55 protein-coding genes and 1 pseudogene are annotated in these 57671 nt (G+C 33.5%); 38 read left to right on the top strand and 18 right to left on the bottom strand.

The annotated features are described in order from the left end of the window. The 5 genes from DM397_RS06870 to DM397_RS06890 form a co-directional block, all read left to right on the top strand. Window positions 1-1933 (top strand): T9SS type B sorting domain-containing protein (locus DM397_RS06870; RefSeq protein ID WP_162615471.1); only part of this gene is annotated, 1933 nt, incomplete at its 5' end. 47 nt (window positions 1934-1980) lie between these two features. After that, on the top strand, window positions 1981-2913 hold the full coding sequence (locus DM397_RS06875; protein WP_111376830.1) for a PorP/SprF family type IX secretion system membrane protein: 933 nt from the start codon (window positions 1981-1983) through the stop codon (window positions 2911-2913). Window positions 2914-2924: 11 nt separating this feature from the next. After that, complete coding sequence (locus DM397_RS06880) at window positions 2925-4862, top strand: OmpA family protein (RefSeq protein WP_111376831.1); 1938 nt, start codon at window positions 2925-2927, stop codon at window positions 4860-4862. 243 nt (window positions 4863-5105) lie between these two features. Beyond that, complete coding sequence (gene ligA / locus DM397_RS06885; RefSeq protein ID WP_111376832.1) at window positions 5106-7112, top strand: NAD-dependent DNA ligase LigA; 2007 nt, start codon at window positions 5106-5108, stop codon at window positions 7110-7112. Further along, window positions 7099-7791, top strand: coding sequence for a hypothetical protein (locus tag DM397_RS06890; RefSeq protein WP_111376833.1), 693 nt, complete (start codon window positions 7099-7101; stop codon window positions 7789-7791). Before ligA ends, DM397_RS06890 begins: the two co-directional genes overlap by 14 nt. Here the strand turns inward: DM397_RS06890 and DM397_RS06895 are convergent. Together DM397_RS06895 and DM397_RS06900 are read right to left on the bottom strand one after the other, a co-directional pair. Further along, window positions 7778-8689 (bottom strand): bifunctional metallophosphatase/5'-nucleotidase, encoded by a 912-nt coding sequence (locus DM397_RS06895; RefSeq protein WP_111376948.1) that lies wholly within the window; start codon window positions 8687-8689, stop codon window positions 7778-7780. The two genes, DM397_RS06890 and DM397_RS06895, sit on opposite strands and share 14 nt — an antisense overlap. Window positions 8690-8823: 134 nt before the next feature. Then, entirely contained in the window at window positions 8824-9603 is a 780-nt protein-coding gene (locus DM397_RS06900) for a 5'-nucleotidase C-terminal domain-containing protein (protein ID WP_111376834.1), read from the bottom strand. 47 nt (window positions 9604-9650) lie between these two features. On the opposite strand from DM397_RS06900, the gene DM397_RS06905 reads away from it, so the two are divergent. The 16 genes from DM397_RS06905 to DM397_RS06980 all read left to right on the top strand — a co-directional run bounded on the left by DM397_RS06905 (window position 9651) and on the right by DM397_RS06980 (window position 25630). Continuing rightward, window positions 9651-10163, top strand: a complete 513-nt coding sequence (locus DM397_RS06905; RefSeq protein WP_111376835.1) for a DUF6913 domain-containing protein — start codon at window positions 9651-9653, stop codon at window positions 10161-10163. Window positions 10164-10178: 15 nt separating this feature from the next. Continuing rightward, on the top strand, window positions 10179-11060 hold the full coding sequence (gene dapA, locus DM397_RS06910) for a 4-hydroxy-tetrahydrodipicolinate synthase (protein WP_111376836.1): 882 nt from the start codon (window positions 10179-10181) through the stop codon (window positions 11058-11060). A 137-nt stretch (window positions 11061-11197) separates the two neighbouring features. Continuing rightward, on the top strand, window positions 11198-11992 hold the full coding sequence (locus DM397_RS06915; protein WP_111369722.1) for an outer membrane protein assembly factor BamD: 795 nt from the start codon (window positions 11198-11200) through the stop codon (window positions 11990-11992). A gap of 9 nt (window positions 11993-12001) precedes the next feature. Beyond that, complete coding sequence (locus DM397_RS06920) at window positions 12002-12319, top strand: DNA-directed RNA polymerase subunit omega (protein WP_008463064.1); 318 nt, start codon at window positions 12002-12004, stop codon at window positions 12317-12319. A 7-nt stretch (window positions 12320-12326) separates the two neighbouring features. Beyond that, window positions 12327-13541 carry a bifunctional phosphopantothenoylcysteine decarboxylase/phosphopantothenate--cysteine ligase CoaBC gene (gene coaBC, locus DM397_RS06925; RefSeq protein WP_111376837.1) on the top strand — a complete coding sequence of 405 codons (1215 nt, stop codon included), beginning with the start codon at window positions 12327-12329 and terminating at the stop codon, window positions 13539-13541. Between the two features lie 70 nt (window positions 13542-13611). Beyond that, on the top strand, window positions 13612-14496 hold the full coding sequence (gene porD / locus DM397_RS06930; protein ID WP_111376838.1) for a type IX secretion system protein PorD: 885 nt from the start codon (window positions 13612-13614) through the stop codon (window positions 14494-14496). Window positions 14497-14560: 64 nt separating this feature from the next. Next, window positions 14561-16213: a DNA repair protein RecN gene (recN, locus tag DM397_RS06935; protein ID WP_111376839.1), complete on the top strand. Its 1653-nt coding sequence runs from the start codon at window positions 14561-14563 to the stop codon at window positions 16211-16213. A gap of 100 nt (window positions 16214-16313) precedes the next feature. Then, complete coding sequence (gene fabV / locus DM397_RS06940; RefSeq protein ID WP_111376840.1) at window positions 16314-17504, top strand: enoyl-ACP reductase FabV; 1191 nt, start codon at window positions 16314-16316, stop codon at window positions 17502-17504. A 127-nt stretch (window positions 17505-17631) separates the two neighbouring features. Beyond that, the gene (locus DM397_RS06945; RefSeq protein WP_111376841.1) at window positions 17632-18630 is read left to right on the top strand and encodes a glycosyltransferase; all 999 of its coding nucleotides are present in this window, start codon (window positions 17632-17634) and stop codon (window positions 18628-18630) included. A 2-nt stretch (window positions 18631-18632) separates the two neighbouring features. Continuing rightward, window positions 18633-19229: a dephospho-CoA kinase gene (gene coaE / locus DM397_RS06950; RefSeq protein WP_111376842.1), complete on the top strand. Its 597-nt coding sequence runs from the start codon at window positions 18633-18635 to the stop codon at window positions 19227-19229. Between the two features lie 59 nt (window positions 19230-19288). Next, window positions 19289-20878: a sensor histidine kinase gene (locus tag DM397_RS06955; protein ID WP_111376843.1), complete on the top strand. Its 1590-nt coding sequence runs from the start codon at window positions 19289-19291 to the stop codon at window positions 20876-20878. Between the two features lie 3 nt (window positions 20879-20881). Next, on the top strand, window positions 20882-21598 hold the full coding sequence (locus tag DM397_RS06960; RefSeq protein ID WP_008463080.1) for a response regulator transcription factor: 717 nt from the start codon (window positions 20882-20884) through the stop codon (window positions 21596-21598). Between the two features lie 665 nt (window positions 21599-22263). Continuing rightward, window positions 22264-23025 carry a hypothetical protein gene (locus tag DM397_RS06965; RefSeq protein WP_111376844.1) on the top strand — a complete coding sequence of 254 codons (762 nt, stop codon included), beginning with the start codon at window positions 22264-22266 and terminating at the stop codon, window positions 23023-23025. Then, window positions 23015-24406 carry an RtcB family protein gene (locus tag DM397_RS06970; protein ID WP_111376845.1) on the top strand — a complete coding sequence of 464 codons (1392 nt, stop codon included), beginning with the start codon at window positions 23015-23017 and terminating at the stop codon, window positions 24404-24406. The genes DM397_RS06965 and DM397_RS06970 overlap by 11 nt, the downstream gene beginning before the upstream one ends. Before the next feature lie 14 nt (window positions 24407-24420). Beyond that, window positions 24421-25110 carry a peptide chain release factor H gene (gene prfH, locus DM397_RS06975; RefSeq protein WP_111376846.1) on the top strand — a complete coding sequence of 230 codons (690 nt, stop codon included), beginning with the start codon at window positions 24421-24423 and terminating at the stop codon, window positions 25108-25110. Continuing rightward, window positions 25097-25630: a hypothetical protein gene (locus tag DM397_RS06980; protein ID WP_111376847.1), complete on the top strand. Its 534-nt coding sequence runs from the start codon at window positions 25097-25099 to the stop codon at window positions 25628-25630. Before prfH ends, DM397_RS06980 begins: the two co-directional genes overlap by 14 nt. 165 nt (window positions 25631-25795) lie before the next feature. On the opposite strand, the gene DM397_RS06985 is transcribed toward DM397_RS06980, so the two are convergent. The 7 genes from DM397_RS06985 to DM397_RS07015 all read right to left on the bottom strand — a co-directional run bounded on the left by DM397_RS06985 (window position 25796) and on the right by DM397_RS07015 (window position 32634). Then, window positions 25796-26542 (bottom strand): acyl-[acyl-carrier-protein] thioesterase, encoded by a 747-nt coding sequence (locus tag DM397_RS06985; RefSeq protein WP_111376848.1) that lies wholly within the window; start codon window positions 26540-26542, stop codon window positions 25796-25798. A 62-nt stretch (window positions 26543-26604) separates the two neighbouring features. Continuing rightward, window positions 26605-27525 carry a tRNA (adenosine(37)-N6)-dimethylallyltransferase MiaA gene (gene miaA / locus DM397_RS06990; RefSeq protein WP_111376949.1) on the bottom strand — a complete coding sequence of 307 codons (921 nt, stop codon included), beginning with the start codon at window positions 27523-27525 and terminating at the stop codon, window positions 26605-26607. Between the two features lie 152 nt (window positions 27526-27677). Continuing rightward, window positions 27678-28517 carry an ion transporter gene (locus tag DM397_RS06995; RefSeq protein WP_111376849.1) on the bottom strand — a complete coding sequence of 280 codons (840 nt, stop codon included), beginning with the start codon at window positions 28515-28517 and terminating at the stop codon, window positions 27678-27680. Window positions 28518-28547: 30 nt separating this feature from the next. Beyond that, entirely contained in the window at window positions 28548-29909 is a 1362-nt protein-coding gene (locus tag DM397_RS07000; protein ID WP_111376850.1) for an exonuclease domain-containing protein, read from the bottom strand. 97 nt (window positions 29910-30006) lie between these two features. Beyond that, complete coding sequence (locus DM397_RS07005; protein WP_111376851.1) at window positions 30007-30678, bottom strand: YggS family pyridoxal phosphate-dependent enzyme; 672 nt, start codon at window positions 30676-30678, stop codon at window positions 30007-30009. Between the two features lie 11 nt (window positions 30679-30689). Next, window positions 30690-31577 (bottom strand): 3-hydroxyacyl-CoA dehydrogenase family protein, encoded by an 888-nt coding sequence (locus DM397_RS07010; protein WP_111376852.1) that lies wholly within the window; start codon window positions 31575-31577, stop codon window positions 30690-30692. Window positions 31578-31668: 91 nt separating this feature from the next. Further along, window positions 31669-32634, bottom strand: a complete 966-nt coding sequence (locus tag DM397_RS07015; protein ID WP_111376853.1) for a Gfo/Idh/MocA family protein — start codon at window positions 32632-32634, stop codon at window positions 31669-31671. A 204-nt stretch (window positions 32635-32838) separates the two neighbouring features. On the opposite strand from DM397_RS07015, the gene DM397_RS07020 reads away from it, so the two are divergent. Continuing rightward, on the top strand, window positions 32839-33480 hold the full coding sequence (locus DM397_RS07020; RefSeq protein ID WP_111376854.1) for a protein-L-isoaspartate(D-aspartate) O-methyltransferase: 642 nt from the start codon (window positions 32839-32841) through the stop codon (window positions 33478-33480). Between the two features lie 29 nt (window positions 33481-33509). On the opposite strand, the gene DM397_RS07025 is transcribed toward DM397_RS07020, so the two are convergent. The 3 genes from DM397_RS07025 to smpB all read right to left on the bottom strand — a co-directional run bounded on the left by DM397_RS07025 (window position 33510) and on the right by smpB (window position 35821). Beyond that, window positions 33510-34559, bottom strand: a complete 1050-nt coding sequence (locus DM397_RS07025) for a Fic family protein (protein WP_111376855.1) — start codon at window positions 34557-34559, stop codon at window positions 33510-33512. A gap of 86 nt (window positions 34560-34645) precedes the next feature. Further along, a complete protein-coding gene (locus DM397_RS07030; RefSeq protein ID WP_111376856.1) occupies window positions 34646-35284 on the bottom strand; it encodes a hypothetical protein in 639 nt (212 codons plus the stop codon). An 81-nt stretch (window positions 35285-35365) separates the two neighbouring features. Then, complete coding sequence (gene smpB, locus DM397_RS07035) at window positions 35366-35821, bottom strand: SsrA-binding protein SmpB (protein WP_095927676.1); 456 nt, start codon at window positions 35819-35821, stop codon at window positions 35366-35368. 141 nt (window positions 35822-35962) lie between these two features. Between smpB and DM397_RS07040 the strand changes: the two genes are divergently transcribed. After that, entirely contained in the window at window positions 35963-36619 is a 657-nt protein-coding gene (locus DM397_RS07040; RefSeq protein WP_111376857.1) for an outer membrane beta-barrel protein, read from the top strand. A gap of 108 nt (window positions 36620-36727) precedes the next feature. Then, a complete protein-coding gene (locus tag DM397_RS07045; RefSeq protein ID WP_111376858.1) occupies window positions 36728-36952 on the top strand; it encodes a VF530 family protein in 225 nt (74 codons plus the stop codon). 2 nt (window positions 36953-36954) lie between these two features. On the opposite strand, the gene DM397_RS07050 is transcribed toward DM397_RS07045, so the two are convergent. From DM397_RS07050 to DM397_RS07060, 3 genes are all read right to left on the bottom strand, one after another. Next, window positions 36955-37509 (bottom strand): DUF3575 domain-containing protein, encoded by a 555-nt coding sequence (locus tag DM397_RS07050; RefSeq protein WP_111376859.1) that lies wholly within the window; start codon window positions 37507-37509, stop codon window positions 36955-36957. A 110-nt stretch (window positions 37510-37619) separates the two neighbouring features. Next, on the bottom strand, window positions 37620-38168 hold the full coding sequence (locus DM397_RS07055) for a GNAT family N-acetyltransferase (protein WP_111376950.1): 549 nt from the start codon (window positions 38166-38168) through the stop codon (window positions 37620-37622). A 10-nt stretch (window positions 38169-38178) separates the two neighbouring features. Beyond that, on the bottom strand, window positions 38179-39030 hold the full coding sequence (locus DM397_RS07060; protein WP_111376860.1) for an aldose 1-epimerase family protein: 852 nt from the start codon (window positions 39028-39030) through the stop codon (window positions 38179-38181). Window positions 39031-39215: 185 nt separating this feature from the next. Between DM397_RS07060 and DM397_RS07065 the strand changes: the two genes are divergently transcribed. Then, on the top strand, window positions 39216-41486 hold the full coding sequence (locus DM397_RS07065; RefSeq protein WP_111376861.1) for a M1 family metallopeptidase: 2271 nt from the start codon (window positions 39216-39218) through the stop codon (window positions 41484-41486). A gap of 179 nt (window positions 41487-41665) precedes the next feature. On the opposite strand, the gene DM397_RS23790 is transcribed toward DM397_RS07065, so the two are convergent. Further along, window positions 41666-41833, bottom strand: a complete 168-nt coding sequence (locus DM397_RS23790; RefSeq protein WP_162615472.1) for a hypothetical protein — start codon at window positions 41831-41833, stop codon at window positions 41666-41668. Window positions 41834-42034: 201 nt separating this feature from the next. Here DM397_RS23790 and DM397_RS07070 point away from each other — a divergent pair, with 201 nt between their 5' ends. The 11 genes and pseudogenes from DM397_RS07070 (at window position 42035) to argH (ending at window position 53449) form a co-directional block, all read left to right on the top strand. Continuing rightward, the gene (locus DM397_RS07070; protein ID WP_111376862.1) at window positions 42035-42670 is read left to right on the top strand and encodes a GNAT family N-acetyltransferase; all 636 of its coding nucleotides are present in this window, start codon (window positions 42035-42037) and stop codon (window positions 42668-42670) included. 64 nt (window positions 42671-42734) lie between these two features. Next, a complete protein-coding gene (locus tag DM397_RS07075) occupies window positions 42735-43928 on the top strand; it encodes an argininosuccinate synthase (protein WP_073409232.1) in 1194 nt (397 codons plus the stop codon). Beyond that, window positions 43921-44898 (top strand): N-acetyl-gamma-glutamyl-phosphate reductase, encoded by a 978-nt coding sequence (argC, locus tag DM397_RS07080; protein ID WP_111376863.1) that lies wholly within the window; start codon window positions 43921-43923, stop codon window positions 44896-44898. The genes DM397_RS07075 and argC overlap by 8 nt, the downstream gene beginning before the upstream one ends. A gap of 89 nt (window positions 44899-44987) precedes the next feature. Next, window positions 44988-46127, top strand: coding sequence for an aspartate aminotransferase family protein (locus DM397_RS07085; RefSeq protein ID WP_111376951.1), 1140 nt, complete (start codon window positions 44988-44990; stop codon window positions 46125-46127). A 101-nt stretch (window positions 46128-46228) separates the two neighbouring features. After that, a complete protein-coding gene (locus DM397_RS07090) occupies window positions 46229-47422 on the top strand; it encodes a glutamate-5-semialdehyde dehydrogenase (RefSeq protein WP_111376864.1) in 1194 nt (397 codons plus the stop codon). A gap of 158 nt (window positions 47423-47580) precedes the next feature. Continuing rightward, on the top strand, window positions 47581-48339 hold the full coding sequence (gene proB, locus DM397_RS07095; RefSeq protein ID WP_111376865.1) for a glutamate 5-kinase: 759 nt from the start codon (window positions 47581-47583) through the stop codon (window positions 48337-48339). Between the two features lie 188 nt (window positions 48340-48527). Further along, window positions 48528-48836: pseudogene (locus tag DM397_RS07100) on the top strand (GxxExxY protein); the annotation flags it as partial. 87 nt (window positions 48837-48923) lie between these two features. Beyond that, window positions 48924-49877 (top strand): N-acetylornithine carbamoyltransferase, encoded by a 954-nt coding sequence (locus DM397_RS07105; protein ID WP_111376866.1) that lies wholly within the window; start codon window positions 48924-48926, stop codon window positions 49875-49877. A gap of 93 nt (window positions 49878-49970) precedes the next feature. Beyond that, the gene (argB, locus tag DM397_RS07110) at window positions 49971-50747 is read left to right on the top strand and encodes an acetylglutamate kinase (RefSeq protein ID WP_111376867.1); all 777 of its coding nucleotides are present in this window, start codon (window positions 49971-49973) and stop codon (window positions 50745-50747) included. Between the two features lie 290 nt (window positions 50748-51037). After that, window positions 51038-52108: a M20 family metallo-hydrolase gene (locus DM397_RS07115; RefSeq protein WP_111376868.1), complete on the top strand. Its 1071-nt coding sequence runs from the start codon at window positions 51038-51040 to the stop codon at window positions 52106-52108. A gap of 60 nt (window positions 52109-52168) precedes the next feature. After that, a complete protein-coding gene (gene argH / locus DM397_RS07120; protein WP_111376869.1) occupies window positions 52169-53449 on the top strand; it encodes an argininosuccinate lyase in 1281 nt (426 codons plus the stop codon). Window positions 53450-53522: 73 nt separating this feature from the next. Here argH and DM397_RS07125 read toward each other — a convergent pair whose 3' ends face one another. After that, entirely contained in the window at window positions 53523-54575 is a 1053-nt protein-coding gene (locus DM397_RS07125) for a pectate lyase family protein (RefSeq protein WP_239457814.1), read from the bottom strand. Between the two features lie 264 nt (window positions 54576-54839). Here DM397_RS07125 and DM397_RS07130 point away from each other — a divergent pair, with 264 nt between their 5' ends. Further along, window positions 54840-55841: a DUF2157 domain-containing protein gene (locus DM397_RS07130; RefSeq protein ID WP_111376870.1), complete on the top strand. Its 1002-nt coding sequence runs from the start codon at window positions 54840-54842 to the stop codon at window positions 55839-55841. After that, on the top strand, window positions 55838-57001 hold the full coding sequence (locus DM397_RS07135) for a hypothetical protein (RefSeq protein ID WP_111376871.1): 1164 nt from the start codon (window positions 55838-55840) through the stop codon (window positions 56999-57001). The genes DM397_RS07130 and DM397_RS07135 overlap by 4 nt, the downstream gene beginning before the upstream one ends. A 177-nt stretch (window positions 57002-57178) precedes the next feature. On the opposite strand, the gene ytxJ is transcribed toward DM397_RS07135, so the two are convergent. Further along, complete coding sequence (ytxJ, locus tag DM397_RS07140; protein ID WP_111376872.1) at window positions 57179-57568, bottom strand: bacillithiol system redox-active protein YtxJ; 390 nt, start codon at window positions 57566-57568, stop codon at window positions 57179-57181. Window positions 57569-57671 lie beyond the last annotated feature (103 nt).

Below are 57671 nucleotides of genomic sequence, written 5' to 3' on the forward strand. Positions count from 1 at the left end.
AACAAGCGGTACATATTATGCAGCAATCTCAGACCCTGCAACAGGATGCGAGAGCGCTTCAAGATTAACAGTTGATGTGAATGTAACAGATCCAGCAACACCGACAACAAATGCTGCAGCACAGACTTTCTGTACAGGAACAAATCCAACAGTTGCAAATATTCAAGTGAATGAAAGCAATGTAGTTTGGTACACAACTCAAACAGGAGGAACAGCTTTAGCTTCAACAACTGCACTTACTACTGCAACTTATTTCGGAGCAATTAAAGATCCAGCAACAGGATGCGAAAGTAGTGTAAGATTGCAAGTAGCTGTAACAGTTGGTAATACAATAAATCCAACAACAAACAGCACAGCACAGACTTTCTGTTCTGCAAATGCACCGACAATTGCAAATATTCAAGTAAACGAAAGCAATGTAACTTGGTTTACAGCTTCAACAGGAGGAACTGCACTTCCAGCAGGAACAGTGCTTACTTCTGGAGTATATTTTGGAAATATTGTTGATCCAGCAGGATGCGAAAGTTCAACTCGATTACAAGTTACTGTTACAGTAGTTGATCCAAGTGCGACACCAACTACTAACGATACAACTCAAGACTTCTGTACATTAAATTCACCAACAATTGCCGATATTCAAGTAAATGAAGCAAATGTCGTGTGGTACAGTACAGCTACAGGAGGAACAGCACTTCCTGCAACAACAGCTCTTGCAACAGGTGTATATTATGGAGCAGTTTCTAGTGCGATTGGTTGCGAAAACCCTGCTAGATTGGCAGTAACGGTAAGTGTTAATTCACCAGGTGTAATTACAACGCCAAGAACAAATCAGACATTCTGTTTATCAGCTTTACCAACTTTAGCTAATATTTTAGTGAACGAACCAAATGTAGTTTTCTATACTAGCGCTACAGGAGGAACACCATTAGCAGCAAATACTCCGCTTACTGCAACAACTTATTATGCAGCTGCTTTGAGTAATACAACAAATGGTTGTGATAACGGACCAAGATTAGGAATTACAATTGCATTCGAAAATGATGCTGCAGTTCAGCTTACTACTACAGATGATACACCGTGTGTATTCAAAGGAGTGACCTATTCAATTGCAAATGGAAAATCTAATTATGTTTGGACTATTAACGGAGGTACTATTATTTCAGGCGGTGGTACAAACGACGGATCTGTAACCGTTTCTTGGTCAGACATTGGTCCAGGAACTGTAACGGTGGCTTATGTTAACAATTGTGACGAAAGAACTATGAAGACTTTAAATGTTACTGTAGCAAGCTGTTCAGATTTAACGATTACTCATACGGTTGATAATCCAACTCCGAATTTTGGTGATCAGGTAACATTTACGATTACTGTAAACAATGTAGGTGAAGGAGACTTTATCAATACTCTTGTTAGTGATTTACTTCCTAGCGGTCTACAATTAGTGAGCTCATCTGCAACATCAGGAACGTATGACCCAGCAACACAGCTTTGGACAATCCCAACGTTAAATGCTGGTCAGAGCGTCGTATTGACAATTGTTGCAGAAGTATTGCCAAACGGTACTTATACAAGTGTAGCAACCGTAGAAACTTCAACTCCATTAGATGTTGATGCATCAAATAATTCAGCTTCGGTAACATTAGTGCCAATTTGTTTAACGGTTTACAATGAGTTTACGCCAAATAATGACGGTAAAAATGATTTGTTCAGAATAGACTGTATTGAGTCTTATCCAAACAACGAACTGAAAGTATTTAACAGATACGGAGCGTTAGTGTATAGTAAAGCACATTATGAAAATGATTGGAACGGAACAGCAAATGTATCCGGTGTAATTAATAGAGGAGATATGCTGCCAACAGGTACTTATTTTTATGTGATAACCATTGGAGATGGAACGGTTAAAAAAGGCTGGTTGTCTATCATGAGATAACCCACTTCTATTAATCATCTAATTAATTAAACTAAATAAGTATCGTTATGAAACTATATATAAAATCATTAGAAACATATTTCATTTTAATATGTTCTTTTATTACGGTTTGCGCTTCGGCACAGCAAGATCCCGAATATACGCAGTATATGTATAACACTATGGCGGTAAATCCAGCGTATGCTGGATCTACCGGAACCATAGAAGCAGCACTTTTATACCGTTCTCAATGGGTAGGAATGCCTGGTGCTCCAGAAACACAATCTTTCTCAGTTCATTCTCCGCTTAGAAATGAAAAACTAGGAGTAGGTTTAAGCGTTGTAAATGATAAAATTGGACCTTCAAATGAACTGTATCTTGATGGAAATTTCTCGTATTCGCTGCCTCTTGGTTACGAAAAAAGATTAGCTTTTGGTATTAAAGCTGGTACAAGAATGTTAAACATCGATTGGTCTAAAGGAAGATATTATGATGAAGACGATGTTTTGTTAAATCAGAACATTAACAATCAGATGAAACTAGCAGTAGGAGCTGGAGTTTACTATTATACAGAAAAATGGTATGTAGGATTTTCTATTCCGAGTTTTATTCAGAATGATTACTATGACGATGTTCAAGAGTCTATTAATTATGATCGTATGCATTACTATTTAATGGGAGGTTATGTTTTTGATTTGAATCCAAATTTGAAATTTAAACCAGCATTTTTAGTAAAAGCAGTAAGCGGTGCGCCACTTACAGCAGATATATCGGCAAATTTCATGATTCAGGAAAAGTTTGTTATAGGAGGAGCATATCGAACAGATGATTCGGTAAGCATATTGGCAGGTTTTCAAATCTCACCAAGTTTCTTTCTTGGATATTCTTTTGATTACACTGTAAGCCAATTGAATAAATACAATGATGGTTCACACGAATTCATCTTACGTTATCAATTTGTGCAAAAACAAAGTAAAATTAAATCTCCTCGATTCTTCTAAAAACAAAACTTATGAGAAAACTATATATCCTATGTTTAATTTTGAGCGTTACGTTTAGTTTCGCTCAAAAAACTAACTTGAAAAAAGCGGATGCTTTGTTTAGAAGCTTTTCTTATTCGGATGCTTCCAAGGCTTATGAAGAATGTCTGCAAAACATAAAAGATCCATCAGCGCAAACTTTGAAGAACGCAGCAGATTCTTATTATTTTATTTCTGATTCTAGAAATGCACTCAAATGGTACAGAAAGTTGTATGAAGTGCAAGGAAATAATCTGACTGATATTTACTATTTGCGTTATATCCAATCTATGAAAGCTGTTATGGATTATGATGAGGCAGATAAAATGACAAAAGAATATTTAGATAAAAAAGGTGATAAGGCAGAGATTAACAGATATGTTGCCCAAAAGAAATACATGGACAGCGTAGCAAAGGCAAAACCTCTTTATACCATTAAAAATTTAGATATCAATACCAGTAAATCAGATTTTGGAGCTACTTTTTTTAAAGACAATGTTGTGTTTACATCGGCTCGTGATACGACAAAGTTTAGTGAGAAATTGTATACTTGGAATAATCAGCCTTTTCTTAATCTGTATATCGCAGAAAGAAATCCGGCAGACGGAAGTTTATTCAATGAGACCGTTTTTCTTCCGAATATAATGACGAGGTATCATGAAGCAACAGCAAGTTTTGACAGTCAAGGAAAAACGATTTATTATTCAACCAATATTGTAAAGAAAAACAAATTGGTTGTTGACGAAGCTCGAGTAAATAACTTTCAGATTGTAAAAGGATCGATTGTCAACAATAAATTGGAAAATCCAGAGAAAGTATTTTTTGACAGCGATGATTATTCTGTAGGACACCCTTCACTAAGTGAAGACGGAAAATTGCTTTTCTTTGCTTCAGACATGCCAGGAGGACATGGAGAAACAGATCTTTACATGGTAAAAATTGCGGAAGACGGTACAATGAGTTCGCCTCAAAATTTAGGTCCAAATATCAATACAATTGGTAATGAAGTGTTTCCTTTTTTTCAAAATGGAGTTTTGTACTTCTCTTCTGATGGACATTATGGCTGGGGAGATTTGGATGTTTATGAAAGTAAGCTTCAAGCAGACGGAACTTTTTCAACGCCAAAAAACCTTGGAGCGCCAATTAACAGCAATAAAGATGACTTTTCTTTTATAATTGACACAACAGATGCTTATGGCTATTTTTCTTCTAACAGAGAAGGAGGTAAAGGAGATGATGATATTTATTCTTTTACAAAAGGAAAACCAATTTGCAACCAAAGTATTTCTGGAATGGCAATAGATCGCAAAACGAAAAAGCCATTAACAGATGTTACCATAATGGCGTACAACTCTTTTAGTGAAGTTTTGGGCGAAACCAAAACAAATTTTGATGGAAAATATGCTATAGAAGTTCCTTGTAATAAAGTAGTAAAAATGATTGCCGCAAAACCAAATTACAGCAGCGACGATAAAACAGTAGAAACTACTGGCCAAAACGGTGGCGAAATAAAAGACGTAAACTTTGAGTTGAGCAATTATGATGATTTGGTTGTGAAAAAACAAGGAGTAGAAAAAGTAGATGTAAATCCTATCTATTTTGATTATGACAAATATGACATTACGCCAAAAGCAGTAGAAGAATTAACCAAAGTGGTCTTCATTATGCAGAAATTCCCAAATATCAAAATCAAAATTGAATCTCACACAGATTCACGCGGAAAAGACGCATATAACCTGAAACTTTCAGACAATAGAGCAAAATCAACACGAGATTATATCCTTTCGCAAGGCATAGATGCTTCTAGAATTGAAAGTGCAATTGGTTACGGAGAGACCCGTTTAATTAATAAATGTAAAAATGGTGTAAAATGTTCTGAAGAAGAGCATCTGTTAAATAGACGTTCAGACTTTATCATTATTCAAAAATAATTTTATATTTTCGCTGTAAGGTATTGATTTTCAGTTAAAAATATAAAACGTTGAAACCATTTGGAAGTTGGTTTTTTTAATTCTTTTTTAAGAATAATGGACAAGGAGGAAATCAGATTGCATGAATTTGCAATCTGATTTTTGATTTTCTAAAACTTTTATTTTTTCTGCATTGGAACAAAAATAAATTCTAATTTTGATATTCAGTTTTTCATTACAATAATCTGCAATATTTTACTATTTATGAGCATTCAAGAGACCATTCAAGCATTACGAAATGAACTTAATCAGCACAACTATAATTACTATGTGTTAGACAATGCTACAATTTCAGATTATGATTTTGATATTAAGCTGAAAGAGCTTCAGGATTTAGAAAATAAACATCCGGAGTTTTTTGACGAAAACTCACCAACGCAAAGAGTTGGGGGAGCTGTGACCAAAAACTTCAAGACGATTGCACATCAGTATAGAATGTATTCTTTAGACAATTCATATTCTAAAGAAGATCTTTTAGATTGGGAAAACCGTATTCAGAAAGTTTTAGGAAACGTTAGTTTGCAGTACACTTGCGAATTAAAATATGATGGAGCTTCAATAAGTATTACCTACGAAAATGGAAAATTAGTTCAGGCGTTAACACGTGGAGACGGTTTTCAAGGTGATGAGGTAACAACTAACATTAAAACTATAAAATCGGTTCCTTTACATTTAAAAGGAAATTATCCAGATAAATTTGATATCCGAGGAGAAATTATTCTGCCATTTGCTGGTTTTGAAAAAATGAATCAGGAATTAATCGAAATTGGCGAAACACCTTATTCAAATCCAAGAAATACAGCTTCTGGAAGTTTAAAATTGCAAGATAGCGCTGAGGTTGCCAAACGTCCGCTTGAATGCTTGCTGTATTTTGTAACGGGAAACAATCTGCCGTTTAAAACGCAATATGAAGGATTAGAATCGGCTAGAAGCTGGGGATTCAAAGTTCCGAAAGAAGCAAAATTAGCCAATAGCATGGATGAAGTTTTTGACTTTATTGATTATTGGGATGTGCACCGCCATAATTTGCCTTATGAAACTGATGGTGTTGTAGTAAAAGTAAATAGTATTCAGCATCAGGAAGAATTAGGTTATACAGCAAAATCACCACGTTGGGCAATTGCATATAAATTCAAATCAGAACAGGTTTCGACCAAATTAAAATCTATTTCGTATCAAGTCGGAAGAACGGGAGCTATAACACCAGTTGCCAATTTAGAGCCTGTACAACTTGCAGGAACTATTGTAAAGAGAGCTTCTCTTCATAACGCCGATCAGATTGAAAAATTAGACATCAGAATAAATGATACGGTTTTTGTTGAAAAAGGAGGAGAAATCATTCCAAAAATCATTGCGGTAGATTTAGAGAAACGACCAGAAGATTCAGAAAAAACGCATTATATTACACATTGTCCTGAATGTGAAGCAGAATTGGTTAGAAACGAAGGAGAAGCCAATCACTATTGTCCTAATTTCTACGGATGTCCTCCACAAATTATTGGAAGAATCCAGCACTACATTTCAAGAAAAGCAATGGATATTGAAGGACTTGGAGGAGAAACGGTTGCACTATTGTTCAAAAATGGTTTAGTGCACAATTACGCAGATTTGTATGAGTTGAAAGTTGAAGACATTCTGCATTTAGAAAGAATGGCTCAAAAATCAGCAGAAAATTTGGTAAATGGAGTTCAGAAATCAAAAGAAATTCCGTTTGAGAGTGTTTTGTTTGCACTTGGAATTCGTTTTGTAGGAGAAACTGTGGCGAAAAAACTAGCAAAACATTATAAAAATATAGACGCTTTGAGTCAAGCCTCTTTAATGGATTTAGTTTTAGTTGATGAAATTGGAGAAAGAATTGCCAAAAGCGTTATTGAGTTCTTCGAAAATGAAGAAAACAGAAAAATTATTGATCGATTAAAGAGTTATGGAGTTCAATTTGAAATTGAAGAAAAAATAAACCCAAATGCTACCGATAAATTTGCTGGAAAAACTTTTGTGGTTTCTGGCGTTTTTAGTCAGTTTTCTAGAGACGAACTAAAGAAAGCCATAGAAGATAACGGAGGAAAAGTAGGAAGCTCAATTTCTGCAAAGACAGATTTTGTAGTGGCAGGAGATAATATGGGGCCGGCAAAACTGGAAAAAGCAACAAAGCTAAACATCACCATATTGTCTGAAGAAGATTTTATAAACAAATTAAATGAAGCCGAATAAACCGTCATTAATTTTGTTCTTTCTGGCACTGTTTTGTACGATCATTTTTGATTGGACAAAAGAGGAGTTTTTTGCGACCTATGCAAAAGCTATTGTTCTTCCTGCGATTTTTATTTATTATTTAATCAGCAGTGAGTTTCAAATCAGAAAAACAGAAGGTTTAATTTTCTTCTTTTGTTTTGTTGGGCAAGTTTATGATTTAATGGATGTAGAAAGTTCTGAAATTGGAGGAGTACTCAGTTTTCTAATTGTCTATTCTCTAATCGTGACCATATTTATTCGGGAACACGAAAGAATAAAACTAACCAAACGGGATATTTTGCCTATTTCTATCGTAGTAGTTTTTATTGTCTATTTATTGATCTCTGTTTTAAGTCTGCAGCTTGACAGTATGAGAAAATTTATTACACTTTATACTGTATACGGAATCGTTTTGAGTGCACTGAGTTATTTCTGCTTTGTCAGCTACATTACAAAAGGGACACATATGGCTCTTTTGATGTCTCTTATGGCAATAAGCTATATCTTCTCTGATATCTTTTATATTTTTAATGAGTATTTCTCGTATTCGGTTGTTCTAGTCCTAATACGAGATACAACTCAAATTCTAGCTTATTTCTTTATGGTAGAATACTTTTTAGAAAAAGCTAGAATTCAAAAAAAGACTATACCACAATAGTGGCGCTTTGGTTTGTATGTGCTTTGTCTTTATCAAAATAAAAGTCAATACGGCCTAAATTAATTCCGTAACATCCCACTTGATTTACCAGAACATCTTTTCCAATTTTGTTTTTCACAACAGTTGGTTTGTCTAAGAAGGTATGTGTATGTCCTCCAATAATTAAATCAATATCCTGAGTTTGTCCAGCAAATGTCAAATCACTAATTTTTGTTGGCTCATCTTTATACTTATAGCCTAAATGCGAAAGACAAATAACAAGATCACATTTTTGTTCTTGTTTTAAAAGTTTTGTCATATCCTGAGCAACTTCAACAGGATTATTGTAAACCGTTTCTAGATATAATTTTTTGTCTACTAAACCTTGAAGTTCAATTCCCACTCCAAAAACACCAACTTTAATTCCGTTTTTATTAAAGATTTTGTACGGTTTAACATGCCCGTCCATAACCGTGTTTTTAAAATCATAATTAGAGTTGATAAAGTCAAAAGTCGCATGCGGAAGCTGAGCATATAATCCGTCAAGACCATTGTCAAAATCGTGGTTTCCAATTGTTGAAGCATCATATTTCATCATGCTCATCAATTTAAACTCCAATTCTCCTCCATAATAATTAAAATACGGAGTTCCTTGAAAAATATCTCCAGCATCTAATAAAAGCACATTCGGATTTTCTTTACGGATAGCTTCAATTAGTGTTGCACGACGAGATACACCGCCCTTATTAGGATTACGTGGATCATCGGCAGGAAAAGGATCAATGTGGCTATGCACATCGTTTGTATGTAGAATTGTTAGATGTTTAATATCGTTGCTTTCAAAACTGCTTAAAGACAATCCTAAACTTAATAGGGCAGTACTTGCTGCTGTTTTTTCGATAAACTCTCTTCTTTTCATTTTATATATTTTTTTGCCAGAGGCGCTATGTCGTTTTAATTTTTTTTTAGCCACCAATTTCACGAATTAACACGAATTGGTTTTTCAATCATTTAAAAAATTGTGCAAATTGATGTAATTCGCGGCAAACTCTTTTATTCTTCTGTGATTCTGATATTTTTTGGAGCAACAACTGTGTCTACTTCTTTAAAATAATCAATCAGCACATCTCTAAGTTTGTAGTTTAAGTCAAATTTTTGAGTGCTTTTTGCAAAGAAAGCCATGCTGTCTCCGCCATTTGCTAAATAGTCATTTGTGGCAACATAATACGTTTTGTTTAGATCGAGTGGTTTGCCTTGCACCATGATATCCTTTGCTTTATTGTCTTTTGTAATAGTAAAGGTCATTCCAGACAATGGTTGAGGTTTTTTCTCCTTAATAATATATGCTGTAATATCTAAAATCTGATCACCTTTTAGAGCCATCACAACCAAACTGTTTTCAAAAGGCATAATTTCAAAAGCTGTTCTGGTTGTAACATTTCCTTTAGGAAGGATGGCACGAATACCGCCATGATTTAAAAGACAGATATCAATATCTTTCTTTTCTCTAGCATTAAAAACAAGGTTTCCTCTTTGCACACAAACATCTGCCATTAAGCTTCCAATGCTAGTTTGCCATTTCCCTGTGCTTTTGTCAAGAGTTTCTGGACAATACGCCAATACATTATCTAAATCTTTATTAATATGATCGCGATAAGGTTTAATAAAGTTTTCAATTTCAGGAGTTTCTCCAGCCTTTTCGGTAACTGGAACTTGTTTTCCTTCAATTTTAGTTAAATTGTAGTTCTTCGTACTACAAGAAGAGATTGAAAAAAGTGTTAAGAATATAACAAAAAGTTTTAAAAATCCGTTATACTTTTTTAGTTTTACCATTTTAAATGCAACTTAAATAATTAATTTTGTAATCTAGTAAAAGTACTATGTTTTTAAATTATATAAAGGAATTTTTTGTAAAAAAATCATTAAATGTCAATTTAAATAATGAAAAAAGCGAAGTATTTACTAAAAACGTTCAAACAATTGGTTTATTGATAGATGAGAGCACTTTTGAATCTTCAGAAGCGTTAATTAAGGAGATAACACTCCACGGAATTGCTTTAGAGAATATAAAAGTTCTTGCTTACAGAGAAAAATTCAAAGAAAAAGAGAGCTATGTTCGCCCAACTTTTGGTAAAAAGCACATCAATTGGAATGGCGAAATTACAGAAGATTTTGTGAATGAATTTTTAGATTCAAAATTTGATCTTTTGCTGAGTTATTACGATGTTGAAAATGTTTTTTTGATGTTGGTAACCAGCAAATCAAAAGCTAAATTTAAAGTCGGATTTTCTGCTGTAGATCAAAATCTGAATCGTTTGATGATTAATACAGGATTAGGAAACTATAAACTGTTCGTTTCAGAATTGTTTAGGTATTTAAAAAATATAAAATAAATTATAATTAATAATATGCAATCATTAATAGGAACTGGTGTTGCGCTTGTAACGCCATTTAAAAAAGATTTTTCAGTTGACATTGAAGCTTTACAAAGAATTGTAAACTTTTCTATAGATGGCGGAGTGGAGTATCTTGTTGTAATGGGAACAACAGCAGAAAATGCAACTCTTACGGCAGAGGAGAAAGAATTGGTTATAAAGACTGTAATCGATGTGAACAAAGGAAGACTGCCTTTGGTTCTTGGAGTTGGAGGAAATAATACTATGCAGATTGTAGAAGAGTTGAAAACAAGAGATTTTTCGGCTTTTGAGGCAATATTATCTGTTTCACCTTATTATAATAAACCAACACAGGAAGGAATTTATCAGCACTTTAAAGCAATTGCTGAAGCTTCTCCAGTTCCAGTAATCCTATATAATGTTCCAGGAAGAACGGCAAGTAATATGCTTCCTTCAACAGTGGTTCGTTTGGCTAACGACTTTAAAAACGTAGTAGCAATTAAAGAAGCTGCTGGAGATATGGCTCAAGCTATGCAGATTATTAAAAACGCGCCAAAAGATTTCTTGGTGATTTCTGGAGACGATATGCTGGCGTTACCTATCGTTTTGGCGGGAGGAGCAGGCGTTATTTCTGTAATCGGACAAGGTTTTCCTAAAGAATTTTCAGAAATGATTCGTTTAGGATTAAATAAAAAAGCAGCAGACGCCTACAAAACGCATTACTTTTTATCAGACAGTATCGATATGATTTTTGAGCAGGGAAATCCAGCTGGAATCAAACAAATTTTCCAAGCACTTGGAATTGCTGAGAATACTGTTCGTCTACCTTTAGTTTCTGTTGATGAATCTTTAGCGACAAGACTAAATGACTTTGTAAAAAACAGCATTAAATAATTGTTAAAGTGTTAGTATTTTAAGATACTAAAAAATTATTTTGCAGTAGCTAAATTAATAACTAAATTTGCCACCGAAACTTCGGTGCGATTTCACTTTGGCATAATTGTCTGAGAGATTGTAATAACAGTAAGAAAATGAAAAAAACACTATTGCTTTTAATTGTTGTAACTCTTTTTTATTCTTGTGGAGAATATCAAAAAGCGTTGAAAAATGAAGATGTTGCAGCAAAATTTGAAATGGCAACCAAAATGTATGATGCCGGTAAATACACAAAAGCGATTCGTCTTTTTGAGCAATTAGCCACTTCTTACCGAGGAAAGCCTCAAGCTGAAAAGCTGTTTTACATGTTTTCGCAATCGTATTATAAAACGAAACAATACTATTTGGCTGGTTATCAGTTTGAAGCTTTTGTTTCAGGTTATCCACGAAGTGAAAAAGTGCAGGAAGCTGCTTTTTTGGGAGCTTATAGCTACTCTAAGTTGTCGCCAGTTTACAGTTTAGATCAGGCAGATACAGTAAAGGCATTAGAGAAATTACAAGCTTTCATTGATAATTATCCAAACTCAGAATACATTCCTCAAGCAAATGAGGCTGTACAAAAGCTAAATGGTAAATTGGAGAAAAAAGCATATGAGAATGCTAAAGGATACAATACAATTTCAGATTATAAATCGGCACTAATTGCTTTTGATAATTTTATCGCTGATTTTCCTGGAACACCTTTCAAAGAAGACGCATTGTTTTATAAATATGATTCAGCATATAAATTGGCAATTAACAGTATTCCTTCAAAAATGGAAGAACGTTTGCATGTTGCGCAAACAGCTTATGCTAATTTGATGAAATTTAAAAGCGATACAAAATACAAAGAAAAGGCAGACGAGATGAATGCCAGAGTTGAAACAGATTTACAAAAATTTACTAAATAAAATAAAGTCATGGATTTAAAAAAGACGAATGCTCCTGTAAACACAATAACTTACAACAAAACAGTTATTGAAGAGCCAACAGGAAATGTGTATGAGGCAATTACCATTATGGCTAAACGAGCAAATCAAATTAATTCAGAGATTAAAAAAGAATTGACTGAAAAATTAGAAGAGTTTGCTACTTACAATGATAGTCTAGAGGAAGTTTTTGAAAATAAAGAACAAATTGAAGTTTCTAAATTTTACGAAAAATTACCAAAACCACACGCTTTAGCTGTTCAGGAATGGTTAGACGGTAAAACTTACCACAGAAGTTCAAACAAATAATAGTACAATGTCAGTTTTAAACGGGAAAAAGATTTTACTGGGTGTTTCCGGTGGAATTGCAGCCTATAAAACAGCCACTTTAGTACGACTTTTTATAAAAGCAGGTGCACATGTCCAAGTGATCATGACACCTGCTTCTAAGGATTTTGTAACCCCACTTACATTATCTACCTTATCAAAAAATCCAGTACATTCAAGTTTCTTTAATCAGGATGATGAAGACGAAGTTTGGAACAATCATGTAGAATTGGCTCTTTGGGCAGATTTTATGCTGATTGCACCAGCTACTGCAAATACGTTGTCTAAAATGGCAACAGGAAACTGCGATAATCTTTTAATAGCTACCTATTTATCGGCAAAATGTCCAGTTTATTTTGCGCCTGCAATGGACTTGGATATGTACAAACATCCTTCAACTTTATCAAGTTTTGCTGCGTTAAAACAGTACGGAAATATTATGATTCCTGCTGAAAGCGGTGAATTGGCAAGTGGTTTGTCGGGAGAAGGCCGTATGGCTGAGCCTGAGAATATTGTTGCTTTCTTAGAAGCTGATTTAGAAAGCAAACTGCCTTTAAAAGGAAAAAAAATACTAGTTACTGCTGGTCCAACATACGAAGCAATAGACCCTGTACGTTTTATTGGAAATCATTCTTCTGGTAAAATGGGATTTGATATCGCCAATGAAGCGGCAAGTTTAGGTGCAGAAGTATTTTTAATTGCAGGTCCGACTCATTATAAAGCTAAAAATAGCTTGATAAAAACGGTTGATGTTGTTTCGGCTCAGGAAATGTATGATGCCTGCCATCAGTATTTTAACGAAGTTGATGCGGCGATTGCAGCAGCAGCTGTTGCAGATTATAGACCAAAATTTGTTGCAGATCAGAAGATTAAAAAGAGTACAGAAGAGTTTTCGATAGAACTTGAAAAGACAAAAGATATATTGTCTTCTTTGGGGGCTATCAAAAAAAATCAGTTTTTAATCGGCTTTGCATTAGAAACTGAAAATGAAATTGAAAATGCTAAGTTGAAAATTCAGAAAAAAAACTTAGATTTGATTGTTTTAAATTCCTTACAAGATAAAGGTGCCGGTTTTAAAAAAGAGACCAATAAAGTAACGTTTATTGATAAAAATTTTGAAATTGAACCAATGGAATTAAAATCAAAAGAATCTGTAGCGGTTGATATTCTGAATAAAGTTATTCTGCATTTTTCAAAATCATAAATTTAGAATATACGCCGAAAACATAAATTGGAAACGACTTATGTTTCTAATATTAAATATCTAGACGATTATGAATAAGATAGTTACATTGTTAGTGTTTTTAAGCTTTGGTTTTGTACAAGCTCAACAGCTAAATTGTACAGTAACTATTAATACAGAACGGTTAACAAATCCTAATAATCAGGTTTTTAAAACGCTTCAGACTTCTTTGGCTGAATTTGTAAATAAAACAGATTGGACAGGATCAGTTTTAAAACAAAACGAGAGAATTAACTGTTCGATGTATATTACTTTGTCGTCTAATAGTTCAGATCAGTTTACAGGAACCATTCAGGTCCAGTCTTCAAGACTGATTTTTAATTCGACGTATTCTTCCCCGGTTTTAAATTACAACGATAAGGATTTTAATTTTAGATACACAGAATATGAGCCATTGTTGTTTAATCCAAACACTTACGATTCGAATTTAGTTTCTGTAATTTCTTTCTATTGTTATATGATTTTAGGTATGGATGCCGATACTTTTCAAATGGGTGCTGGAAATCCGTATCTTCAAACTGCGCAGAATATTGCCAATGTTGCGCAGCAAGGTGGCTTTAAGGGTTGGAACCAATCTGACGGACTTCAGAATCGTTACTATTTAATCAATGATATGATCGCGCCAACTTATAGCGATTTACGTCAGACCACATATGCTTATCATACAGGATTGGATGCGATGACTATGGATCAGAAAGCTGCAAAAGAGAAAATAAAAAACGCTTTATTGCTAATTGGAAAATTGAATTCGGTGAAACCAAATGCTTTTATCACCCGAGTTTTCTTTGATGCAAAATCAGATGAAATTGTTTCTATTTTTTCTGGAGGACCAAGCATTCCAATTACAGATTTGACGGATGTTTTGAATAAGGTTTCACCGTTAAACTCTACAAAATGGTCACAGATTAAATACTAATCTCGTTTTCTGTTTTTGCCATCTTTATTTATCATTATAACTTTTATTTTTACAAAATTGCCCTATGATTACTTCGCTGTCAATTAAAAATTATGCTCTTATCGAAAAGCTCGCTATAGATTTTTCTAAAGGTTTTTCTATAATTACAGGTGAGACAGGTGCAGGAAAATCGATTATTTTAGGAGCTATTGGTCTTGTTTTGGGTAAAAGAGCAGACCTTACTTCGTTAAAAAATAAGGAAGAAAAATGTGTTATTGAAGCGCAGTTTGAAATTGGAAAATACAATCTTAAAGAATTTTTTGAAGCCAATGATTTAGATTATGAAGATGAGACGATTATAAGAAGAGAAATTCTTCCTTCTGGTAAATCTCGTGCTTTTATAAATGACAGTCCGGTAAATCTTCAAGAATTGCAGGATTTAAGTTTGTATTTAATTGATATTCATTCGCAGCAACAAACTCAAGAGCTGTCAGATGAGAGCGTTCAGTTTAAAATTATTGATGCTATTGCAAATAATTCAGAAGTAATTGCTGATTATCAAAAACTGCTTAAATCATATAAAGCTGATAAATCGAAGCTAAATGCATTGTTGAAAAAACAAAGTGACGCAGGTAAAGAACAAGAGTACCATACGTTTTTATTAAATGAATTGGTTGCGGCACAATTAAAATCTGGAGAGCAGGAAGAATTAGAAGCCGACTACGAAAAGCTGAATAATGTTGAGATTATTAAAGAATCTTTAGATAAATCTTTAGCAATTGCAAATGAAGAACAATTTGGTGTTTTTCATAATTTGAATGAAATAAAGAATGCATTGCAAAAAGTGGCTCCTTTTGCACTAGAATATCAAAATCTATTCGAAAGAATTACAAGTTTGACTATTGACTTTGATGATATTTCTAAAGAATTAGAAAATTGCTCAGAGAAATTATTAAATGATCCTGCTCAGTTAGAATTGATAAATCAGAAACTGCAAGTGATTTATAATTTGCAGAAAAAGCATCAGGCGAGTTCTGTAGAGGAACTGCTTCAGATTCAGTCAGATTTAGGGAATTCTTTGTTGGAATTGGATAATATGGATGAAGAAATTGCTTCTTTGTCTAAACTTATCGAAGAAAAGGCTATTGAGCTAGATGAATACGCATCGAAAATACATGAAAATAGGGTAAATGCAATTCCAAGATTATCAGAGCAGCTTGTTTCTATTCTGGAAACTTTAGGAATGCCAAATGCTCGTTTTAATATGGAATTATTGCCTTCAGAAAACTATTTCCAAAACGGAAAAGATGAACTACAATTTTTGTTTTCTGCAAACAAGGGAACCGATTTTGGGTTATTGAAGAAAGTAGCTTCAGGAGGGGAAATGTCTCGTATTATGTTGGCTGTGAAAGCAATTCTAGCTAAGTATTCAAAACTGCCGACTTTAATTTTTGATGAAATTGATACAGGAGTTTCTGGAGAAATTGCTATCAGAATGGGTGAAATCATGAAAGAAATGAGTAATACGATGCAGATTTTTGCCATTACACATTTGCCTCAAATTGCAGCAAAAGGAGATTCTCATTTTAAAGTTTCTAAAGCAACAATTGACGATGACACTCAGTCAGAATTAAAGTTGCTGTCTCAGGATGAAAGAGTTACAGAAATAGCTCAAATGTTATCTGGTGCAGTCGTTTCTGATTCGGCTTTAAATCACGCGAAAGCCTTGTTGAACTAAAGAAATACTTTATATTTGTCATCGAAAAAATAATTAAACAAACGGGAATAAGCGCTCATTTACTTAATAAATAGCTTGTTAACGAATAAATAAAATAAGTATGATTATAGAACCTAGAATGAGAGGATTTATTTGTTTGACTGCCCACCCAACGGGAGCTGAGCAAAATGTAAAAAATCAAATCGAATACGTAAAATCTAAAGGAGAAATCGCTGGTGCTAAAAAAGTTTTAGTTATTGGTGCTTCTACAGGTTTCGGATTGGCTTCAAGAATTACTAGTGCTTTTGGTTCTGGTGCATCAACAATTGGAGTGTTTTTTGAAAAACCGCCAGTTGAAGGAAAAACAGCTTCTCCAGGATGGTACAATTCTGCAGCGTTTGAAAAAGAAGCTCATAAAGCAGGTTTATATGCAAAAAGTATCAACGGAGATGCATTCTCAAACGAAATTAAGAGAGAAACTCTAGATTTAATCAAAGCAGATTTAGGTCAGGTAGATCTTGTAATTTATAGTTTAGCTTCTCCAGTACGTACAAATCCAAATACTGGTGTTACACACCGTTCAGTTTTAAAACCAATTGGACAAACATTCACAAATAAAACAGTTGATTTCCATACAGGAAAAGTTTCAGATGTTTCAATTGCTCCTGCAAACGAAGAAGATATTGAAAATACAGTTGCTGTTATGGGTGGAGAAGACTGGGCAATGTGGATTGATGCTTTGAAAGCTGAAAATTTATTAGCTGAAGGAGCTACAACAGTTGCTTATTCTTATATTGGACCAGCATTAACTGAGGCAGTTTACCGTAAAGGAACAATCGGTCGTGCAAAAGATCACTTAGAAGCTACAGCGTTTACTATTTCAGATTCTTTACAATCTATCGGAGGAAAAGCATATGTTTCTGTAAATAAAGCATTAGTTACGCAAGCAAGTTCTGCAATTCCAGTAATTCCATTATATATTTCTCTTTTATACAAAATCATGAAGGAAGAAGGAATTCACGAAGGTTGTATTGAGCAAATTCAGCGTTTATTTCAAGATAGATTATACAATGGTTCTGAAGTTCCTGTTGATGAAAAAGGAAGAATCAGAATCGACGACTGGGAAATGCGTGAAGATGTTCAGGAAAAAGTGGCTAAACTTTGGTTGGAAGCTACAACTGAAACATTGCCAGAAATCGGTGATTTAGCAGGATACAGAAATGATTTCTTAAATTTATTCGGATTTGAAGTTCCTGGTGTTGATTACAACGCAGACACAAATGAAGTTGTTGAGATCGAAAGTATCAAATAATAATATTTTACTAGCAGTAAACGAAAAACCATCAGCCAAAAGTTGATGGTTTTTTTGTGAATATACCATATCTTTGTTAAAATTTTACAACACTAAAAATATACCCTTTAATAACGCGCATTCTGCTATGATTTTTTCTTTAATTATACCCGTGTATAATCGTCCAGATGAAGTTGATGAGCTTTTAGAAAGTCTCTCAAAATCTGATTATAATGAAGCTTTTGAAATTGTTCTTGTCGAAGATGGATCTTCAGTTCCATGTAGAGATGTGGTGATGAATTATCAAGGAAAATTAAATATTTCATATTACTTTAAAGAAAACTCAGGTCCTGGAGACTCTAGGAATTTTGGTATGCAGAGGGCTAGAGGTGATTATTTTATCATCTTTGACTCAGATTGTATTATTCCATCACAATATTTGACAGAAGTTCGTAAAGAATTAGATGCAAGTTATGTGGATTGTTTTGGAGGGCCAGATAAAGCGCTTGATAGTTTTTCAGACATTCAGAAAGCTATCAATTTTGCTATGACTTCATTTCTCACAACAGGAGGAATTAGAGGAGGCTCTGAGAAAATTAATAAGTTCCAGCCCCGTAGCTTTAACATGGGAATTTCTAAGAAAGCTTTTGAGGCTTCAAAAGGTTTTGGAAACATACATCCAGGAGAAGATCCAGATTTATCTATTCGTTTATGGAATCTTGGATTTGAAACAAGGCTTTTTAAAGAAGCTTATGTGTACCATAAAAGAAGAATTGACTGGGAGAAATTTTCAGTTCAGGTAAATAAATTTGGAATTGCTAGACCAATTTTAAATAGCTGGTATCCAGAGCATAATAAATTAACTTTTTTCTTTCCGACTTTTTTTATACTTGGATTATTATTAGCTTTTTTATTGTTAATTTTTAATATCGATATTTTATTACAATTATATTTTGTATATTTCGTTATAATTTTTCTTACAGCCAGTGTTCAAAACAAAAGCATCAAAATTGGATACTTGTCTGTAATAGCTGTGTGGAAACAGTTTTATGGTTACGGAACAGGTTTTTTAAAATCATATGTAAAAGTGATTTTGTTAAAGAAAAAACCGCAAGAAGCTTTTCCGCGTATGTTTTTTAAATTATAAGAATGACAAAAGTTATTGGTCTTACAGGAGGAATTGGCAGCGGTAAAACTACTGTGGCAAACTATTTTGAAGAAATGGGCGTTCCTGTTTATATTGCTGATGACGGTGCTAAAAGAGTTATGCAGTCAAAAAATATCCTTGCAGAAGTGAAATCTGCTTTTGGTGGCAACATTTTTGATGATGATATTTTAAATCGTGCCAAATTAGCACAGGTTGTTTTTAATGATAAAGAGCAATTAGCAAAATTGAATGCAATTGTACATCCAGCAGTAAAATTAGATTTTGAAGAATGGGTGAAAGAACATAAAAATCATGACTATGTAATTTATGAAGCTGCTATTTTGTTTGAAAGTGGCCGATATAAAGATTGCGATGTAATTATCACTGTGACAGCTCCAGTAGAAGTTAGAATTGAGCGAGTGATAAAGCGAGATAAAACAACCCGCGAGCAAGTTTTAAGCAGAATGAAAATGCAGTGGGATGATGAAAAACGAATTTCTAAGAGCAATTTCGTGATTAATAACAATAATCTTAAAAATGCTAGAGAAGAAGTTGTTAAAATTCTTAAAATTTTAAATATAAAACAAAAACAGTCTTAAATGTTAATATTTGGTTAATGTATTATTTAGTATATTGTTAAAATATTAATTTTGTTTCGATGAATAAATTATTTTTTAGAATACTTGTTTTATTGATGAGTCTGTCCTTGATAGGGATAATTCTGGTTCAAGTATTTTGGTTCAATTCTTCGTTCAAAAATAATGAAGAGCAGTTTAAATACCACGTTACTCAAGTAATTGGAAATGTTGCAGATAAGCTGGAACAACAAGAAGAGTACAGTTTCTACGACAAATATAACCGTATAAAAGACAGTACGGGGAAAATTCCAAAAAAAGAAGATTTATTGCAAGTATTTTACGTTCAGAGAAATACTAAAACCAATAAAACAATTGTTTATTCTAATACCTTGACATCTGAAGATTATGATATCAATGGTTCGGTTTTTAACAAAAAATTCAGCAGTGAGCGTTTTAAAAATTTTAGTTCTAAAAGAGTAACTGAAGTTTATAATAACAACAATGGAATTGATAATAATAACAGTTTAGGACAAAGTATAATTCCTGATCTGAAAATTGAAAAATCAGGAAGCTTAGATATATTAAATAAAGTTCAGCAGCAAATTCAATATAAAGACATTGCTTCTTTAACTCCAATTGAAGGGAGGATAACAAAAGATAAGCTTTTTAAATTATTGAAGAAAGAGCTCGAAGAATATGGCGTAAAAACCAAATTTGAATTTGGGATATACAGCAGTGGCAATCCGACAAAGATAAAATCAGACGGATTTCATTATGATAAAGAAGCTACTTACAGTATTCCGATATATACAGATAATGAAGGAAACAGCAGATATGAACTCTCTGTGACATTTCCTCATAAAAAGAAGTTCTTATTGTCCGAATTATTAAGTATTACTATCTTATCGATAGTCTTTACATTAATTATAATTGTAGCATATACGAGTGCCTTAAATCAGTTATTGCGTCAGAAACATATTTCTGAAATTAAAACAGATTTCATTAATAACATGACGCATGAGTTTAAAACGCCAATTGCCACTATTAACTTAGCATTAGATGCTATTAGAAGTCCTAAGGTTATTGAAGATAAAGAGAAAGTTTATCGTTATCTTCAAATGATTAGGGATGAAAATAAGAGGATGCACGCTCAGGTCGAAAATGTTCTGCGTATTTCTAAACTAGAAAAAAGGGAGCTTGATATTACAAAAGAACCTACTGTAGTAACAGATATTATAGACGATGCAATTGAGCATGTTAATCTAATTTTGGAAGACAGACAAGGAACTGTCGAAAGGCATTATAATGCAGCCAGAACAACAGTTTTGATAAATGAAGTTCATTTTACAAACGTATTGGTTAATATTTTAGAAAATGCAATCAAATATTCTCCAGATGCGCCTAAGATTGAAATTTTTACAGAAAATGTGAAGGACATGATTCTGATAAAAGTAAAAGATCATGGTTTAGGAATGAGTAAGATAGCTCAGAAACGAGTTTTTGAGAAGTTTTACCGAGAGCATACCGGAGATCTTCATAATGTAAAAGGACATGGTTTAGGATTGGCATATGTGAAAAGAATAGTGGAAGATCACAATGGTCAAGTATATGTAGAAAGCGAAAAAGGAAAAGGTAGCACCTTTATAATAAAAATACCATTAATAAATTAAAATATGGAAAATACTAACAAAAGAATACTTTTAGTAGAAGATGACCTAAATTTTGGGGCGGTTCTTAAAGATTATCTAATGTTAAATGACTTTGAAGTTACTTTAGCTAAAAACGGTATGGAAGGTTTCGAGAAATTCAAGAAGGATGTATACGATTTGTGCATTCTTGATGTAATGATGCCTTATAAAGATGGTTACACTTTGGCCAAAGAAATTAGAGAGAAGAACAGTGAAGTGCCAATTATATTCTTGACAGCAAAATCTATGAAAGAAGATGTGTTAAAAGGATACAAAGCGGGTGCTGACGACTATTTAAATAAACCTTTTGATTCTGAAGTTCTTTTAATGAAAATTAAAGCAATCATTCAAAGAAAATCAGCTGATACAAAAGCAGAGCAAGTACAGTTTGAATTTAATATTGGTAAATTCCACTTAAATTCAAAATTGAGATTCCTTACTTTCCAAGATGAGGAACCGATTAAATTATCTCCAAAAGAAAACGAATTGCTTAAAATGTTAATTCTTCATGAAAATGACTTAATGCCAAGAGAATTAGCTTTAACAAAAATCTGGAGAGATGACAACTACTTTACTTCAAGAAGTATGGACGTTTACATCGCTAAATTGAGAAAATACTTAAAAGCTGATGAAGATGTTGAAATCTTAAACATTCACGGAGAAGGTTTCAGATTGGTAGTAAAAAGCAAAGTTTCTGAATAATTAATTCACCGAAATATAATATAAGCTCTGAGAAATCAGAGCTTTTTTTATGCGTAAAAGTATTTTCAATCACAATTACGCGCAATCTTGTCATTTTGACGAAGGAGAAATCACACACGTAATTCGACAAAGATTGGCGATTTTGTTTATGGAATTTCTAGTGTGATTTCTCCTTCGTCGAAATGACAAATAGTTCGAAAAAATATTATAATTTTAAATTTATCTTGTTATTTTTATTCTATTAAGAGTGGATTTAGATCTTTAGTTATTAGGTGGATAACGTGTTTTTGTTAAACGAACTAAATCTGTGATTTATTTATTTTGATGAATTTTCTTAAAATAAATTTGGAAAATCAAAAAACAATTCACAATATTTGCACACGAAAAAAATAATAACCCTTTAAAAACGAAGAAAAAATGTTTGTACTTACATCGACATCACAAAGCTTCACACCAAACGAATTTGGTGCAGTAATTCTTCGTGGCTTATTTCAATCTTAGAAATATATTTTTAGATATATAAAAAAGCCCGAAGACAATAAGTTTCGGGCTTTTTTTATTCTAGACACTTCAAAATTTTCCCGAAAATCGATTTTTAGTATTTATCCGTAAGGATAAAATTTTTAAGCCTTTTTGGCTCTAATTTAACGCGCGATAATTTTTTTATGGAAAATTATACGGTAGATGAGTATGCTTTATGTACTCGTTTTAAAAGTAAACGAAAAAAGAAAAGATCAGTAAAAGAAGATTTTGAAAAACAATTAATTCAATTAAGAAAGCTTGAAGTTGAACTTTGGAAAAAGCGTAGAGACTTACCATTAGTTCCTTTAGAAATTCCTTATCAAAAAGGCTGGCAACGCAATTTTAAATTAAGAGATGATATTGCCAGATCAAGTGAAGCGACATTTTACAGAGAGTTATTGGAAAAAATAAATACATGGCAGTTTTCTCATGAAAAAGCTTTTAAGAAGAAGAAAAAGAGAAAAAGAAAACATGTGTATGTTGAAAAACTCCAGACTGTAAAAGAATTTTCAGAGTGGGAATGGAAAAGTTCAAAACTGGAATTGACCGAAAAAGAGAAAACACATTTTTATAAAAGGGAACGTTGGTGCAGCAATTGCAAACGATACAAAATTCATTACGTATTTAATGAACCTTGGAGATATGTGCTTCGTGTTAGTCCTTATATGATAACACACACCAAAATGGTCGATTCAGATTTGGAAAGTGAAATTCAACTTCTTGACAATTATATTGTTAATCATAATCTGAGGAATAAAATAAATAGATTAATACACGGCAGTTCTCATAAATGGAGTTACTATGAAAATGAAAATCCAAAAGAGATAAGTCCAATTAAAAATAAAAGTCTGCACACTTTGTATCAGCAATACGCAGATGAAATGATAGAAAATCATGGGAAATAAATTATCTGGAAAAGACCTGATTAAATTAGGTTTTCCAAAGAACAATTCAATAAATATTGCCTTAGGGCAGATAAACAGATATAGGAAAAGAGAAAAAAAAGAATCTATTCTAACAGAAGCAAAAGATGTTTTGTTACATCCTGAAAAGTATGAAGGAAATGGAACTTGGGGAAAAGTTGCCGAAGGTTTGATTAAACCTGTTCAAGTTCGAATGCATCAGCTTAAAAATACTAGGGCACCTTTTAAAATTTTTGGAGAAAATGAAATCGATGAGCAGGCAAAATTTCAACTGTATGATTCGTTGAAACTGCCAATTTCTGTTGCAGGAGCTCTAATGCCAGATGCACATTCAGGTTATGGACTGCCAATTGGAGGAGTTTTAGCAACTGACAATGCTGTAATTCCATACGGAGTTGGTGTTGACATTGGATGCCGAATGAGCCTTTCCATTTTTGATTTGCCAGCTTCTCATTTCAAAGGAAAAGAACATCAATTGGAAGCTATTTTAAAAGACAATACCAAATTCGGAATGTATGAAACGCACGCTTCAAGAGTAGATCATGAAGTATTTTATAGTAGTGGATTTCAAGATATTCCATTATTGAAAAATCTTTTGCCAAAAGCTTATAAGCAATTAGGAACTTCTGGAGGAGGAAATCATTTTGTAGAATTTGGAATCGCTAAAATTGAAAACCCTGAGAACGAATGGAAGCTTGAAAAAGGTGAGTATTTCGCGGTTCTTTCGCATAGCGGTTCTCGTGGATTAGGTGCAAATATTGCGAAACATTATACGTATTTGGCAACAAAACAATGTCCGTTACCAAAAAATGTGCAGCATTTAGCGTGGTTAGATCTGAATACGCACGATGGTCAGGAATATTGGCTGGCAATGAATTTGGCTGGAGAATATGCGAAAGCCTGTCACGACGATATTCATAGACGAATTGCTAAAGCGATTGGAAAAAGAGTGGTAGTAACGATTGAAAACCATCACAATTTTGCTTGGAAAGAAACCGTGAACGGTCAGGAATGCATTGTACACAGAAAAGGAGCGACGCCAGCGGGAGAAGGACAATTAGGAATTATTCCTGGCTCAATGACTGCTCCTGGTTTTATTGTGAAAGGAAAAGGGAATTCTGAAAGTTTGAATTCAGCTTCGCATGGTGCGGGACGCTTGTTTTCGAGAGCAAAATGCAAAAGCAGTTTTACACAAAGTCAAATCAATAAAGAATTGAAGAAACATGAAGTGACTTTGATTGGAGGAAATATTGATGAAGCGCCCATGGCATATAAAGACATTGAAAAAGTAATGGCAAACCAAACCGATCTAGTTGAAGTTCTAGGAACTTTTACGCCAAAGATTGTTAGAATGGATCGCTAAAGAAAGGAAAAGTAATGGAAAAAATAGTTCAGATAACAGCGGGTCGCGGACCTGCAGAATGCACTTGGGTGGTTGCCCAAGTGCTTAAAAAAGTCTTGGAAGAAGCTGAAGATCAGAATTTGGATGTGGTTTTACTTCAAAGAGAGAAAGGAGAAGAAAATGGAACTATAGAAACCGCATCGATTTCTGTAAAAGGGAAAAATGCCGATATGTTTGTGAAATCTTGGATAGGAACTATTCAATGGATTGGGCAAAGTCAGTTTAGGAAAATGAACAAACGAAAAAACTGGTTTATCGGAATTTTTGAAATTGAACAGCAAAAGAATGCCGTAGTTTCAGAGAATGATATTCAGTATCAAGCTATGAGAAGTTCTGGAGCTGGTGGCCAGCATGTGAACAAGGTGAGTTCGGCAATTCGGGCAACACATATTCCGACTGGAATTGCAGTTGTGGCAATGGACAGCCGTTCTCAGCATCAAAACAAAAAACTGGCAACAGAAAGATTATTAAAAAAAATAGAAGACGAGAAACTAGTTCAGCTTAAAAATCACGTTGGAAAACAATGGGGAAATCAGCTTAATGTAGAACGTGGAAATCCAGTGAGAGTTTTTACAGGAAGCGATTTTAAGAAGAACAAAGTAGAGAAAAGCTACAAAGGAACTCGTCAGAAATTGAAAAACGATTTACGAAATGAAAACAACTGATAAATACCTTTTTCAAGCCTTGGATAATTATCCGTTTTGGCTTGAAGGAACAATTGAATCTTTAGATTATGCTTTTTCTTATGATGATAAAAATACAATGGTTTTGTGTTTATACGGAAGAATTCAGGCAGAGCAATTAATGAATTATGAAGAAGCTAAATCTTATTTTCAACAAGCATTATCGATTAATATTCATGCTCTTGAAGTTTATCCGTATTATTTAAAAACGTTGATTTTAAACGAGGATTACGAAGAAGCGCGTAAGCTTATTGATTTTGCTTTAACGGTAAAAGGAATTAATAAATCAGAGATTTATCTTAAGAAAGCAATTCTGCTAGAAGTACAACATGAATTTAAGGATGCTTTAAAAGAAATTAAGCAGGCAAAATTATATTCTATTCAGCATGATTATGATTCGGGAATTAGTGAAGTTGAGAAAAGAATTAAAGATAAAATTGATTTACTGAAAAAGAAGAAAGAGAAAAAATCTAAGAAAGGTTCTAAAAAGAAATCGAAATGATTTTGATAAAAAAAAGATGCAATTTGCATCTTTTTTTTATTTATTACAATTTCCTGCAAGGTTTTCAAAACCTTGTAGGTTTGTTATTTAGAATCTAGCATTTTTAACTAAAGTGAAATACCTACAAGGTTTTGAAAACCTTGCAGGACGGTTGCTCGCCAAGATTTACTTCCAATGCAATTCTAAAGCAAAACAAGTTTTTTCGCCTTTTGTAATGCTGAAAGTTGCTGTAGTATGATCGTCGTCTTCGCTTTCGTGGATTACCACATTATCTTGTAATGAAAGTTCTTTCATGAAATTCATTTCGAAGCTTTTAACTTCCTGTTTCATGATTCTTTTTGGATCAACATGATCCAAACACCATTCTAGATATTTTACGTTATTTACGTGATTTACAATATCTAAATCTGACAGATAAACTGTTTTTTCGAAAACAGCTTCTTTTTCATGATTGATGTTGATTTTTGAAAAACCTTCTTTTGTAGCTCTTTTTTCTGGGAATAATTCGAAGTGTTCGTAAGGAAGTGCTAAAGCTTCAGGACGACGCGCTTGTGTGTTAAAAACAGCCCAATATGTTTCACAGCCTACTATTTTTTTACCGTTAACATACATTTCCAACGCACGGACAGAACGTGAATTTTCTAAGCTATTAATCCATGTTTTTACGGTTACAACATCTTGCCATTTTGGTAAAGCGTGAACTTCAACACGCATTCGGCTTAAAACCCAAGCTTGGTGAAATTCCTGCATGTCATAAAAGCTAATTCCTCCAATTTCTGAATGTGCAGCGGCAGTTAATTGTAGAATATTACACAAATCGGTATATTTTAAAAATCCGGTTGGCGTGCATTGCGTGAAATTGATTTCCCAGTCTTTGCTTAAAACTGATGTGAAATTGGGTGATATTGGCATTTTTTAATTTTAGATTTTAGATTTTTTCTTTTGAAAATAGATGCAAGAAGAAAGATCTTCTTTTACTTTAGAAGATTTTCTATGTAATGTATGATTTCTTTTCTATCAGTTGCGTAATCAAACCATTTTGTATTTTCATTTCGTTTGAACCACGTTAATTGTCTTTTGGAGAATCTTCTTGTATTCTTTTTGATTTCTTCTATAGCAAAAGGCAAAGTGAATTCTCCGTCAAAATAACTAAATAATTCTCGATAACCGACCGTTTGGAGCGCATTTAACGCTTTGTTAGGATAAAGTGCTTCGGCTTCTTTCAATAATCCTTCATTCATCATGATATCAACACGCTGATTGATTCTGCTGTAAATGATTTCTCTGTCGGCATCTAAACCAACTAGAATAGGAGTAAAGTTTCGGTTGTTTTTTTTCAGATTTAAAAAAGAAGAATATGGTTTATGAGAACCAATACAAACTTCTACAAAGCGCATCATTCGTTGTGGGTTTTGTAAAGTCTGAGGATTTTCTAAAGTGATTTTTTGATAATAATCAGGATCTAAATTTTTTAGCTGATCTTGAAGATATTCAATTCCGAGTTTTTCGTAGTTCGAATTTACTTCTGTACGAACTTTTGGGTCGATTTCTGGAAATTCATCAAATCCTTTTAAGATTGCATCTACATACAATCCGGAACCGCCGATAAGAATTACAAAATCATTGGTTTGAAATAATTCTTCAATTTTGGTTAAAGCTTCTTTTTCGTAATCGCCAACGGTGTAATTTTCGAAAATAGATTTATTTTGAATGAAATGATGTTTGGCAGAATCAAGTTCTTCTTGGCTTGGAACTGCGGTTCCGATGGTCATTTCTTTGAAAAACTGACGGCTGTCACAAGAAACGATTTCGCATTTAAAATGTTGTGCCAAAGCAATACTCAAGGCTGTTTTGCCTATAGCTGTTGGTCCGACAATGGTAATTAGGTATTTCATAGTTTTTAGCCCAGATGGAAATGGAAACCGCGGACTTATATTTGTTGCATTTTTTTGGTGTAAAAGAGCGACCAACGGAAGCTCCTTTTATGCCTTAAAAAATTACAAATATAAGGAGGAGTTGCAATGTACAGCTGGATTAGCTTCTTAAATTAATTATTTGGCAATTCGGTTCCGCATTCGTAACAATATTTGGCGTTGTCGAAATGGACTTGTGATTGACATTTACGGCATGTTTTTTTCGTGCCTACAAAACTGCCTTTCAGACTACTTTTTGCAAATTCGGCAGTTACAATTCCGGTTGGAACGGCGATGATTCCGTAACCTAAAATCATAACACAAGCGGCTATAAATTGGCCAAGAGGTGTTTGGGGTGAAATATCTCCGTAGCCTACTGTTGTTAAGGTGACTATTGTCCAGTAAATGCCCATTGGAATACTGGTGAAACCTGATTCTTTTCCTTCGACCAAGTACATTATGGTTCCAATTATTACGGTACTGATGAGTACAAAATAAATGAAAACCATAATTTTTTCTTTGCTGGCATGTATGGCTTCTTTTAGTTGCAGAGATTGATGGTTGATTTGCGGGATATGCAAAATCTTGAATAATCGAAGAAAACGCAATGCTCTTACAATTGATAAAATGCTCGCACCAGGGAAAAAGATGGACAAATACATGGGTAAAACGGCAAGTAAATCGATGATTCCGTAAAAGCTAAAAATGTATTTGACAGGTTTTTGAATTGAAATAATTCTCAGGACATATTCTATGGTGAAAAATACGGTAATTACCCATTCGCATATCAATAATTGATCGTGATATTTTGAGCTTATACCTTCAACGGTATCGAGCATTATTAAAAGTACGCTCAGTAAAATTAAACCTAGCAATACTAAATCGAACATTCTACCTAAGATGGTGTTAGTGCCATACAGGACGATTTTGACTTTTTCTCTAAAGATTTCGTATTGTGATTTTGCTTTTTTCATATCCTTAAAGATAATGAAAGTTTCGATTTGTTAAAATTGAAGTATTTTTAATGATTTGCTTTTTCGCATATAACTCTGAATAATATTCTTTACATCGCGATTGTGTTGCATTGGTACCAGAATATTTTTTAAAATATCAATATTCGTGATTTGATAATTGAGATCGTAATAAGCGTAGCCTTTGTAAATTCCGTCTTCGATCAAGATTGCGCTTCGTTCGTTTACATTTCTTCCTCTGTCTATCAGAACCATGCTTTTGTTCTCAAAACTGTTTTCTGAAATAAACTGCTGTACTCTTAGATTGTAAGTTTCGGGAGTGATTTCGCCAATACAAGCTCCATCACATTCTTTGATTTTGTACTGAAAGCACTCTTTTTGGGTTTGATATAAACCCGTGAGTTTTTGGCACAAATGGTATTTTGCCGTAATTTTAAAAAGCGCATTTTTTCCTTCCTGTAAAGAAGCGTAGGAAGTAATTTCTTTTTTGCGTCCGTCTGCTTTTTCCAGTTTTAGATTAATATAACCGTTAGCATCTTTTTCGGCATATAAGGCGAAAGGAAAAACACTTTTCTTTTGCGAACGATTGTATCTTGGGCGATTGATTTTTATTTCTTGACTTTCTTTTAGAAGTGCAATTAATTCGCTTCCAGTTTCGTCATAGGTAATGGTAAAAACTTCTGCTTGGATTCTTTTACTTTTGGTTGTAATTCCTGTAAAGTGCTGATTTACTCTTTTTTTAATATTTTGGCTTTTGCCAATGTAAATTAAAGTTCCATCTTCTTTATAAATATAATAAACCCCAGTTTTGGCTGGCATTTGGTTTAAAATATCTAAGAATTTCGGAGAAATCCCTTTTTCTACTTCGAGTTTTATGAAATCTTTTACGATAGTTTTCTCAGTGTCTTTTTCTAGAAGCATTTTGAAAAGCTTCGTGGTTGCCATGGCGTCTCCGCTGGCACGATGTCTGTCGGCCATTGGAATTCCGAGTGAACGAACTAGTTTTCCTAAACTGTAAGATGGTTGCTCTGGAATTAGTTTTTTAGCTAATTCTACTGTACAAAGAGTTTTGGCTTCAAAATCGTAACCTAAACGACGGAATTCTGTACGCAGAATTCTATAATCAAATGAAGCGTTGTGAGCTACAATAACGCAATCTTGAGTGATTTCTATAATTCGTTTAGCAACTTCATAGAATTTTGGAGCAGAACGCAACATAGCATTATTAATTCCAGTCAGTTTTACTACGAAAGGCTGAATCGGAATTTCAGGATTAACAAGGCTGATGAATTGATCAACTACTTCATGCCCATCAAATTTGTAGATAGCGATTTCGGTAATTCCCTCTTCATTAAATTGCCCTCCGGTTGTTTCTATGTCTAATATCGCGTACAAATTCAGTATTCAGTGTTCAGATTCGATTGAAATCGAAATTAGTGTTCAGTTTTTCTGTAAAGACACAAGTGCGTCTTTACGATTGTGGTTTGGAAAATTATCTTCCTCCAAAAATGCTGCTTCCAATGCGAACCATTGTACTTCCGCATTCTATTGCTAATTGATAATCTCCAGACATTCCCATTGAAATTGTAGAGACGCACTGCAGTGCGTCTTTACCATATCCCTCAATGCTTTTTAATGAATCAAAAATGGATTTTAAATGGGTAAATTCTTTTTTAATCTGGTTTTGGTCTTCTGTGAAGGTTGCCATTCCCATTAAACCTAAGATACGAATATTTTTTAACTCTTTAAACTCTGCAGAAGTTAAAAGTTCATTTAATTCGTTTTCGTCCAAACCAAATTTGGATTCTTCTTCGGCAATATAAATTTGAAGAAGACAATCTATTGTTCTATTGTTTTTTAAAGCTTGTTTGTTGATTTCCTGCAATAATTTCAAACTGTCAACGCCGTGAATCAAAGTGACATACGGCGCCATAAATTTAACTTTATTCGACTGAACATGACCAATCATATGCCACTGAATATCTTTTGGCATTTGTTCCCATTTTTCAGTCATTTCCTGAATTTTGTTTTCTCCAAAAATGCGCTGTCCAGCTTCATAAGCCTGCATCAAGTCTGAAACAGGTTTTGTTTTTGAAACGGCAACAAGAATTACATGTTCAGGTAAACTTGCTTTAATTGTATTTAAATTCGATTGAATCGACATGATATTTCTTTTTATAAAAACTGCTTCGAGATTTTCTCTGCTTTTTTGCTTTCGCTGTAATCGTAAAAACCTTCTCCAGATTTAACTCCCAGTTTTCCTGCTCTAACCATATTTACTAAAAGTGGGCAAGGAGCATATTTAGGATTTTTGAATCCGTCGTACATTACGTTTAGAATTGCAAGACAAACGTCAAGTCCAATAAAATCTGCTAATTGTAAAGGTCCCATTGGGTGTCCCATTCCTAATTTCATAACCGTGTCAATTTCGTAAACTCCAGCAACACCATTGTATAAAGTTTCAATTGCTTCGTTTAACATTGGCATTAAAATTCTGTTTGCTACGAAACCTGGGTAATCGTTTACTTCTACAGGAACTTTACCTAATTTTTCAGATAAATCCATGATGATTTTAGTCACTTCATCACTTGTGTTATAACCGCGGATGATTTCAACCAATTTCATAATCGGCACCGGATTCATAAAGTGCATTCCGATAACACGCTCAGGATGTGCTACAACAGCTCCAATTTGTGTAATAGAAATAGAAGATGTATTGGTTGCTAAAATCGTATTGTGTGAACAATATTCGTTTAATTGTTTGAAGATGTTCAGTTTTAATTCAACGTTTTCAGTTGCTGCTTCAACTACTAAATCAACACCAACAACTCCGTCTTTTAAGTCTGTATACGTAATGATGTTAGTAATAGTTTTAGCAACATCTTCTTGAGTGATGCTTCCTTTAGATAACATTCTGTCTAAGTTGGCAGCAATAGTTGCCATTCCTTTATCTAATGATTTTTCAGAAACATCAATTAATTTTACGGTAAATCCGCTTTGCGCAAAGGTATGAGCAATTCCGTTACCCATTGTTCCTGCTCCAATTACAGCTATTGTTTTCATTTTATGCTAGATATTTTTTTATGATTTAGCCACGAATTCACCAAATAATTCGTGAATTCGTGGCTATTTATTTTGATTTACTTTTTTAAAACTATTTATTGAAACAGTCAATAATCTGATAAGCTACGCGCAATGCATCAGTTGCCTGCTCAAGTGTTACAACTGGCGTTGTATCATTATTAATGGCATCTGCGAACGAATTTAACTCATCTAAAATGGCATTGTTTTGCTCTACATCTGGATTCGTGAAATAGATTTGTTTTTTCACGCCTTCAGCATTTTGAAGAATCATATCAAAATCTCCAGGAACTTCTGGCGCGTCTTTCATACGAACTACTTCACATTTTTTCTCTAAAAAGTCAACAGAAATATAAGCGTCTTTTTGAAAGAAACGTGATTTACGCATGTTTTTCAACGAAATTCTGCTTGCCGTTAAATTGGCAACACAGCCATTTTCGAATTCGATTCTAGCATTGGCAATATCTGGAGTATCACTAATTACCGATACACCACTTGCGTGAATGTCTTTTACTTTTGAGTTAACAACGCTCAAAATTGCGTCTATATCATGAATCATTAAATCTAAAACCACAGGAACGTCTGTACCACGCGGATTAAATTCTGCCAAACGATGTGTTTCTATAAACATCGGATTTTCGATCATGTTTTTTGTAGCAATAAAAGCGGGATTAAAACGCTCTACGTGACCAACTTGTCCTTTTACATTGTATTCTTTGGCTAAAGCTATAATTTCTTCAGCTTCTTCAACTGTATTGGCAATTGGTTTTTCAATAAAGATATGTTTTCCAGATTTTATCGCAACTTTTGCGCATTTATAGTGCGAAAGGGTTGGAGTTACAATATCAATCACGTCGACAGCGTGAATAAGTTTTGCAATTGTGCTGAAGTTTTTATAGCCAAACTCTTTTGAGATTTTTTCGGCATTTTCTTGATTTTCGTCGTAAAATCCAACTAATTCGTATTTGTCAGATTGTTGTAATAAGCGTAAATGTATTTTACCAAGATGACCAGCACCTAAAACTCCTACTTTTAACATGAGAATGTATTTTAAACAAAAATATAATTTATTTGTTTAACGTGAAAATGAATTTAGCGAATTGTGTGTCGTGAACTACGAATTGTAAATTATCATACATGGTTTTTGACTTTTGACTTTCGGCTGTATTAATTTATTATTTAAAAATCAATATTTGAAATCCTGTTTTGTTTCTTATTTTTGCGAAAATAAAACCTACCAATTTTGAAAGATACTGCCAAACATCAAGGACTTCGCAATCAGTTAGTAACGACTTTAGAACAAAAAGGAATTACTGATAGAGCGGTTTTGGATGCGATAAAAAAAATCCCGAGACACCTTTTTTTGAATTCAAGTTTTGAAGATTATGCTTATCAAGATAAGGCTTTTCCTATTGGAGCCGGGCAAACTATTTCGCAGCCATATACAGTTGCTTTTCAGTCACAGTTGTTAGAAGTAAAAAGAGATCACAAAATTCTGGAAATCGGTACTGGTTCGGGTTATCAGACTGCTGTTTTGTTTATGCTTGGAGCTAAAGTATATACGGTAGAGAGACAAAGTGAGTTGTTTAAAACGACATCTAATTTATTTCCGAAATTAAATATTCGTCCAAAACACGTTACTTTTGGAGATGGATATAAAGGATTGCCAAATTTTGCACCGTTTGACAGTATTATAGTGACAGCGGGAGCGCCTTTTATTCCACAACCATTAATGGCTCAGCTTAAAATAGGAGGAAGACTGGTTATTCCGTTGGGAGAAGATGTTCAGATTATGACTTTATTAATTAGGAAAAACGAAACTCAATTTGAAAAACATGAGTTTGGAGAATTTAGATTTGTTCCTCTATTAGAAGATAAAAATTAAAAAAGAAAAGCCCGTTTGAACGGGCTTTTTTATTGCGTAAGAATTGAAATATATCTTTCTAAGCTTTCTTTCTCTTTTTGGGCTATAAAGAGAAAAAAGTCTTCTTTGTCTTTTTTGGTTTGAGCAATTTCTAAAGACTGGTAATATTGCATTCGAGTTTCGTAATCACCTTTGATATTGGCTATTGGATAACCTTTTTGCATTAGTATTAAATTCATTATTAATCTTGAAGTTCTTCCATTTCCGTCAATAAAAGGATGAATTGTAACTAATTTTTCATGCATTTCAGCAGCAAGAATAATGGGATGTAATTTATTTTTATTGATTTCATACCAAGTAAAATATTCTTCCATTTCTTGTAGAACCATTAAAGGTTGAGGGGGCATGTGACTGCTTCCTTGAATCATAACTTGAACTTTTCTGTAACGTCCAGCATCTTCTGGAATTATGCCACGTAAGATTAAATTATGAATGGATAAAAGATCACGTTCATTTAATGAATTGTTTTTACTCATTAACTCTTTTATAAAGCCAATAGCTTCCTGATGATTAATGGCTTCAAGATGTTCGCGCATACTTTTTCCAGAAATTGTCAGACCCTCGTTGATAACCATATCCGTTTCACGAAGCGTCATGGTATTTCCTTCAATTCTATTGCTTTCAAAGGTGTATTCTAGTTCCAGAGCTTGTTTTATTTTAAAACTGTCGTACTGGCGATAAGAATCTAGTTTTTCTTTTAAAATATCAATTTCTCTTAGAATTTTCTCTAGTGAAGTAGATAATTTGAAATTAGAGACTGTTTTATTGTATCTAATTTCGTCTTCAGCAACTTTTAGCGCCTTTAAAGCAAGATCATCATCGCCAATTTCATAAAGTATCTTTTCTTTAAGCCAGGCAACCATTAAAGTCTCATAATCAATTTCTAAAAGTTGAGAAAGTTTAATTATTTGATCTTTGGTAGGTTTTCGTGTTCCAGATTCAAATTTACTGATCAATGCTTGATCAATTCCAGCAAGCTGCGCCAATTCCCGCGTTTTTAAACCTTTCTGTTCTCTCGCATTTTTTAATAATGATTTCATTTTAATGAAAGTTTTGGTCTTGACAAATTTAGTCAATTTTTAAATCAAAAGAAAAGCGATATTTTAATATCGCTTTTTCTGTATTGTTATTTTGGAGGCAAAGAACCGTCTTTTCTCATTTCTTTGACAACTGCTTGCATTATCGCATCGACTGTTTGTCCCAAATCTGTAACATATTGCGACTCTGTAGTTCCTGTCCAGATTAATTTATTTTGTTTTAATGAAAAGACATTGGTTTCTACCATATAAGAAGTGGTTTCCTGATAGTAGCCTGGATCGTAGAAGTTTGGAGAGTACATTCCGTACCAGTTTCCAAAACCATACCCATACATGCCTGTGTACATTCCGTCAAAACCTCCGTAATACATTCCGGTATAAGTGCCCGGTACATAATTAACTTCTTTTTCTTTGCTGACCAAACGCATACTAATTACGCCATCAAAATTTTCGTCTTGTAAAACCTTTAGTTTTTGTTCTTGTGTTAATTGAGAAGTTGCGTTTAGATATTGATATGAAGTTTTGAAAATCGGATTACCTGCTGCAATTCTATTTTCAGTAATTCGTCTCGAAGCTTCGTCTTTGACTAAAGCTACAACCAAAACTTTTTTAAATTGTTCCTGAGTGATTGTTACATCAGGATCTCTCCAGCTGTTTACAATAGAAGTATTACTGCCACAACTTGAAAACGCCGCAATAGCGAAAAACAAAACGAAGTACTTTTTCATATTTTACAGTTAAATTATTTTGTAATAAAAATAACGATAAAATATTATAAATGCATCATTCAGAGAAAATTAAATTTGGTTTTAATTGTACGCTTTTTTAATGCGATCCAAATCACGTTTGGTATCTTGTTCTTTTAGGGATTCACGCTTGTCATAATTCTTTTTTCCTTTGCACAATCCGATTTGCAGTTTGGCTAAACCTTTTTCGTTTGTAAACAATTTTAGAGGAATAATAGTTAGGCCTTTTGCCTGAACACTTTTATGAAGTGTTTTTAACTCTTTTTTATTTAAAAGTAATTTTCTTTCACTTCTAGATTTATGGTTGAATTGGTTTCCAAAAGAATACTCTTCAATATAAGTATTAATGGCAAAAAGTTCCATGCCACTAAATTCACAGAAGCTTTCGGTAATATTTGCTTTTCCTAAACGGATAGATTTAATCTCTGTTCCTGCCAAAACAATTCCAGCAGTATAAGTATCGATTATTTCGTAATCGAATCGGGCTCTTTTGTTAAGTATATTGACTGATTTTATCATGGTTGCAAATGTAACGAAAATTGAAAAAATGTAGCAGTTAAAATTAATTAAAGATTTTTTTTTAATCCATGATTTAAATCATCCTTAAGGAAAAAGCTTACTCATAAGTTTGTCCTGTAATTAAAAAAAAAACGAAATAAAATGAAAAAGATTGTAACATTAGTGAGTATGGTATTAATCGGTTTAATTGCTAAAGCTCAGGACTCTTCTCAAGGATTAAAAGGAGCTTGGTTTGCAACTTCTCAGTTTGGTTATCAGCAGACTAAAACTGGAGATGTAAAAGGAACTAATCTATCGGTGCTTCCAATTGTAGGAACATTTATTACGCCATCTGTAGCAGTAGGTGCGGGAATAGGTTATATTAACATAAAATCAGAAGGTTATGATAAAGTTAGTCCCGATCTTAAAACATTAGGGAATACAGACCTAATTGTAATTCAGCCATTGGCTAGAAAATACTGGAATGTAGCAGGTTCTTTATACTTTTTCGGACAAGCAGCGATACCAGTTATCACTGGAAAAGAAAAAGAAAGCAACTTAAAAGTAAACCAAGTTGGGGTTTCTGTGTCAGGAGGTTTTGATTATTTTGTAACTAAGAATTTCTCAGTAGAGTTTTCTTATGATTTAGTAAACTTTACTTCTACAACTCTTAAACCAGAGAATGGAGAAAAAACAACTGTTACTAATTTTGGATTAGCTCATGTAGCTAATGTTGATTCTTATTACAACACAGCATTAGGCGGAAGTGCTCCAAACTTAACAACCCCGATTTCTGTTGGATTTAAATTCATATTCTAATTTATTCTTTATTTGATTAATGTAAAATTCTATTTAGTAATTTTGCGAAAAAAGAAGACCGTACTTTTTTGAAGTACGGTCTTTTTGATAGTATTTAAAAAGTATAAAATGCAAAATCAATCCAAAGATCCATTACACGGAATTACACTTCAAAAAATTGTCGAAACTTTAGTAGATTATTATGGCTTTGATACTTTAGGTGAATTAATTCCTGTAAAGTGTTTTAACTCAAACCCAAGTGTGAAATCAAGTCTTACTTTTTTAAGAAAAACAGATTGGGCTCGCAAGAAAGTAGAAGAACTTTATATAAAAACGCTTCCTAAATTAAGCTGATTTTATAATTTATACGAAATCATAACCCCGCCACGATACGGAAGCCATTCGCCACTTTTATTCCAATTAGCTGCGGTTTCATATCTTCCAGGTGTACCATCAATGTAATATCCGTGATAAAATCCTTGGTGCCATCCACCTCCTACAAAAAAGTCAAGTAAAAATTTATCGTTTAGTTTTAGATTATAACCGACTGTAGCACCAATTCTATAGCCAAATCCGTCTTCATATTTATTGGTGTTCCAGTAATTCCATTTTTGTATTTCATATTTATCTGCCCCCACATGTCCTCCGACATAAAAACCATTGTATTTTTCTTTGAAATGGTAACGAATTTCAGGTGTAATAGTGATAAATTTCATTGGGTCATTGCCATTAAAGGATTCCCAAAAGGAAGCCATTACATCGGCACTGAATGTGGTTTTTTCTCCAATACTGGTTTCAATACCAATATTTGGGATTAACAGCAATGCGGTTGCTCCATTAAATTTTACAAACGTTTGACTTTGCATTTGCACACAAAATAGAAGAACAAGAAGGGCGGGTACTTTTTTCATAAGGACTTTTTGGAATTCAAAACAACTTTTTTTGCTGATTTTGAGCGCAAATATAGCGTATAACGGGAGATAAGTATTATTTATAAGATTATTTTAACAAGAATAAAAATCTACTTTTCTAGTAATGAGTAAATTACCTTGTCTATAAATTTTCCATCCCAAAATTCTACTTCTCTTAAATGCGCTTCTTTAACAAATCCGCACTTTTGTAATACTTTTTCAGAGGCATAGTTTTCGGGATCAATTACGGCTTCTATCGAATGGAGTTTTAAGTCTTCAAAACCAAAGGCAATTAATCGTTTTACTGCTTCTGGTATAATTCCTTTTCCATGATGATCAGGTGAAAGAATATAGCCTACTTCAGCTCGGTAGTTTTCGGGTTGCATTCTGTAATACCCAATAATTCCAATTAATTTAGAATCATTTTTAAATCGGACTCCCCAGTTTATCCCTTCATTAGTATCAATCTTTTCATCAATCGTTCTAATAAGTTCCAAGGCGTCCTCGTGGTTTTTTGCCAGGGGTCTCGGAATATATTTCATATTTTCAGGATTAGAACGCAAGTCAAAAACTTCTTGTACATCTTTATCTGTTAGCCTATCTAAAATTAAGCGTTCTGTTTCTATTATTGGAAAAGGAGTAAAATTGAAATCTAACATTTTGTTGTTTTTATAATATTGTGATACTAAATTTTGCGCTGAAATCTTTGTTTTCATCCAGAATCAAAATTCCTTCTTTTTTGTATAAATCGCCTGTGTTTTCATCAGTATCAGAATAACCTAGCCAAGGTTCGATACAGATAAAAGGTGCATTTTCTTTTGTCCAGATTCCTAAACTTGGAAAGTCATTATAGCTTACTTTTACATATGGTTTTGAATTGTTAAGAATAGTCAATGATTTGGATTCTAATGTTTTAAATATTAAAGCATCATTTTTGAAAAGCTCATAATTTAAAGGAACTAAATTGTTTTTTGTTTCTAAAACTTTAGTCTTAGAAGAAATCAAATCGTTTTCAAGAAGATAATACTTTAAATTTTCTTCTTTTTCGAATTGAAAAGCATAATCTTCAAAATTGTCCGGAAGTGCGATTGCTGGATGTGCTCCAATTGAAAAAGGCATTTTTTCTTTTCCGTTATTTATTACTTTATATTCAAGTTCTAGTGCGTCTTCATTAAGCGTATAAATAAGCTGTAATTCAAATTCAAAAGGATATTTCTGCAATGTTTCTTCAGAAGATTTAAGAGAGAAGATGGCTTTGTTCTCCATTTTTTCAATCAATTCAAAATCCATGTCACGAGCAAAACCATGACGTGGAAGATGATATTCTTTTTCATTGATTGTGTAAGTGTTGTTTTTTAAAGTTCCTACAATTGGAAAAAGTACAGGAGAATGCTTGCCCCAAAAAGCTGGATTGCCTTCCCATATATATTCGTTGTTTTGATTGTCTTTTATAGAAAATAATTCGGCTCCAGCATGTTTAATAGAAGCTTTTAATATAGAATTTGAAATAGTTGTAGTCACAATGTTGAGTCTAAAATGAATATTCTTTTGATAGATGTAAATATATTTTATAAAATTTAGTTTTTTAAGAAAATGGCTTAAATTATTTTATTGATAAAATTATGCTAAAATTAAATTTATGTTTTGAAATTTCTCTGTAAATAGCTTTTTTTTTCATTAATTTGCTACATAAACAGCTAAAAAATATGAAAAAGCAATCTGCAAAAGCCATTTTAACCGCGGCTTTATTTTTTGGGATTTCTTCAGTTTGGGCGCAGCAAACTCCTTCAGCACCAACAGCAAATCCAGTAAACAATTACAATTATCATGATGCCTTTGGTCCTCATTTTTACACTAAAAATGCTACGTCAACTCGTGCTGCGAGCGGCGAGCCAGGAGTAGAATATTGGCAGAATAGAGCCGATTATCAGATTACGGCAAAATTAAACGGAACTACAAACGAGATTGTAGGGACAGATGAAATTACATATACTAATAATAGCCCTAATAAATTAGGATTTCTTTGGCTGAATTTAGATCAGAACTTATTTAAAGAAGATTCTAGAGGAAATGCTGTTGTGCCTTTAACAGGAAGCCGTAACGGAGCTCAAGGACAAGTTTTTGATGGTGGAAATAAAATTAAATCGGTTAAAGTAATTTCTGGAGGAAAAAACAAAACTGAAGTCGATGCTAAATATATAGTTACAGATACCAGAATGCAGATTTTCCTTCCTCAGGAATTGGCAGCAAAAGGAGGTTCTGTAAAGGTTAAAATCGAATTCTCTTTCATCTCGCCTTTTGAGGGGTCGGATAGAATGGGAGTTTTAGAAACTAAAAATGGAAAAATCTTTACAATTGCTCAGTGGTACCCACGCATGTGTGTGTATGATGATGTAAGAGGATGGAATACAGCTCCTTATTTAGGTGCATCTGAGTTCTACTTAGAATATGGTGATTTTGATGTAAAATTAACTGTACCAGGAAATCACTTTGTAGTAGCTTCTGGTGAATTATTAAATGGCCAAGAAGTGCTTTCTGCAGATCATTTCAAAAAATATAAAGATGCCGCAAACAGTGATAAAACGGTAACAATTCGTTCGGAGCAAGAAGTAAATTCAGCTTCAAATGCAAATGCAGGAACAGAAAAAACATGGCATTATAAAATCAAAAATGCGCGTGATTTCTCATGGGCATCATCTCCAGCTTTCATTTTAGATGGAGCAAAAATTAACCTTCCAAGTGGTAAAAAATCATTAGCATTATCTGCTTATCCTGTTGAAAGTGCAGGACAAGGTGCTTACGGGCGTTCTACAGAATATGTAAAAGCATCAATCGAACATTATTCAAAACAATGGTTTGAATATCCTTATCCAGCAGCTACAAACGTAGCCGGAAATGAGGGAGGAATGGAATATCCTGGAATTGTTTTCTGCGGATGGAAATCTAAAGGACAAGATCTTTGGGGTGTAACAGATCACGAATTTGGTCATATTTGGTTCCCAATGATTGTGGGTTCAAACGAAAGACTATTTGCTTGGATGGATGAAGGATTTAATACTTTTATTAATTCATTAAGTACTGCTGCATTTAACAATGGTGAGTATAAAGAAGAGCCGACAAATTTGCATGATATGGCAGAACCGTTTACTAGACCTGATTTAGAAACTATTATGAGCTCTCCTGATAATATGAAAGAGGCTAATATCGGTATGTTATGCTACTTTAAGCCAAGTGCAGGTTTAGTGATTTTAAGAGAGCAGATTTTAGGAAAAGAGCGTTTTGATACTGCTTTTAGAACTTATATTGAGCGTTGGGCATACAAACACCCGCAGCCTGATGATTTCTTTAGATCAATGGAAAATGTGGCAGGAGAAGACTTAAGCTGGTTTTGGAGAAGCTGGTACGTAAACAACTGGCGTTTCGATCAAGGCGTTAATTCTGTAAAATATGTAAAAAATGATCCAGCTAAAGGTGCTGTAATTACAGTTGAGAATTTTGATAAAATGCCAATGCCAATTGTTTTAGATGTGAAAACAAAAAGCGGAAAAGTGACTAGAGTTAATCTTCCAGTAGAAATCTGGCAAAGAAACACTTCTTGGTCTTTCAAACACAATTCTACTGAAGAAATTGAAAGTATTACTTTAGATCCAGATAATGCTTTTCCAGATAATAATACGTCTAATAATGTTTGGACAGCAGGAAAGGGAAAAATAGAAAAAGATATTATTTTAGATCCTTTTGTTGGTAGCTATGTTACGTCAAAATCGCCTTTGACAATTGAATTGACCGAGAAAAATAGTGTTTTAAATGCAGAACTTCCAAACTATCCTAAATTTGCTTTGAAGCCTGTTGAAAACGAAAAAGATACTTTTGAATCATCAAGAGCTGGTTTAAAAATTAAATTTAATGATGCTAAAAACGGTTTCGATTTGATACTTTTAGGAAATGGTCAAGTAATACCTTTTACTAGAAAATAATAGAATTAAAGCAAAAAAAACGTAAAGCCCGATGGTTATCTTAACTATCGGGCTTTCTTTTGTTTTTAAGTTTCAAGTTTATTCTGTTTAATTTTTGAAAATTAAAAACTCAGAACCTCAGTAACTTAGAATCTTAGTAACTTCTAAAGATAACAAAACGCAAAAAAAATGTTAGAATTTTATTTTTTTGTTTTGTGAATAAAAAAATAATGTACTTTTGCACCGATGAATAAAATAAGTTTATATATAACTTCTTTGTCACGGACAAACTCACCGATTACTTCTCCCGAAGTACGGACACTATCTCTATAGTGTTCACTGAGTTTTATAGCCGTATATTTATTCATACCCATTTTTCATTTTGAAATCATATAATTTGTCCATTGGACAAACATATCCTAAAAGTATTTATTATTTTGTGAATTTTCTTGATCAAGTTTTTGATTTTGAGAATGTTACTTCTATTTTGCTTAATTTTATTGGATTCAATTCTGGATTTCAAACGAATCAATATGCTTTAATTTTTAACTCTAACTTCAATAATTGAAATGAAGATCTCTATTGTTGTTACCCAGGAAGAACACTTCAAATACGCACAAGAAATCTGCGATACGATAGAATCATCTGCCTTATTAAGAGGCACGGGGATTGCTAAAAGAACTCCTGAGTACATTCAGAAAAAAATGGCAAACGGTGATGCAATGATTGCTTTGGCTGACGGAAAGTTTGCAGGTTTTTGTTACATAGAAAGCTGGCAGCACGGAAAGTTTGTTGCGCATTCTGGGTTAATTGTACATCCAGATTATAGAAGTCATGGTTTGGCCAAAAAGATAAAATCGAAGGTTTTTGAGTATTCTTTGAAAAGATTTCCAGACGCTAAAATATTTGGAATTACGACTGGTTTGGCGGTAATGAAAATTAACTCTGAATTAGGTTATAAACCAGTTCCGTTTTCAGAATTGACAACTGATCCAAGTTTCTGGGCAGGCTGCAAAACGTGTACAAACTATCCTATTCTGCAAAGCAAAGAAAACAAAATGTGCCTTTGCACAGGAATGTTGTACGACCCAAAAGAAAAACAAAAAACACCGCCAAGACATCCTTTTAATGAGGCTGTTTTAAATAGACTTAGAAAAATAAAACAAGCTTTATTCTTAAATAAAATCTTGTCATTGTTTGTTTAAGTCAAATGAATTAGAAAAAATCTCAAACTGCTACATACGAAAGTATTAGCCAAAATTATAAAAAATGAAAAAAGTAGTATTAGCTTATAGCGGAGGATTAGATACCTCGTATTGTTTGAAATATTTAAAAAATGAAAAAGGATACGAAGTTCATACTGTTCTTGTTGACACAGGAGGATTTTCTGCTGAAGAATTAACAGCTATTGAAAAAAGAGCTTATGAGTTAGGAAGTGCACAACACGCCAACTTAACAATTTTAGATAAATATTACGATAAAGCTATCAAATACTTGATTTTCGGAAACGTATTAAAAAACAATACTTATCCATTATCAGTAAGTGCTGAACGTGTTTTTCAGGCAATTGAAGCTATAAAATATGCGAAAAAAGTAGGAGCTACTGCTATTGCTCACGGAAGTACAGGTGCAGGAAACGACCAAATCCGTTTCGATTTGATTTTCCAAACTATCGCTCCGGAAATCGAAATTATTACTCCAATTAGAGATTTAAAACTTTCAAGACAGGAAGAAGTAGATTATTTGGCTCAAAACGGAGTTCACTATTCTTGGGAAAAAGCACAATATTCTATTAATAAAGGACTTTGGGGAACCAGCGTTGGAGGAAAAGAAACATTGACTTCAAGCCAACCATTGCCAAGTGAAGCGTATCCTTCGCAATTGCAAAAAGAAGGTGAAGAAAAAGTAACACTTCATTTTGAACAAGGAGAATTAGTTGGTTTAAACGGAAAAACAGATAAACCTTCAAATAATATTGTGGCTCTAGAAAAACTGGCAAGTGCTTACGCAATTGGTAGAGATATTCACGTCGGAGATACGATTATTGGAATTAAAGGAAGAGTTGGTTTTGAAGCTGCTGCTCCATTAATTATTATCAAAGCGCACCATTTATTAGAGAAACATACTCTTGGAAAATGGCAGCAATATTGGAAAGAGCAATTAGGAAACTGGTACGGAATGTTATTCCACGAAGGTCAGTTCTTGGATCCAGTTATGAGAAATATTGAAACTTTCTTGCAAGACACACAAAAAACAGTAAACGGAACGGTAACAGTTTCATTAAAACCATATCATTTCTCACTTGACGGAATCGAATCTGAAAATGATTTGATGAACACAGGTTTCGGTCAGTACGGAGAAATGAATAATGCTTGGACATCTGACGATGCAAAAGGATTTATCAAGATTTTAGGAAATGCACAAAACATATTCTCATCTGTAAACAAATTAGATCATGATTAATGTCGGAATTATTGGTGGTTCGGGCTACACAGCCGGAGAACTCATCAGAATTTTAATGTATCATCCAAAAGTAAACATCGATTTTGTTTACAGTACAACAAACGCCGGGAAACCACTTTCTGTGGCACACCACGATTTGATGGGGGATATTGAAATGAATTTCACAGCTGAAATCAATCCAAATGTGAATGTTGTTTTCTTGTGTTTAGGTCACGGAAAATCAATTTCATTTTTGAAAGAAAATCAGTTTGCGAGTCATACTAAAATCATCGATTTAGGAAATGATTTCAGATTGAACAAAGATGCTCATTTCGAAGGAAAAGATTTTGTTTACGGTTTGCCTGAAATCAATAAAGCCGAAATAAAAAAGACAAATTATATTGCCAATCCAGGTTGTTTTGCAACTGCTATTCAATTGGCATTATTGCCTTTAGCAAAACATAATTTGCTGAATAATGATGTTCATATTAATGCAACAACTGGAAGTACAGGAGCAGGAGTGAGTCTTTCAGAAACTTCTCATTTCAGTTGGAGAAACAATAATATGTCACATTACAAAGCTTTTGAACACCAGCACTTAGGTGAGATTTCAGAAAGTCTGGTTCAGTTGCAGGAAGATTTTGACAGCGAATTGCTTTTTATTCCGAACAGAGGAGATTTTCCAAGAGGAATTTTTGCAACGCTTTATACATTATGTGATGATAGTTTGGAGCAATTGGTTGCGAAATATGAAGAGTTCTATAAAAACGAACCTTTCGTAACTGTTACCACAACCAACATCAACATGAAACAAGTGGTGCAAACGAATAAATGTATTATTAGTTTATTGAAAAAAGGAAACCGGGTTCTCATAACATCAATTATCGATAACTTAACCAAAGGTGCTTCTGGACAAGCGATTCAAAACATGAATTTAATGTTCGGATTAGAAGAAACCACAGGTTTACATTTGAAACCAAGCGGATTTTAGAAAAAATTTGTTTCAGGTTTTAAGTTTCAAGTTTCACGTTCTCTAGCGTAACTTGAAACATGAGACCTGAAACTTTAAACAAAAAACACATGAACTTATTCAACGTTTACCCATTATACGACATAACTCCAGTAAAAGCAGTAGATTGTACAATTATTGACGACAAAGGAGTAGAATATTTAGATTTGTACAGCGGACATGGTGTGATTTCTATCGGACACACGCAACCGGATTATGTAGCAAAATTAAAGAATCAGATAGATAACTTAGGTTTTTATTCGAATGCTATTCAAAACCCTTTACAGGTGGAATTGGCTCAGAAATTAGGAAAACTTTCTGGTCTTGAGGATTATGAATTGTTTTTATGCAGTTCTGGTGCTGAAGCCAACGAAAATGCTTTAAAATTAGCTTCTTTTCACAACGGAAAATCAAGAGTTGTGGCTTTTGATAATTCTTTTCACGGAAGAACTTCTGCTGCCGTTGCAGTTACAGATAACAAAAAAATCGTTGCACCAATTAATGCACAACAAGTAGTTACTTTTTTACCACTAAACCAAATTGAATTAGTTGAAGCTGAATTGGCTAAAGGAGATGTTACAGCTGTAATTATCGAAGGAATTCAAGGAGTTGGAGGTTTAGATCAAGGAACAACTGAGTTTTTTCAAGCTTTAGAAAAAGTATGTAAAAAACATGATGTTGTTTTGATTTTAGACGAAGTGCAGTCAGGATACGGAAGAAGTGGAAAATTCTTCGCTTTCCAACACCACGGAATCAATGCTGATATTATTTCGGTTGCCAAAGGAATGGGGAACGGTTTTCCAGTTGGCGGGATTTTAATTTCTCCAAAATTCGAAGCAAGTTTCGGATTATTAGGAACTACTTTCGGCGGAAGCCATTTGTCTTGTGCAGCAGGAATTGCAGTTTTAGATGTAATTGAAAAACTTGATTTACAGAAAAATGTAAATGAAGTTTATGAATATTTCTTAGAGAAAATCAAAGAATTAGAAGGAATCAAACAAGTAAAAGGAAAAGGATTAATGCTCGGAGTTGAGTTTGATTTTGATGTAGCAGCTTTAAGAAAGAAATTAATCATCGAAAAGCACATTTTTACAGGAAGTGCCAACAATAAAAATCTATTAAGAATTTTACCGCCTTTGACAGTGAAAAAAGCTGATATTGATACGTTTGTAAAAGCTTTAAAAGAAAGTTTAGAAGAATTAAAGAACTAATTCTCGTTACGTTAAACCTGACGGGTTTTAAAAACCCGTCAGGTTTAAAATAAAGTTTCCGAAAAAGAAATAACCAAAAAACAACCAACCCACTTGAAATTATGAAACCATTATCAATTGAAACACGTAATGCGGTTTTGCGGACTATGGCAAAGCTGGTCGAGCAGGAGCGGAATCAGATAATCTTGACCAATCAAGAAGATTTATCAGATTACGACGGCTCAGATTTAGCGATGGAAGAACGCTTAAAAGTAGATGATAAAAAAGTCGATGAGATGATTTTATCATTAAATCAATTAGCTTCTCAGGAAGATCCCGTTGGTGTTGAGCGTTTTCATTTTACTCATGATAATGGAATAAAAGTGGTGAATAAAACCGCTGCTTTCGGAACGATTTTAATTATTTACGAATCCCGTCCAGACGTTACCATCGAAGCGGGCGGAATTGCTTTTAAATCCGGAAATAAGATTTTATTAAAAGGAGGGAAAGAGTCTTTAAAATCGAATTTAAAAATCGTAAGTCTTTGGCACAAAGCTTTGGAAGAAAACGGAGTTTCAAAAGACTGGGTAGAATATCTGAATTATAACAGAACAGAAACACAGGCTTTTTTAGAAAAACCAACTCAAAAAGTCGATTTAATAGTTCCGAGAGGAGGAGAAAAACTTATTGAATTTGTAAAAGCACATGCGACTTGTCCCGTAATTGTAAGCGGACGAGGAAATAATTTTGTTTACGTTCATGAAAAAGCAGATACTGATTTGGCGTTAAAAGTAATTTTAAATGCTAAAACATCTAAAATTTCGGCTTGTAATGCTTTGGATAAAGTTTTAATAGATTCTAAACTGCCCAATTTTGAAGGTTTCGCAGCGATGCTGATTGAAGAGTTAATAGAATCAAAAGTGGAGGTTATTGTAGATAAATCTTTAGAGTATTTCGAAAACACTAAAACAATCGAAAACGAAGATATTTGGTACGAAGAATTTCTAGATTATAAAATCGTAATCGGAACCATCGATTCTCAGGAACATGCTATTGATAAGATCAATAAGTACTGCGGAGGACATTCTGCAGCAATTATAACTAGAGATGATGAAGTTGCACAGCAGTTTATGGAATCGATCGATGCTGCGGCTGTTTATCAAAATGCATCAACCCGTTTCACAGACGGCGGACAGTTTGGTTTAGGCGGAGAATTAGCCATAAGTACTGATAAACTCCATCAACGCGGTCCAATTGGTCTTCAACATCTCGTAACAAACAAATGGTATGTTTACGGAGAAGGACAGATTAGGTAATTGAGATAATTAGATAATTAGTCAATTGAGATAATTTTAGATTGTGAATTTTTGATTTTTAGATTTTTGAATTTGATATTCAATTGGAATTTGGAATTTAAATATTGGAATTTAATATAAAAACTTAGTGCCTTAGCGCCTTTGTGGCAAATAACAAGATGAAAAGACGGATTTTATTAAAAATAGGAAGTAATACTTTAACCAAAGAAACCAATCATATTTCGCGGGGAAAGATTGAAGATCTTGGAATACAGATTGCAGCTTTAAATGACGAATATGAGTTTATCATAGTAAGTTCAGGAGCAATTGCGGCTGCAAAGCAATTTGTAAAACTGGATAATCAGGATAAAGATGTTTTTGTAAAACAAGCTCTAGCTTCAATCGGTCAGCCACATTTAATGCGGATTTACAATGAAAATTTTAAAGATTTAGGATTAAACACTTCTCAGTGTTTGCTTTCTTATTCTGATTTCGAAAAAGAGCAGACCAAAAAGAACATTGTAAATACGATTAATGTATTGGTTAAAAACAATTACATTCCGATTATCAATGAAAATGATACCGTTGCGACAGATGAGATTCGGTTTGGAGATAATGACAAATTAGCAGCGTTAACAGCAGTTCTTTTAAATGTTGATATTCTGATTATTGCGACCAACACAAACGGAATTTACACGAAAGAATCCATTCATGATGAAAATCCGGAGACCATAAAATTGGTAAATGATTTAAAAACGCTGGAAAAAGAAATCGGAGATTCAAAATCATCACACGGAACAGGGGGAATGCAGTCTAAAATAGAGGCCGTTGCAATTTCAAAAGCAGCCAATATCGAAACCTGGATCGTCAACGGACTGAATGATAATTTTATTCTGCGAGCATTGAAGGATGAAATTCCCTTTACCAAAATTGTGTAGATAGAACGCGGATGAAACGGATTCGCTATCACGAAGACGCGGATTAAAACGGATTTTTTATATTTGTTTTAATTTTATGTAGTATATTTCATTCAAATTTGTTTTTTATGGAATTATTGCATCGAGAGTTAACTGAAGTCATTATCAAAACTTTTTATGAAGTTTATAATGAATAAGGACATGGGTTTTTAGAAAGAGTTTATCAAAATTCCTTGTATTTGGAATTGAAAAATAAAGGTTTGTACGTTGAAGCTCAAAAGAAAATAAAAGTTTATTATAAAGGAATCGAAGTTGGAGAATATTATGCAGATTTAGTAGTTGAAGATTTAATTATTTTAGAATTAAAAGCTGCGAATTGCATAGTAATAGAATTTGAAAACCAAATTTTAAATTATTTAAAAGGCACCAATTGTGAAGTAGGTTTACTTCTAAATTTTGGAACAAAACCAGAATTTAGACGAAAAGTATTTGAAAACAGTAGAAAAATAAGAATATAAAAAATCCGCGTTAATCTGTGTCTTCGCGATAGCGAATCAGTAAAATCCGCGTCTAATTTTTTACAAACCAATAAGAAAAAAAAGAAAATGAACTATATCTCAATAAAAGAAATCAACTCATTGTCAAAATGGGTGAGACAAGCGATAAAAATCAAAAAGAATCCGCTTAAAAATCAGAGTTTAGGAAAGAACAAAACTCTTGGAATGTTATTTTTCAATCCGAGTTTAAGAACGCGTTTGAGTACTCAAAAAGCGGCAATGAACTTAGGAATGAACGTTATGGTAATGAATTTTACCAACGAAGGATGGACATTAGAATTCGAAGACGGAGCTGTGATGAATTCTGGTGCTTCAGAGCATATTAAAGAAGCAGCAGAAGTAGTTTCTCAATACTGTGATATTATTGCAATCCGTGCTTTTGCTGGTTTGGTTGATAAGGAAAAAGATTATCAAGAAACTGTAATTTCAGGATTTTTGAAATACGCTACAGTGCCGATTGTAAATATGGAAAGTGCTATTCGTCATCCGTTACAGTCGTTGGCAGATGCGATTACAATGGAAGAATTCAAACCTAGACACAAAGAGAAACCAAAAGTAGTGCTTTCTTGGGCTCCTCATCCAAAAGCTTTACCGCAGGCAGTTGCCAATTCATTCGTAGAAATGATGCAGATGCAAAAAGATATGGATTTTGTAATCACACATCCAAAAGGTTACGAGTTAAGCCCAGAAATCACACAAGACTGTAAAATCGAGTACGATCAAGACAAAGCTTTCGAAAATGCCGATTTCGTTTACGTAAAAAACTGGAGCAACTTCAACGATTACGGAAAAGTAACCAATAGCGATCCAAATTGGACGGTTACGGCAGAAAAAATGGCTTTGACCAATAACGGAAAATTCATGCACTGTCTTCCAGTTCGTCGTAACGTTATTGTAAGCGACGAAGTTCTAGACGGAGAAAATTCAATAGTAATCGAGCAAGCGAATAACAGAACGTATTCAGCACAATTAGTTTTACAAAAGATTCTTAAAAAAATATAATTTTTTGAGGGACTAAGGTTCTAAGTTTCTGAGATACTAAGAAACTGTGAGCAAAAAACTTAGTACCTTAGAACCTTAGCATCTTAGAACCTCATGAAAAAAGTTACCGTAATAAAAATAGGAGGAAACATCATCGACAATCCAGCAGAATTAGAACAATTTTTAACCGATTTTTCTAAAATTGAAGGCTATAAAGTTTTAGTTCATGGTGGTGGAAAATCGGCTACAAAAATGGCGCAAAGTATTGGTTTGGTTCCACAAATGATTGATGGGCGCCGAATCACAGATGCTCCAATGCTTGATGTTGTGGTAATGATTTACGCAGGACAAATCAACAAACATATTGTAGCGCAATTGCAGGCAAAAGACAATAATGCAATTGGTTTTTCTGGAGCTGACGGAAATTTAATTCAGTCAACAAAAAGAAATCATCCAACAATTGATTACGGATTTGTAGGTGATGTGAAGCAAGTGAATACCAAATTATTGGCTACTTTATTAGAAGCTGGAGTTGTTCCTGTTTTCTGTGCCATCACGCACGATAAAAACGGACAATTGTTAAACACAAATGCTGATACCATTGCAAGCGAATTATCAATTGCTTTATCTGAGGTTTTTGATGTTACGCTAACATATTGTTTTGAAAAACAAGGTGTTTTGATGGATTCAGAAGACGATTCATCTGTAATTACAGAAATCAACGAAACATTATACAATAAACTAAAAGAAGAAAAAGTAATTCATTCTGGAATGATTCCAAAACTGGATAACTGTTTCAATAGTTTATCAAGAGGCGTGCAGAAAATCAAAATTGGGCATCACAAAATGCTTCAAAATTCAGATATTCCGCATACAACGATTACGTTGTAAAGATATAGCCACGAATTATACGAATTGACACTAATTTTTTTCGGCTTAAAAAAGAGAAAATAATTTTAAACAGACAGTAAAAAGTTTATTTTGATTTTAAATCTGTAACAAAAAGATAATTTGTGAAAACTCATGCAATTAGTGGCAAAAAAACAGAACTGCGCAGTACTTTTAAATATTAATTTAAGAAATTTGCGCAAATTAAAAATGTCGCGTATTATTTAGTTAAGTAAGTAAAAGCTTAAAAAAACTTAGCGACTTAGCGCCTTTGTGGCAAGAGCACAACAAAAATGAAAAATATAGATACGCTTACCCAAGAAGCAATTAGTTTATTAAAAAGCTTAATCGAAACGCCTTCATTTTCAAGTGAAGAAGATCAAACGGCTCTTTTAATCGAAAATTGGTTCAATCAGAATGAAATACCTTTCAAGAGAGAAAACAATAATGTGTGGGCTTTCAATAAATATTTCGACAAAAACAAACCAACACTTTTACTAAATTCACATCACGATACTGTACGTCCAAATCAAGCGTACACCAACGATCCGTTTAAAGCAATTGAAAAGGACGGAAAATTATTTGGTTTAGGAAGTAATGACGCTGGAGGATGTTTAGTTTCGTTACTGGCGACTTTTGTACATTTTTACGAAAATCAAAACCTTTCTCACAATATTGTAATTGTAGCTTCCGCGGAAGAAGAAAGCAGCGGAAAAAATGGTTTAAACAGCGTTTTAAAACACTTGCCAGAATTAGATTGTGCCATTGTTGGAGAACCAACTTTAATGCAATTAGCAGTTGCAGAAAAAGGTTTGTTAGTTCTAGATGTAAAAGTAAAAGGAACTGCAAGCCACGCAGCGCATCAAAACGATGATAATGCTTTATACAAATCAATTCCGGTGATGGAATGGTTTAAAAACTATAAATTCGACAAAATCTCAGACGTTTTAGGTCCCGTAAAAATGACCGTAACGCAGATCAATGCAGGGAAACAGCACAATGTTGTGCCTTCAGAATGTGATTTGGTTGTGGATATTCGCGTAACAGATCGCTATACAAATGCTGAAATTCTGGAAGTTGTAAAAGCAAATGTAAACGCCGAAGTAACACCACGATCAATGCACTTAAATGCTTCGTCTATTCCAATTGCACATGGTCTGGTTCAGGCAGGAATTGCTTTAGGAAGAACGACTTACGGTTCGCCAACACTTTCAGATCAATCAGTTTTAAGCTGTCAGTCTTTAAAATTGGGACCAGGAGAAACATTGCGTTCGCATTCAGCAGACGAATTTATTTTTGTAAATGAAATTGTAGAAGGAGTCGACTTGTATATCAAAATACTAACCGATTTCTTTAAATTATAATTGAAACGAAATTAAACCCGACAGGTTTTTAAAACCTGTCGGGTTTCTAAAACAGTACCTATGAAACTTTGGGAAAAAGGAATACCAACAGATAAACAAATTGAGCAATTCACAGTAGGAAACGACCGTGAACTGGATTTAGTTTTAGCAAAATACGATGCTTTAGGTTCAATTGCACATGCAAAAATGTTAGGACAAATCGGTTTGTTGACTTCAGAAGAAACGACTTCTTTGGTTGATGCATTAAACGAAATTATTGCTGATATCGTAGTAGGTAATTTCGAAATCGAAGATAGTTTTGAAGATGTTCACTCTAAAATCGAATATCTTTTAACTGTAAAACTTGGCGATGCAGGAAAGAAAATCCACACTGCACGTTCTCGTAACGATCAAGTTTTAGTAGATGTTCATTTGTATTTGAAAGATGAATTAAAAGTGATTAAAGAGCAAGTAAAGACCTTGTTTGACTTGTTGATGGAATCGGCAGAAAAACACCAAAACGTTTTATTGCCAGGATATACACATTTACAAATTGCAATGCCATCGTCATTTGGAATGTGGTTTTCTGCTTATGCCGAAAGTTTAATTGATGATATTACAATGTTGAACGCAGCTTCAAAAATTGTAGATCAGAATCCGTTAGGTTCTGCTGCAGGTTACGGAAGTTCGTTCCCAATCAACAGAACTTTTACAACTCAGGAGTTAGGTTTCGAAACTTTGAAATACAATGCTGTTGCCGCACAAATGAGCCGTGGAAAAGCAGAGAAAACGGTTGCTTTTGCTATGACAAGCGTAGCAGGGACATTGTCAAAATTTGCAATGGATGTTTGTCTGTATATGAGCCAGAATTTTGATTTTATCGGTTTACCGGCGCATCTTACAACAGGTTCTAGTATTATGCCTCATAAAAAGAATCCAGATGTTTTCGAATTAATCAGAGGAAAATGCAATAAGATTCAGGCTCTTCCATACGAAATCACTTTAATTACCAATAATCTTCCAAGCGGTTATCATAGAGATTTACAGCTTTTGAAGGAAGGTTTGTTTCCGGCAATTCAGACTTTGAAATCTTGTTTAGATATTGCAATTTTTTCAATAAAAGATATCACGGTTAAAGATCATATTTTAGAAGATAAAAAATACGATTATTTGTTTACAGTAGATACTTTAAACGAAATGGTAGTTGCAGGAATGCCGTTTAGAGATGCGTACAAAGCCGTTGCTGAACAATTGGAAGCCGGCACATATAAATCTCCAAAAGCTACAAAGCATACACATGAAGGAAGTATCAATAATTTGTGTCTTGATGCGATAAAAGATAAAATGAAAGCAGCTTTTTAAGTTGTTTTCCAAAATTAAAAACCGATTTGCTAATTAAGTAAATCGGTTTTTTTTATGTTGTTTTTAGTTGCAATTAAGTTTTATTGCCACAACTTGTAGATATCATGCCATTAGAATTAACTTGAAGCGTTGCTCCCGCGCCGCAAGATTTATTCGAAATGTATTCTTCGGCTTTTCCTAAAGTAAGTGTAGTGTAGATATAAGAGGGCTTATTTACTTTTGTCCCAAAATCTATTCGTCCTTTGCGGCAGTTATCAAATACAATTCCAACTTTGCCACCATCTGTACTGGTATATTCTTTAAAAACTTTATCCACTTTCGCAAAATCAGAACCCTCTACATAGCAAGTTGAGTTTTTAGTACCTCCGCCTAAACCTATTGCTACCGAGCCAGACTCAGATGTACTATAAAGACAGTTTAGAATATGGATTTCCGCATTTCTAACACGCGGCATTCTTTGTTTACATCCTTGAGCCCAATAACAGTTTTTAAAGGTTATACTGTAATGACCATCTACTGGCGCATCAGTTTTAGAAGCTCCCACTAGGTTTGAGAACCTATGATCATCAGCTCCGCCAGAGCCTCCTGCTTTTGGAGCTTTTAAATAGGTAAATTTGCACCAAGAAATGGTTACGTTATCGGCTGTGCCTTTATTGTCAAAATTCCCATCCATTCCATCCTGAAATTCACAATGATCGACCCAAAGATTAGTTGCTTCTGAAGTAAGATTATCATGTCCGTCAACATCGTAAGCTCCTGGTCCTTCAAAAATTAAATTTCTGATGATAATATTATTAGAGCCAGGTTTTAAACTTAGAATTCCTGAACCTGCAGCCGTTTGATCCAAGTTAATTAATCGTGCACCCGGAAGACCAATTATAGTTTTGTCATTGACTAGTAAGCTGGTATATGTACAATTTATGGTTCCTGAAACTAAGATAACTTGCGGAGTAGTTAATTTCAGTTTTGCTGTTAAATCGGCTAAAGTTGTAACTGTTACTGGAGTAGCGCTTCCCCCGCCGGTTGCAGAAGCACCGAATCCTTCAGGAGCGCTCATGAAATAATTTTGAGCAAATAGAAAGGAGCAAGGCAGAAGCAATGCCAGTAATATAAGTTTTGTTTTCATTTTCAAGTATGTCTTTTTGTGGTTTTATTAGTTAGTTGTAATCGATTACACAAATGTAAAGGAATAAAAATAATTTCAAATTAAATTATCAGATATTTATGTTTTAAAGTTTTGGTTTTTAGAATTGTAAATGTTGTTTTTACATTATTTAATTATAAAAATTTGCTGTGAGAATATTTTAAGAAAAGGGGAAAGGTTTTAAAATTTAAAGCAGAATTTTCATGCTAAATACATATATTTGATGCACCAGTTTAAAACATACCAATGGAAAAATTCAAAGATCAGTCTGCTCTCCATCTTTTTAAGAAAGGCTTAATTACTGAAAATCAGTTTGAAGAAGTAAAAACGTATCGAAATTTAAACATCTTTTCATTAAACGCAGAATTAAAGTTGTTCCTTTATTTGTCAGTCTTACTGTTTACTTCAGGAATCGGAATTCTGATTTATGAAAATATTGATACCATAGGACATATTGCTATTTTGTCATTGCTTTTAATTGTGATTGCAGTTTGCTTTTTTTATTGTTTCAAGTATTCTAAAGGTTTTCAGAAAACAGAAACAACTTTTGAGCATCCTGTTTTAGAATATTTGGTTTTGGCAGGAAATATTTTGACCTGTATTTTCATTGGATATCTTCAATTTCAATACAAAACTTTTGGTGAACATTACGGTTTAGCGACTTTGGTTCCTACAATAGTAAGTTTCTTTTGCGCTTATTATTTTGATAATAGAAGTGTTTTGACCATTGCCATTACTGGTTTGGCAGCTTATGTAGGGCTTTCGGTTACGCCACAAGACATATTCAATGACAGTAATAATTTGTATGCAAGCCAAAGTTTGAGCTATTCTGCAGTTATGCTTGGAGTTTTATTGGTTTTATGGACAATCTACAGTCAGCGAATTTCGCTCAAAACCCATTTTGGCTTAGTTTTTCTCACTTTTGCATTGCATATTGTAAGTATTGCTGCCATCAGTAATCTAACAGGTTATGATACCTTAATTTGGGTAATTTTTGCTCTAATTTTAGCTGGTTCAACATATTATTTTTATAAGGTAAGTTATCAATACAAAGCCATGTCGTTATATGTATTTATGATTGTTTATGCTTACATCGGCGGAAACATTGTTTTGTTTAGAGTTTTTGAAAATGTTGACTTCTCAGATATTTGGGAATTATTAGTATTCCTATTGCCAGCGTATTTTGTCGGCTCGATTATAATGTTTATTAAACTGATTAAAAACTTCCACAAAGAAATAGCAGAATGATAGTATACAACAAACAATTATTAGATAATGAAGTTTTAGCTGATGAAGCAAATGCTTTGTATAAAGGAGGTTTCATTAGTAAAGAGCAGAAGAAATTTATAGAAAAAGAATTGCCGGTTTTAAAAAGTCAGAATAATATTCTCGTTAGAGTGGGTTTCTTTTTGCTTGGCTGTTTATTGTACGGCTCAATTTGTGGTGCAATTTCTTTGTTTGGGCTAAGTGCCGAGAATACATTTTTTAAAATCTGCTGTTATATTTTTGCCGCAGTTGGGTTTGGTGGAGTAGAATTGCTTGCCAATCAGGAGTATCATAATCACGGTTTAGACGATGCTTTTATATTGAATGCACTTTTGTGCTTAGGAGTGGCAATAGGAATAACAACAGAAGGTTACGAAATGGTAATTGCTTTTTTTGTAGCAGTTGGAGCGCTTTTTATGTTTTTAAGATATTTGCATGTACTATCAATGCTCGTGTTCTGTCTTTCTGCAACTGCGTTTTTGTTTTACGGAATGTTTGAATTTGGAGATATCGGAAAAGCTATTTTGCCATTTGTAGCAATGATTTTCGCGGGAGTTTTTTATTTTTTGACGAAAAAAATGATGAATCATCTTAGCGAAAGCTATTACTATAACGGGCTATTGTTGGCAAATAGTTTTTGCTTAGTTTTATTTTATCTTTCTTGTAATTATTTGGTTGTAAGAGAGCTTTCTGCAGAACTTTTAGGAACAGAAGTAAAACCTGGAGCAGATATTCCGTTTGCGTATTTCTTTTACGCATTTACTTTTGTAGTTCCAGTGCTTTATTTGGTTCAGGCTTTAAAAGCAAAAGATAGAATAATGCTTTGGCTCAGCTTTTTGGCTATCGCATTTTCAATTTATACCATTCGATTTTATCATTCCGTTTTGCCAATCGAAGTTGCATTAACACTTGGAGGTGTAGTTTTATTTGCAATTGCTTATTTTTCAATTAAAAAATTAAAGGAAAAAGAAAGTGGTCTGACCTTTAAACCAGATAGAATTAGCCATTCAGATAACTTATTAAATGCAGAAGCTTTAGTTGTGGCTTCAACTTTCGGAATGAAACCAGAAGTTAAGACAGACTCTCCAATGGAATTTGGAGGAGGAGGCTTCAGCGGTGGAGGCTCCGACGGAAGTTTTTAAGTTTAATTATGAATTATGAGTTGAGCGCTAATTTGAATTAAAATTAGACTTGACGTAGAAATATAAAAGCCTGAAATTATTTGTATAATTTCAGGCTTTATAATTTTTAAATTTTGTGTAGTGATTAAGTTGAGTAATTAACTCATAATTCATAACTCATAATTTATAACTGATAACTTAGATCTTGCTTTTCAATGCTTCAGCATCAATATCGCTGTGTGAAACATCGTAAACTGCTTTTCCGTTTTTGATTAAAATCAATTGAGGAGATTCGTGATATACTCCAAATTTGCTTGCAATTTCGTTTGAAATATCTCTATTTGCGATTAAATCTAAAAAGTACGGATCAACTGCTTCTTCGAGATCAAATTCTCTTTCAAATTGTTTTAAAGCCATTCGGCTGATACTGCATCTTGTGCTGTGTTTAAAAATGACAACTGGTTTTTCATTAGAAATAGCTTCGATTTCCATTAATTGAAGCATGTCTGTTAATTCTGTCCAGTTTACTTTGCTTTTTGCGGCTTCTGAGTTCTCTGAACTTCCGAAGATTGAATTGAAAAAACTCATATTTGACTTGATTTATGACTTTTTGACGTGTTAAAATAAAGGAATTTTAATTTTTAACGACATTTTGTCTGTTTTTTTGCTATGGAATATAATTTGAATATTT

It is taken from the genome of Flavobacterium nitrogenifigens (assembly GCF_003254565.1).
GTDB lineage: Bacteria > Bacteroidota > Bacteroidia > Flavobacteriales > Flavobacteriaceae > Flavobacterium > Flavobacterium nitrogenifigens.

Coding starts and splice junctions, on each gene's coding strand:
- ligA (WP_111376832.1), top strand. CDS start 5,106: ATGAGCATTCAAGAGACCATTCAAGCATTACGAAATGAACTTAATCAG.
- DM397_RS07045 (WP_111376858.1), top strand. CDS start 36,728: ATGCAAAATCAATCCAAAGATCCATTACACGGAATTACACTTCAAAAA.
- DM397_RS06995 (WP_111376849.1), bottom strand. CDS start 28,517: ATGAAAAAAGCAAAATCACAATACGAAATCTTTAGAGAAAAAGTCAAA.
- DM397_RS07025 (WP_111376855.1), bottom strand. CDS start 34,559: ATGAAATCATTATTAAAAAATGCGAGAGAACAGAAAGGTTTAAAAACG.
- DM397_RS06875 (WP_111376830.1), top strand. CDS start 1,981: ATGAAACTATATATAAAATCATTAGAAACATATTTCATTTTAATATGT.
- DM397_RS07085 (WP_111376951.1), top strand. CDS start 44,988: ATGAACTTATTCAACGTTTACCCATTATACGACATAACTCCAGTAAAA.
- argC (WP_111376863.1), top strand. CDS start 43,921: ATGATTAATGTCGGAATTATTGGTGGTTCGGGCTACACAGCCGGAGAA.
- DM397_RS07130 (WP_111376870.1), top strand. CDS start 54,840: ATGGAAAAATTCAAAGATCAGTCTGCTCTCCATCTTTTTAAGAAAGGC.
- DM397_RS07115 (WP_111376868.1), top strand. CDS start 51,038: ATGAAAAATATAGATACGCTTACCCAAGAAGCAATTAGTTTATTAAAA.
- DM397_RS07135 (WP_111376871.1), top strand. CDS start 55,838: ATGATAGTATACAACAAACAATTATTAGATAATGAAGTTTTAGCTGAT.
- DM397_RS06920 (WP_008463064.1), top strand. CDS start 12,002: ATGGATTTAAAAAAGACGAATGCTCCTGTAAACACAATAACTTACAAC.
- DM397_RS06900 (WP_111376834.1), bottom strand. CDS start 9,603: ATGGTAAAACTAAAAAAGTATAACGGATTTTTAAAACTTTTTGTTATA.
- DM397_RS06955 (WP_111376843.1), top strand. CDS start 19,289: ATGAATAAATTATTTTTTAGAATACTTGTTTTATTGATGAGTCTGTCC.
- ytxJ (WP_111376872.1), bottom strand. CDS start 57,568: ATGAGTTTTTTCAATTCAATCTTCGGAAGTTCAGAGAACTCAGAAGCC.
- prfH (WP_111376846.1), top strand. CDS start 24,421: ATGGAAAAAATAGTTCAGATAACAGCGGGTCGCGGACCTGCAGAATGC.
- DM397_RS06945 (WP_111376841.1), top strand. CDS start 17,632: ATGATTTTTTCTTTAATTATACCCGTGTATAATCGTCCAGATGAAGTT.
- coaBC (WP_111376837.1), top strand. CDS start 12,327: ATGTCAGTTTTAAACGGGAAAAAGATTTTACTGGGTGTTTCCGGTGGA.
- DM397_RS07105 (WP_111376866.1), top strand. CDS start 48,924: ATGAACTATATCTCAATAAAAGAAATCAACTCATTGTCAAAATGGGTG.
- DM397_RS07030 (WP_111376856.1), bottom strand. CDS start 35,284: ATGAAAAAGTACTTCGTTTTGTTTTTCGCTATTGCGGCGTTTTCAAGT.
- porD (WP_111376838.1), top strand. CDS start 13,612: ATGAATAAGATAGTTACATTGTTAGTGTTTTTAAGCTTTGGTTTTGTA.
- DM397_RS06895 (WP_111376948.1), bottom strand. CDS start 8,689: ATGAAAAGAAGAGAGTTTATCGAAAAAACAGCAGCAAGTACTGCCCTA.
- DM397_RS07040 (WP_111376857.1), top strand. CDS start 35,963: ATGAAAAAGATTGTAACATTAGTGAGTATGGTATTAATCGGTTTAATT.
- fabV (WP_111376840.1), top strand. CDS start 16,314: ATGATTATAGAACCTAGAATGAGAGGATTTATTTGTTTGACTGCCCAC.
- DM397_RS06880 (WP_111376831.1), top strand. CDS start 2,925: ATGAGAAAACTATATATCCTATGTTTAATTTTGAGCGTTACGTTTAGT.
- dapA (WP_111376836.1), top strand. CDS start 10,179: ATGCAATCATTAATAGGAACTGGTGTTGCGCTTGTAACGCCATTTAAA.
- argH (WP_111376869.1), top strand. CDS start 52,169: ATGAAACTTTGGGAAAAAGGAATACCAACAGATAAACAAATTGAGCAA.
- DM397_RS07010 (WP_111376852.1), bottom strand. CDS start 31,577: ATGAAAACAATAGCTGTAATTGGAGCAGGAACAATGGGTAACGGAATT.
- DM397_RS07075 (WP_073409232.1), top strand. CDS start 42,735: ATGAAAAAAGTAGTATTAGCTTATAGCGGAGGATTAGATACCTCGTAT.
- DM397_RS06905 (WP_111376835.1), top strand. CDS start 9,651: ATGTTTTTAAATTATATAAAGGAATTTTTTGTAAAAAAATCATTAAAT.
- argB (WP_111376867.1), top strand. CDS start 49,971: ATGAAAAAAGTTACCGTAATAAAAATAGGAGGAAACATCATCGACAAT.
- DM397_RS07065 (WP_111376861.1), top strand. CDS start 39,216: ATGAAAAAGCAATCTGCAAAAGCCATTTTAACCGCGGCTTTATTTTTT.
- proB (WP_111376865.1), top strand. CDS start 47,581: ATGAAAAGACGGATTTTATTAAAAATAGGAAGTAATACTTTAACCAAA.
- DM397_RS06915 (WP_111369722.1), top strand. CDS start 11,198: ATGAAAAAAACACTATTGCTTTTAATTGTTGTAACTCTTTTTTATTCT.
- DM397_RS06965 (WP_111376844.1), top strand. CDS start 22,264: ATGGAAAATTATACGGTAGATGAGTATGCTTTATGTACTCGTTTTAAA.
- DM397_RS07125 (WP_239457814.1), bottom strand. CDS start 54,575: ATGAAAACAAAACTTATATTACTGGCATTGCTTCTGCCTTGCTCCTTT.
- DM397_RS06985 (WP_111376848.1), bottom strand. CDS start 26,542: ATGCCAATATCACCCAATTTCACATCAGTTTTAAGCAAAGACTGGGAA.
- recN (WP_111376839.1), top strand. CDS start 14,561: ATGATTACTTCGCTGTCAATTAAAAATTATGCTCTTATCGAAAAGCTC.
- DM397_RS07055 (WP_111376950.1), bottom strand. CDS start 38,168: ATGTTAGATTTCAATTTTACTCCTTTTCCAATAATAGAAACAGAACGC.
- DM397_RS06960 (WP_008463080.1), top strand. CDS start 20,882: ATGGAAAATACTAACAAAAGAATACTTTTAGTAGAAGATGACCTAAAT.
- DM397_RS07015 (WP_111376853.1), bottom strand. CDS start 32,634: ATGTTAAAAGTAGGAGTTTTAGGTGCTGGTCATCTTGGTAAAATACAT.
- miaA (WP_111376949.1), bottom strand. CDS start 27,525: ATGAAATACCTAATTACCATTGTCGGACCAACAGCTATAGGCAAAACA.
- coaE (WP_111376842.1), top strand. CDS start 18,633: ATGACAAAAGTTATTGGTCTTACAGGAGGAATTGGCAGCGGTAAAACT.
- DM397_RS07005 (WP_111376851.1), bottom strand. CDS start 30,678: ATGTCGATTCAATCGAATTTAAATACAATTAAAGCAAGTTTACCTGAA.
- smpB (WP_095927676.1), bottom strand. CDS start 35,821: ATGATAAAATCAGTCAATATACTTAACAAAAGAGCCCGATTCGATTAC.
- DM397_RS06890 (WP_111376833.1), top strand. CDS start 7,099: ATGAAGCCGAATAAACCGTCATTAATTTTGTTCTTTCTGGCACTGTTT.
- DM397_RS07090 (WP_111376864.1), top strand. CDS start 46,229: ATGAAACCATTATCAATTGAAACACGTAATGCGGTTTTGCGGACTATG.
- DM397_RS06970 (WP_111376845.1), top strand. CDS start 23,015: ATGGGAAATAAATTATCTGGAAAAGACCTGATTAAATTAGGTTTTCCA.
- DM397_RS06980 (WP_111376847.1), top strand. CDS start 25,097: ATGAAAACAACTGATAAATACCTTTTTCAAGCCTTGGATAATTATCCG.
- DM397_RS23790 (WP_162615472.1), bottom strand. CDS start 41,833: ATGAATAAATATACGGCTATAAAACTCAGTGAACACTATAGAGATAGT.
- DM397_RS07050 (WP_111376859.1), bottom strand. CDS start 37,509: ATGAAAAAAGTACCCGCCCTTCTTGTTCTTCTATTTTGTGTGCAAATG.
- DM397_RS07070 (WP_111376862.1), top strand. CDS start 42,035: ATGAAGATCTCTATTGTTGTTACCCAGGAAGAACACTTCAAATACGCA.